This window comes from Streptomyces sp. NBC_00887 (assembly GCF_045207585.1).
Window position 1 is genome coordinate 4,061,723 of sequence record NZ_CP108788.1, and the last position, 57,209, is coordinate 4,118,931.

Below are 57,209 nucleotides of genomic sequence, written 5' to 3' on the forward strand. Positions count from 1 at the left end.
TGGAACCTTCCCTCGCCGAGGCCCTGACAGCCGCAAAGGGGCCCGTCCTGCTCGTGGACGACCTCTCCGACACCGGCTGGACGCTCGCCGTAGCGGCTCGGCTGCTCCGCCGGGCCGGCGCAGAGGGTGTGTTTCCGCTGGTCCTCGCCATCCAGGCATGATCCCAGGCTTCATCCGGCGCCGCACGGGCAGGGATATCTGTGTCATTCCGGCTGATACCCGTCAGGCTCACCAATTGCTCGTTGCCGCCTGCCGATACGACAGGAAGAATTGAACTCGCTCCCCGCACGGTCCTTTCGCGGGCCCGCAAGGGCTGTGCCGCGGCGCGCCCTCATTCGACCCTGCCCGCACCGTGGGCGCGTAGCGAAGGGAGGACCGTGACCTTCGGATTCGCTCCGTCCGCAGCAACATCGCTGTCGGCGTCCCCGGTATCCGCAGACTCCGTCAACCACCTTGCCAGGATGCTCGAACCGGCCGAGTGGGCGGCGGCCGGCATACCCCTGCTGCGCAGCCCGCGCGAGGTCGTCAGCGGCTTGCACGCACGGCACCAACCGACCCCGGCCACCGCCGTCGTCGCTGTCCTCGATCATGAGGAACGGCTCACCGCCAGCGCCTCGTTCGCCCGCCGCACCTCGGTGGCGGCGGACGGATGGGAGTTCCGTAACGCGGTGCTCGCCCATCTGCGCCGGGTGATCCCGCACGATCTGCGCCGCCGTACCCCGGTACGCACCGCAGTGCTGCTCTACTGCCGCGAGGGTGACGAACGGTGGACGGAGGAGGACGGGGCGTGGATGTGGGGGCTGAGGGATGCCTGCACGCTGCACGGGCTTCGCTGCGGCGCCTACATCACTCTGACGCGTGGAGGGTGGCAGGTCCTGGGTGAGGGCCGGGGAGGCCGCCGACCCAGTTCGCTGTCCCAGCCGTCGACTCTCGCCGACACATTTGCCGATCATGATCCGGTCCCGTTGCGCACGGGCGGCGGAGCGGCGGAGGCGTTGAGGCGGACCGCCGCCCGGTGAAACGGAACGTGGGTCCCGAGAGCCCTTTTTCGGACCATCGGGACCCACGGACTTACGTCTCAGACGCCCGCACCGAGCGCGGAGTTGATCTTCTGCGGGTCACCGCACACGATCAGCAGCGCGCCCGCGCGGTCCCGGGCGACGGACAGCGCACGGGCGGCACTGTCATCGATGTCCCCGTTGGCGGCCACGATGACCACGGGACGGGAAGCACAGCGGTCGACAGACGCCGTGCGGGCGAAGAAGACGTCGTCACCGGCATCGTGCTGCGCCCAGTACGCGGCTTCTCCGAAGGAGAGTTCGTGTGTGGCCCAGGGGTGGTTCCCACCCGTGGTGAGCACCAGGATGTCACCGGGCGCCCGCCCGGAGTCCAGGAGCAGATCGACGGCCTCGTCGGCTGCGTCGAGCGCGCCGCCGGCCGGGGCCGGGATCAGCTGGAGCTGCGCCGCGGAACGATTCTCCGGCCGCTTGCGCTCGGCCGGGTCGGGAGCCGGGGCAGCAGAGGGTGCAGCGGGACGCGTGGATGTGGGCAGCGGGCGCTGCGCCGGGGGCGCGGGCCGCGCAGGGCCGGGGCCCGGATGTCCGGGACGCGGCGTGGCCGCGGAACGCGGACCAGGTACGGGACGGGGGGTCGGCGCGGTGCGGGGACCCTGGACGCTCTCGGGAATCTGAGGCTCCTCATGGAGGGGATAAGACGCTTGATTGGTTGTCTGTCGAACACCGGCGGCACGCCGGGGAGATACGCCTGTGCGATCAGAAGTCGAAGCCGAGCTGGCCCCCGCTTTCCAGTGCGGCCGCCTCAGCGGAGAGTCGGACCTTCTTCAGGTGCTGCCACCTCGGCAGCGCGTCGAGATAGGACCAGCTGAGGCGGTGATGAGGCGTGGGCCCCATCTCCTGCAGCGCGGCCCGGTGCACCGGCGACGGATAGCCCGCGTTGGCGGAGAAGGCGAAGTCTGCGTACTCGCCCGATTCCGCTCCCAGTTCGGCCATCATCGTGTCCCGGCGGACCTTCGCGATCACCGACGCTGCGGCGACAGCGATGCATGACTGGTCGCCCTTGATCACCGTACGGACGTTCCAGGGCCGTCCGAGGTAGTCGTGCTTGCCGTCGAGAATCACGGCATCCGGACGCACCGGCAGCTCGTCCAGGGCCCTGACCGCCGCGAGACGGAGCGCCGCGGTCATGCCGAGATCATCGATTTCCAGGGGCGACGCGTGACCCAGCCCGTAGGCCGTGACCCAGCCCTCGAGCAGCGGGGCCAGCTCCGCCCGGCGCTTGGGGCTGATCAGCTTGGAGTCGGTGAGGCCCTCGGGGGGTCTGCGAAGACCGGTGACGGCCGCGCACACGGTGACGGGGCCGGCCCACGCTCCGCGTCCGACCTCATCGACACCTGCGACGGTCCGGGCACCGGAGGTAGCGCGCAGTGAGCGCTCGACGGTGTGCGTGGGCGGTTCGTACGGCATGACGCCTGTCAGCGTACGCCGATGGGCACGGCAAGAACACCCCGGGGGCACCGGACAGCGGGGCGGACCCTCACCCGGCCGGAGCGGGTACGGGACGGACACAGAGCGGACACCGCGGTCAGGCATCCGCCGGGCACGGAACGGACACCGTGACCGGCGTCCGCCGGCGGCGTCAGGAGCGGAGCAGCGGCATCATGACCTCGTCGATCATCTGAGCGATCTCGTCGTCCGGCCACTCGCTTCCGCTCACCTTGGTGCGGTACATCATCATGGCCGGAATCACGTCCAGCACCATCCCGCTCACGGCCTCCGGTCGCACCTCGCCCCGCGCGACACCACGGGCGACTACTTCCCGGAAGAGTTCGGTGGACGGTTCGATCATGCCTTTGACGATCACCGCCTGAAACCGCTCAGCCGCGTTCACGTCACACTCGTGCAGGACCGACCTCAGGGCGATACCGGGTCCCGAAAGCATCGCGTCGCGCATCCTGCGGCACACCTCGTAGAGGTCCTCACGGACTCCTCCATTGTCAGGTGCCTCGTCGAGGGTCGGCAGGCCGGCGCGCAGCGCGTCAGCGACCAGGTCCTCCTTCGAGGGCCACCGCCGGTACACCGCGGCCTTGCCGGTCCTGGCGCCGGCCGCGACGCCTTCCATCGTCAGCCCGCCCCATCCCACCGTGCTCAGCTGCTCGAGAGCGGCATCGAGGATGGCCCGTTCGAGCACCGGCCCGCGGCGGCGCAGGGACATCGGCCCGGGCCGGGCGGCGGCCGTGGGACGCGAAGAAGTCATCAGCAGTTCTCCATCGGAACAGGGAAGCGCACATCTTCGCGGGCCTGAGCGGACCCGGTACCGAGGACGAGCACCCCCGATCGCATCCCGCCGACAGCAGTGTCTGTGAACGCTTGCGTTCACTAATGGGGACTCACTACCGTTGGCGAGACAGTGAACGCGTTCGTTCACTAACTCTCTCGTGGGGGATCCATAGTGACAACATCTCAGTTAGAAGCACAGAGCGAACCAGGCTCAGCGCGCCGGACAGGGCGCCCGGGGATCGCCCTCGCCGTCATTGCCGCATGCCAGTTGATGGTTGTACTCGATGCCACGATCGTCAACATCGCGCTTCCGCACATCCAGGACGCGCTCAGCTTCTCCACGACCGACCTCTCCTGGGTGCTGAGTTCCTACACGCTCACCTTCGGCGGACTGCTGCTGCTGGGCGGCAGGGCGGGCGACATCCTGGGGCGCCGCCGGGTCTTCATGGCCGGAATCCTGCTCTTCACTCTTGCCTCGCTCCTCGGCGGACTCGCACAGGAGCCTTGGCAGTTGCTGGCCGCACGCGCGCTGCAGGGCGTCGGGGGCGCCATCGCGTCGCCCACCTCCCTCGCCCTGATCACCACCACGTTCCCCGAAGGGCCCGAACGCAACCGGGCGTTCGGCGTGTTCGCCGCAGTATCGGCGGGCGGCGGGGCGATCGGGCTGCTGACCGGTGGCATGCTCACCGAATGGCTCGACTGGCGCTGGGTTCTCTTCGTCAACGTACCCATCGGTGTGCTGATCGCGGTCCTGGCACCGATGTACATCAACGAGTCGGAGAAGCACCCGGGGCGTTTCGACATCTCCGGGGCCATGACCTCGACGCTCGGCATGGCCTCGCTGGTGTACGGCTTCATCCGCACCTCGGAGGCGGGCTGGCGGGACTCCCTCACGCTGTCGTCCTTCGGTGCCGCCGTGGTGCTCCTCGCCGTGTTCGTGCTCATCGAGTCGCGTGCCAGGGAACCGATCACCCCGCTGCGGATGTTCGCCGACCGCAACCGCTCCGGCACCTACATGATCATGCTCAGCCTGGCTGCGGCCATGTTCGGCATGTTCTTCTTCATCGTGCTGTTCGTCCAGAACGTCCTGGACTACAGCCCGATCGAGTCGGGTCTGGCGTTCCTGCCCATCACGGTCGCGATCATCATGGGCGCGGGGCTCTCCCAGAGGCTGCTCCCGGTGCTGGGGCCGAAACCGTTCATGGTCACAGGGTCGGCCATCACCGGCATCGGACTCTTCTGGCTGACCCTCATCTCACCCGACAGTTCGTACATGGGCGGTGTGCTCGGCCCGATGTTCCTCTTCGGATTCGGCATGGGGCTGAACTTCGTCACCCTCACCCTGACGGCGGTCTCCGGCGTCGCCCAGCACGAGGCCGGCGCAGCGTCCAGCCTCCTCAACGCGAGCCAGCAGGTCGGAGGTTCGCTGGGCCTGTCCATCCTGGTGACCGTCTTCGGCACCGCGAGCCGCAACGAGGCCGAGAAGCAGGTTCCGTCCTTCATGGCGCAGGCGACACCCGAGCAGAAGGCGGAGTTCGCCAGGACGCACGAACTGCCCGCTCCCTGGGGACACGACGTGCTGACCCATGGCATCTCCACGGCCTTCACCGCGGCCGTCGCCATGGTCGCACTCGCCCTGCTGACCGCCGCGGTCGTGATCCGGGTGCGCAAGAGCGACCTGGAAGCACTGAGCGGGAAGTCCGCGGCAGCAGGGCCGGGCGCCTAGCGGGGCCTGTACCCATCGGACCCGGACAGCACTGTGCGGGCCGCCCCTGAGGGAGACGGCCCGCACGGTGGGAGCGTCATCAGTACGGGTCGTACGAGTCCTCTTCCTCGTAGTCCCGCTCGCTGGTGTCGCTGCCCAGCCCGGCACACTCGAGGCTCCGGTTGTAGACCTCGCGCTCCTCAAAGACGTCGCGGGCCCTCGCCTCGCCCCAGCTCGACGCGTACCAAGGGGTGTCCGAGGTGACGAGGTCGCGCTGGATCCTCTCCAGTGCGCAGGACCGCAGTGGCTCCGGCAGTTCGTCCAGCGCCGGTACCGCGTCGGCCGAGAGGCTCCCGAGGTAGTCGATGTCGATGGTCTTGCCCTTGTCGTGGCGCTGGACGTTCTGCTCCGCGATCAGCCCGTCGGGTGAGAGCAGCCCGAAGGCGAGGACACCGACAGCGGCACTCACGGCGACCGCGCGCGGCAGCAGCCTGGCGCCGAACACGCCCGCCGCGAGGATGAGGACGAGCACCACACCGAGCCAGAGTTCCACCGCGGCGACGGAGATCCTCAGCCGCGTCAGGCCGAAGGCGTCCACGTAGAGGTCCATACGGCGCAGTGCCGAGGCCACGACGACGAGGGTGAGCACGCACAGGACACCGAGAACGCCCTTGACCAGGGTCCGGTCACGCGATCCGCCCCGCGGGGCCCAGCGCAGCGCGAGCGCGATGACGATGAGGGTGAGGACCGTGGCCCACAGCAGCTGCCAGAACCCCTGGCGTGCGTACTGGGCCGGGTACAGCCCGGTCTCCTCGTAGACCTTGTCGTACCCGCCGAGAAGGACCGCGAGCTGGAGTGCGATGAAGGCGGCGAAGAGGAGGTCGAGCACGATCAGCGGAAGCGCCCACTCGACCCTGCTGCGGGCCGGTCCCGGGCGGACGGTGATGCCGTCCCAGCGGACCGGGGCGGCCGCGGTGTACGCGGCGGCGAGGGCGCCGACGAGCCCGAGCACGAACAGGAAGACCCGCCACGGCGCCTCGCCGATCGACACGTCGGGCAGGAGGTTGCCCAGGAGGTCCGCGAACGCGGCATCGGCGCTGGCGAAGAGGGCCCCGAACACGACGAGCAGAACGATGGCCACCGCAGCGCTGCGTACCGCCGTGCGCACGCGGCCCCTGGAGTCGTCGGCACGGTCGCGCACGCCCCGCAGACCCCAGCGCAGACCCGCCGGGGCCGAGTTGAACAGCCCCAGCGATCCAAGCAGGACTCCCAGCCAGCTTCGGCTGCCGTGCAGCGCGAGCGAGCCCAGGGCAAGTGCCGAGACCACGGCGAGGAAGGTCGGCCATCCGGCGTCCCGGAGCGCCGGGACCACCAGGAGCGCCAGGCCTCCGATCGCCCACGTGACGGTCCACGGGCGAATCCTGCGGCCTGCCTCACGCGCCGCGAAGAATGCCGCCAGGGTCGCGGGCACGGCGACCAGCAGAAGATTCACCCCGAGGCCGTCGCCGAGCAGCAGCGCGCTGAGCAGGGCCGTGGCGAGGACCGACCAGAACGTCGCGGCCCCGATCGCGGGCGGCGAAGAGGGCCGGAGTCCGGACAGCACACCGGGGGACGGCTTCTGCGCGCGGCGCTGCCAAGGGTCGGCGGGCGGCGGCTGGAGATAGGCCGGCCGCACCGGCGGTTCCTGGCCGGAAGCCTGGCCCGGGACCGCGGCCGGTGTCTGCGCGCGCTCCCGGGGAGCCGCCTCCTGCCTGCCGGCGTCCTCGGGGGACCCCGCGTCGGCCGGCTCGGGCACGCTGCTGGACGCCTGGGCGCTCCCGGGCGGCGGTGACGCCCCGGCTCGGCTGGCTGCCTCGGACGGTTGATCGGACATGGGACCCCTCCCCCACCGGGGTCCTTCCGCACGGCCACATGGCGGCGCGCCGGCCCCAGCGTCTCATCGGCGCACGCCCTTCAAGATCAATGAGAGCGGCGTGGCCGAAAGATTAGCCCCGCCCCGGCGTCTCCGGGCCTCCGGGGGGCTGCTGTGGCAGGACCGTGACAAGTGGAAGCGGCCGGTCGGACCGTCAGACGTGCGCCCGGGTCAGCCAGTGCGGCGGCTCTTCCGTGAGGGCCAGCCAGTCGGCCGGAGGACTGCCGGCCTCGCCCGCGGCCACGATGCCGCCGACGATCGCGCAGGTGGTGTCCACGTCGCCGCCTGCTTGAGCAGTCACCCAGAAAGCCTGTTCGTAGTCGCCGAGACTGCGGGCCGCCGACCAGAGAGCGAAGGGAACCGTGTCGTGCGCACTCGTACGGCGGCCGTTGCCGAGGACAGCCGCGACCGTCCCGGCGTCCCGGTAGTCGAGCATGTCGCGTGCACGGCGCAGCCCGGCACCGACCGCACTGCGCGGTACGAGTGCGACGACACCGTCGAGCAGCCTCTCGGGCGTCGGCGGCCCGTCCGGCGACGCGACCAGCGAGGCAGCTGCCGCGACGGCCATGGCACCCACGACGGCTTCGCGGTGCTGGTGCGTGGTGTACGAGGAGATCTCGGCCTGGTGGGTCGCCTGCTCGGGGTCGTCGGCGTACCAGGCGCCGAGCGGCGCGATCCGCATGGCCGACCCGTTCCCCCAGGATCCCTGGCCCTGGAAGAGAGCCGCAGCCAGCTCGCGCCAGTCACCGCCCTCCCGGACGAGTCTGAGCAGACGGTTCACCGCCGGCCCGTAGCCCCGGTCGAAATCGTGGTGCTCGGCGAAGGAGTGGGCGAGCGCGTCCTGGTCGATGCGCTGGTGCGCGGCCAGGACGGCGAGCACCGAGCACGCCATCTCGGTGTCATCGGTCCACTGCCAGGGACCCGGCGGCAGGGCTCGCCTCTTGAGGAGCGGGTAGTTGGCCGGGACGAAGAACTGGGAGCCGAGGGCATCTCCCACGGACAGTCCACGCAGGCTGGCCAGAGCGCGTTCGAAGCGCCGGTCAAAAGCGGAGTCAACGGTCATCGCTACACCACTCTATCCGGTACGGCCGTACGGCTCGGGAGTGCGCCACCGTTCGAAGGGCCGGTCGAGCGTGTACCGGCCGTTCTCGCCGAGCAGCAACGTGCGGGTCTCGCCGTTGCCGGGATTGGACAGCGATTCGAACTCGGCGACCGACCAGTGGAACCAGCGCATGCAGAAGAGCCTCATGGTCAGTCCGTGGGTGACCAGCAGAACGTTCTTCGGGTGGTCGGGGGCCTCGAAGCTGCGGTGCAGACTCTCCAGGAACGCTCCGACCCGGTCATAGACATCGGCCCCGGACTCGCCCTGCGCGAAGCGGTAGAAGAAGTGCCCGTACGCGTCGCGGTAGGCCTTCTGCAGCCTGACGTCGTCCCGGTCCTGCCAATTGCCCCAGTCCTGCTCGCGCAGCCGTGGTTCCTCCCTGATGCGCACCTGCCGCACATCGAGACCGAACAACCGGAACGTCTCGTGGGTGCGCCGGTAGGGCGAGACGTAGACGCTGACCTTCTCGTCCCCGAACAGCTCGCGCAGCTCCGTCCCGGTCTCCCGTGCCTGACGCAGACCGGTCGCCGTGAGTCTCAGCGCGTGGTCGGGCTCACGTTCGTACACCGTGTCGTCGGCATTGCCCTCGGACTCACCGTGCCGGACGAGAACTATGCGTTGCGGTCGCGCCATGTACCGACCCTAAGTGCCCTCCGGCGGGACTGAGCAGTCGTACCGGCTCCATCCGGCGCGTATGTGACCGAGGGAACGCCGGTCGCGAGGCGGTCACACCGTCCAGGACGCCTCGAGCTGGACCACGTCCCCGGTGAGCGCCTCGACGTCCGTCTCCGTCTGTGCCAGTGCGGACAGCCGCGCGAGGCTCTCCGGCCGGTACTTGCCGCGTTCGGCGCTCGACTGCCACATGGACAGCACCAGGAATTCGCGCCCCGGCGCTTCTCCGAAGACCCCGCGGAGCATGCCGGGGGAACCGGCCATCGCCGGGTTCCACACCTGCTTCTGCGTGAGGGCGAAGTGCTCGACGCGATCCTCGTACACCCGGCTGTGCGCCACTCTCAGCACGTCCGCATCGGTGAAGAGCGGCTCGAAGCCGGTCTTCACGTCGAACCGGCACTCGAAGAGCTTGACCTGCATGTCCGTGTACATCCCGGACTGGGAAGCGGCCAGCCGGTCGTGCTCCCGGGCCATGAACGCGTCGTAGAAGACCCGGTTCTCCCAGAATGCGAACACATGGGCGACATCGGGCTTCCCCCGGCTCCACCCACCGCTCTGCCCCCTGAACCCCGGCTCACCGAGCAGCCCCACCCACTTTCGCTGCCCCCGTTCGAAACCGCGACGGTCCACCACGGTGCAGCGATTCCACTTGACCAGCACCGGCCCATCGTACGGCGCCGGAGGTGGCGCGGGTCACGCTCCGGGCGGTCGTCCGGCCGTCCGGCAGCGGCACCGGACATCCTCGGCCAGGCGTTGGCCCGAAACCGCCGTACCGACCCAACGCGGTTGGATCCACGGACGGTTACGGACATCATCGGGGTGGAAGAGGTCCGCCGGCCCAGCAGCAAGGAGGGAAGTCCGATGAGCACTCCCAACAAGGACATCGAGAAGGTCGAAGTGAGGGTCAAATGGGACCCGAGTGAGACCGGCGAGCCCGCCAACGACCTCGACATCATCGCGGCCACGTACGAGTCGGAAGCGCCGTACGGCAGCCCGGCGTACCTCGTGCACTTCGACAGCCGCTCCCCGGACGGCACCATCACCCTGAACCGGGACAGCCGGACAGGCCAGGGTTTCGGCTTCGACGAGGTCATGACCCTCGAGCTGGACCGGCTCGCGGACGTGTACACCAGGGTCGTCGTGGGAGTGGCCATCCAGCAGCGCGACGGGCGTAAGACCTTCGGCCAGATAGAGCACACGGCCGTGCAGATCCGCGAGGGCTACACCAATCTGGATGAGGACGATTTCTCGGGAGTCTCCGCGGCCACCGCTGCGGTCGTCGCGGAATTCACCCGGAGCGCTTCGGGCTCCTGGGGGTTCCACGCGGCCGTTCGCGGATTCGACGGTGACCCTGATTCGTTCGCCGCGGTGATGGGAAACCGCCTCCCCGGGAGCTGAGAGCGACAGGCGCCTTCCTTGCCGGGAAGGTCACCGGCTACTGACAGCCCGCTTCCGCCCCGCCGCCGATCCGTCGGCCTCCCGCTCCCCATGCGGCACGACTCCATTCGGTACGACTTCATACGGTACGACCCGATCGACGCGTACCGCTCCTGCACCCCCGGCGATCCCCGGCAAGGGAAAGCCGTCCTCCTCCACCACGAGCGCTCCCGCCCCCGCGGGCCGACGGAGCCGACGCGCGAGACCTGACACGCAGGAGGGGAGGGGCACCGGCTCAGCAGCCGTCGCCCCTCCCCTTTCACGCTTCAGTCAGCCGATGTACTGGCAGAGACCACTTGTTCCTGGCGTGCGCTATTCCTCGGAATCCGGCTCGCGGTCGGGGAACGCACGCAGCCTCAACTGGGGCGCTCGGTGATCGGCGAGCCATCGCATCCGGTTGTCGTCCTCTGCGAGTCCGGCGCGTGCGGCCTGGGTCCACTCTCCTCGGTCGAGAACCTCGAGGTAAGCCACCCGGAGCGCTTGCTGCTGAGCCGCGGTACATCCCGCGGCCTCGGACGGCTCTGTAGTGAGGTGCTGGGTGAGCACCGCGATCGTGAAGTAACGCTCGATGGTCGGGTCGAGCAAACCCACGTGGCGAGCGTGGGCTTCCAGAACCACTGCCGCGTGGGGGTAGTGAGCGAGAGTAGGTCCCATCCCTCCGCAGGCGCTCATCTGATGAAGTAGTCGACCGACGTGGTCGACCATCTCACTGTCGGAATCGAGGCCGGCAAGCGCCTCGTGGAGTCGGGTGACTGCAGCGACATTGCCGGCGAAGTATCCATTCAGGAAGTCGCCGTCGCAGGCTCTGCGAAGCAGCCAAGGTCGGGCAGCCGGGTCGTCGAGTCTGCAGAGAGCTTCGACGACATAGACGCGTCCCCAACCGGTGACGCGCTCGGCCAGCCAGAGCAGGGCCTCGACTCCCCCCGTCTGCCCCTCGAACGCGTGAGCGGCCAGTGGCCCGAAGTGGTCCCGTCTGCCCCTCGAACGCGTGAGCGGCCAGTGGCCCGAAGTGGTCGGAGAGCAGCCCGATCGTTTGAATCAGCGGGATGTCGTCGACTGTTCCGACGGCAGCCAGCAGGGCGAGCCCGACGGTGACCGCGCATCGATCGGTCCCGTATCGGACCAACCAGCGGCCCGTTCGGCGAACACTTCCTCCGGCCGCCCGCTCAGCCGCGGTGGCGATGTGCTCGTTGCGGTGAAACGGGACGTGGACGTCGTGGAAGGCATCCGCCAATTCGCTGGGCAGGGCAGAGGCCCTCGCGAAATGCCTGTCCAGGATGAGGGCGACGTCCTTGCCGACCGAGTGCCGGTCCTCAGGCGCCTGCGGGCCTCGTCGACAACGGTGCGACTCGTCGTCGGGATACGAGCGGCTCCCCTGGAGCCAACTGATGCAGCTGGAGTGCGTGGTCGAACAGTGATGTCGGTGATCCGGGCAGTCCTGTCCCGGTCGTCTCGCTCATCGGCGGACGGAGGACTCGTTTCTCTTGATCATGAGCAGGAGCCTGCCACGACAGCCGTCGCCGCGACAAGCCCTCGACGCGGCGGCACGTTGCATCAACCGCAACAGCCAGGCGTCACACGCATCAGGGCGGTGGAGCCGCGATACCGGCTCCACCGCCCTGACCAGCTACTTCACGCCCTTAAGGCGCTCGGTGTCAGCTGCAACCGCTGGTCGAGCCGCAGCCCTCGCAGATGTAGCAGGATCCGGCGCGCTGCATCTTCGTCCCGCAGGAGAAGCACAGCGGAGCGTCGGCGCTGATGCCGAGCTGCATCTCGACCAACTCGGCCGAGGTGTGTGCCGTCCTGGGAGCCGGCGTCTCGGCAACGCTCTTCTTGGGCGACGCCACCGCCTTCAGCGGCTCCACCTGAACGGGGGCGGACTGGGCCAGGCTCTCGACATCCAGCTGGTCGTCCCCGAAGGAGGGCTCGTACGAACCTGTGTCGAGGTGACGCTGGCGCTCCTCGGCCGAGTGGATGCCGAGTGCCGAACGCGTTTCGAAGGGCAGGAAGTCGAGCGCCAGGCGACGGAAGATGTAATCGACGATCGACTGCGCCATCCGCACGTCCGGGTCGTCCGTCATACCGGCCGGCTCGAAGCGCATGTTGGTGAACTTGGAGACGTAGGTCTCCAGCGGCACGCCGTACTGCAGACCGACCGAGACCGCGATCGAGAAGGCGTCCATCATGCCCGCGAGGGTCGAACCCTGCTTGGACATCTTCAGGAAGACCTCACCGAGACCGTCGTCCGGGTAGGAGTTGGCGGTCATGTAGCCCTCGGCGCCGCCCACCGTGAAGGAGGTGGTGATGCCGGGACGGCCCTTGGGCAGACGCTTGCGGACCGGGCGGTACTCGACGACCTTCTCGACCGCGGTACGGATGGTGTCCTCGGCCTTGGCGGTGACCGCGGCCTTCTCCTTCTCCTTGGTCTTCGCGGAGAGGGGCTGACCGACCTTGCAGTTGTCGCGGTAGATCGCGAGCGCCTTGACGCCCATCTTCCACGCCTCGAAGTAGACCTCTTCGACGTCCTCGACGGTGGCCGTCTCCGGCAGGTTCACCGTCTTGGACAGCGCGCCGGAGATCCACGGCTGGATCGCCGCCATCATCCGTACGTGGCCCATGGCCGAGATGGAACGCTCGCCCATCGCGCAGTCGAAGACGCTGTAGTGCTCGGGCTTCAGACCCGGGGCGTCGATGACGTTGCCGTTCTCGGCGATGTGGGCGACGACCGCCTCGATCTGCTCCGGCTGGTAGCCGAGTCGGCGCAGGGCCTGCGGCACCGTGCCGTTGACGATCTGCATCGAGCCGCCGCCGACGAGCTTCTTGAACTTGACCAGGGCGAGGTCGGGCTCCAGACCGGTGGTGTCGCAGGACATCGCGAGACCGATGGTGCCGGTGGGGGCGATGACCGAGGCCTGCGCGTTACGGAAGCCGTTCTTGGCGCCGATGCGGATCACGTCCTGCCAGGCCTCCGTCGCGGCGGCCCAGATCGGCGAGTCCAGATCGTCCACGTGGACGGCCTTGCCGTTGGCGTCGGAGTGCTGCTTCATTACGCGCTGGTGCGGCTCGGCGTTGCGGGCGTAGCCGTCGTACGGGCCGACGACCGCGGCCAGCTCGGCGGAGCGCCGGTAGGAGGTGCCCGTCATCAGCGACGTGATCGCACCGGCGAGCGCACGGCCGCCGTCGCTGTCGTACGCGTGACCGGTCGCCATCAGGAGGGCGCCGAGGTTGGCGTAGCCGATGCCCAGCTGACGGTAGGCGCGGGTGTTCTCGCCGATCTTCTGGGTCGGGAAGTCCGCGAAGCAGATCGAGATGTCCATCGCGGTGATGACCAGCTCGACGACCTTGGCGAAGCGCTCGACCTCGAAGGACTGGTTGCCCTCGCCATCGTCCTTGAGGAACTTCATCAGGTTCAGCGAGGCCAGGTTGCACGAGGTGTTGTCCAGGTGCATGTACTCGCTGCAGGGGTTCGAGCCGTTGATCCGGCCGGACTCCGGGCAGGTGTGCCACTGGTTGATGGTGTCGTCGTACTGGATGCCCGGGTCGGCGCAGGCCCAGGCCGCCTCGGCCATCTTGCGGAAGAGGGACTTGGCCTCGACCTCTTCGATGACGTCACCGGTCATACGGGCGCGGAGGCCGAACTTCCCGCCGGACTCGACGGCCTTCATGAACTCGTCGTTCACGCGGACCGAGTTGTTGGCGTTCTGGTACTGGACGGACGTGATGTCGTCGCCGCCCAGGTCCATGTCGAAGCCCGCGTCACGCAGGGCGCGGATCTTCTCCTCCTCCTTGACCTTGGTCTCGATGAAGTTCTCGATGTCGGGGTGGTCGACGTCGAGAATGACCATCTTGGCCGCGCGGCGGGTCGCACCACCGGACTTGATCGTTCCGGCGGACGCGTCGGCGCCCCGCATGAACGAGACAGGACCGGAAGCGTTGCCGCCGGAGGAGAGGAGCTCCTTGGAGGAGCGGATGCGGGAGAGGTTCAGGCCGGCTCCCGAGCCGCCCTTGAAGATCATTCCCTCTTCCTTGTACCAGTCGAGGATCGACTCCATGGAGTCGTCGACGGCCAGGATGAAGCAGGCCGAGACCTGCTGCGGCTGAGGGGTGCCGACGTTGAACCAGACCGGCGAGTTGAAGCTGAAGATCTGGTGCAGGAGGGCGTACGCCAGCTCGTGCTCGAAGATCTCCGCGTCGGCGGGCGAGGCGAAGTAGTCGTAGTCCTCGCCGGCCTTCCGGTACGTCTTCACGATCCGGTCGATCAGCTGTCGCAGACCGGTCTCGCGCTGAGGCGTGCCGACGGCCCCCCGGAAGTACTTGCTGGTGACGATGTTGACCGCGTTCACCGACCAGAAGTCGGGGAACTCGACGCCACGCTGCTCGAAGTTGATCGAGCCGTCGCGCCAGTTGGTCATGACGACGTCACGGCGCTCCCACGCGACCTCGTCGTACGGATGCACGCCGGGAGAGGTGTGGATGCGCTCGATGCGCAGACCCTGCTTGGTCGCAGTCGACTTGGCTCCCTTGGTGCGGGAACCTCGTGCCGGGCCGCTCGCCGTCTCTGTCATGCCGCCTCCCATATGTGGGCAAAAACGCCCTGAAGTGCCCAGTTCTTCCCAGGGCACAGTCTGTGTCTGATACTCCGGACGCCGCGTGGGGCGCCGGGAGCAGGTCTGGTGCCGCCCGCCGCCGACCTCGTCGTTCCTGTCGGTCGGCGGCCGAGATCAATCTGCGGCGATCGCGGCGGGTGCGGGGACCTCGAGGATCTCGCCGCTCCCGCATTTCCCCCCGGGAGGCCGTTGTTCGCGGAGCTCCGCGATGGCGGCCTCGAAGTCTTCGAGCGAATTGAACGCCCGGTACACGGACGCGAAGCGCAGGTACGCGACGAGGTCGAGTTCCTGCAGGGGGCCGAGTATGGCCAGGCCCACGTCGTGCGTGGTCAGCTCGGCACTGCCGGTCGCCCGCACCGCCTCCTCGACCCGCTGGCCGAGCTTGGCGAGGGCGTCCTCAGTGACGGGCCGCCCCTGGCATGCCTTGCGGACGCCCGAGATGACCTTGGTGCGGCTGAAGGGCTCGGTCACGCCGCTGCGCTTCACCACCATCAGCGAGCAGGTCTCCACCGTCGTGAAACGGCGGGAGCAGTCGGGGCACTGACGACGCCGTCGGATCGACGTTCCGTCGTCCGTGGTGCGACTGTCGACGACCCGGCTGTCGGGGTGCCTGCAGAAGGGGCAGTGCATGGCTCCCAACCCTCCTTCACAGCACGACTGAATGGCCTGCTCAGGTCCGTCACGGACCTTCGAGGCAGCCACAAGCATAGGCGATGGACTCGGCCCCGAACGACCGGGACCACAAGTTCTGGGTGGCTGAGGCAATCCAACCACTAGATCTAGGGTTTGGCTTCACTTTCGCCCCGGCTCGTGTCGCACCTGACGGGCGCCCCGGGCGCAGCCTACGACCCGGCACGAGGGTACGGGAAACGCACCAGTGCCCGGATCCGGGGCCGCCGGGTGGCAGACTGGCGCGGGACTCCTGGACGCGCTTCGAAGCACCCCCTCACGGGCCCGGAGGGCGCCCCCTTGCGGGCCCCCGGGCACCGCCGGCGGACCCGTGGACGCTAGCGTGACCGACCGGGTTCCCTCGCCCGAAAGCCCGCTCATACACCTCACCACAAGGCTGCGGCAGGCCTTTATTTGTTTTTCACTCGAACGTGTGTTTGGCGCAACCTTTCGAAAGCTACTACCGTTGTCCAACTAGGGAGACCATTCGAGAGGGGCCGACGTGACCACCACCGCAGACAGTGCCACCATCACTGCCCAGGACCACCGCTCCCAGAGCCGACTTGAGCCGGTGCATGCGATGAATGACTCAGGCACAAACACGGAGGGGTCGGAGCCCACGCGCCCAGCGCGCTCGTTGCCCGGCCGACCTCCAGGAATCCGGGCGGACAGCTCGGGGCTCACGGACCGGCAGCGGCGGGTGATCGAGGTCATCCGTGACTCCGTACAGCGCCGAGGGTATCCCCCGTCGATGCGGGAGATCGGTCAGGCGGTGGGGCTGTCCAGCACGTCGTCCGTCGCTCATCAGCTGATGGCCCTGGAGCGCAAGGGCTTCCTGCGCCGAGATCCTCATCGCCCCCGGGCGTACGAGGTCCGGGGTTCGGACCAGCCCAGCACCCAGACGACGGACACCACGGGGAAGCCCGCGGCTTCGTACGTCCCGCTGGTCGGCCGGATCGCGGCCGGCGGGCCGATCCTCGCCGAGGAGTCCGTCGAGGACGTCTTCCCGCTCCCCCGCCAGCTCGTCGGTGACGGCGAGCTCTTCGTGCTGAAGGTCGTCGGTGACTCGATGATCGAGGCGGCGATCATGGACGGTGACTGGGTCACCGTCCGGCGGCAGCCCGTCGCGGAGAACGGGGACATCGTGGCGGCCATGCTGGACGGCGAGGCGACGGTCAAGCGTTTCAAGCGCGAGGACGGCCATGTCTGGCTGCTCCCGCACAACTCCGCGTACCAGCCGATTCCGGGTGACGAGGCGACCATTCTCGGCAAGGTCGTGGCGGTGCTGCGGCGGGTGTGAATCCGCCGGTTCGAACCGGGCCCCGGGATCCTCTGCGCCGATCCCGGGGCCCTGCCATGTCCGCTTCCGCTACGGAGCAGGCTTGGCCGCCGCGTCGATGGCGGCGAGCGAGCGCCGCGCCTGGTTCCGGTCCGTGGTGTACCAGAAGTCGGGCATCGAAGCCCGAAGGTAGCTGCCGTAGCGGGCGTTGGCCAGGCGTGGGTCAAGTACGGCAACGACGCCCTTGTCACCCGTCGCACGGACGAGCCGGCCTGCCCCCTGCGCCATCAGCAGGGCGGCGTGCGTGGCCGCGACCGCCATGAAGCCGTTGCCACCGGCCTCCTCGACCGCCTTCTGTCGCGCGCTCATCAGCGGGTCGTCGGGCCGGGGAAACGGGATCCGGTCCATGACGACGAGCTGGCAGCTCGAGCCGGGCACGTCGACGCCCTGCCACAGCGACAGCGTTCCGAAGAGGCAGGTATCCGGGTCCGCGGCGAAATTCTTGATCAGCTCGCCGAGTGTCTCCTCGCCCTGCAGCAGGATCGGCCGGTCCTGCCGACCGCGCAGCTCCTCGGCGGCGGCCTGAGCCGCCCGCATGGACGAGAACAGCCCCAGGGTCCTGCCTCCCGCCGCCTCCACCAGATCAGCGAGCTCGTCCAGCATGTCGGTGCGTGAGCCTTCACGCCCCGGGGCCCCCAGGTGCCGGGCGACATACAGAATGCCCTGCTTCGGGTAGTCGAACGGCGATCCGACGTCCAGCCCCTTCCACTGCGGGACGTCCTCGCCCGCGGTGCCCTCGGGTGCGAGGCCCAGCGATGCCCCCACCCCGTTGAAATCCCCGCCGAGCTTGAGCGTCGCGGACGTCAGGACCACGGACCGGTCGGTGAAGAGCTTCTCGCGCAGAAGCCCCGACACCGAGAGCGGGGCGACGCGCACGGACGCCCCGAAGCGGTCATGGCGCTCGTACCAGACCACGTCGTACTCGGAACCCTGCGTGATGCGCTCCGCGACGCTGTGGACCGACTCGACCGACGCCATGGCCTGCTTTCGGACGGCGTCCTCGTCCTGGACGGACTTGTCCCGGGTGGAGCCCAGGGCCGAGATCACGGTGCGCGCGGCGTCACGCAGCGCCATCAGGGCGTAGCCGAGGTCCTCGGGAACCTCCTCCAGGCGTCCCGGCAGGGCCAGCTCCATCACCCGCTCGAAGCCCTCCGAAGCGGTCTGCAGCGCGTCGGCGGCCTTCTCGTTGACCAGCTTGGCCGCACGGCGCACCGCACGGTTCACCTGGCCCGCAGTGAGCTCGCCCGTGGCCACACCGGTGACCCGCGACACCAGCTCGTGGGCCTCGTCGACGATCAGCACCTCGTGCTTCGGCAGCACCGGCGCGCCCTCGATCGCGTCGATGGCGAGCAGGGCGTGGTTCGTGACGACGACATCGGCGAGCTTGGCGCGCTCCCGCGCCATCTCCGCGAAGCACTCCGCGCCGTACGCGCACTTCGTCGCACCGAGGCATTCCCGCGAGGACACCGAGATCTGTGCCCAGGCCCGGTCCGAGACGCCCGGCGTGAGGTCGTCCCGGTCGCCGGTCTCCGTCTCGTCCGACCAGTCACGCATGCGCAGCAGGTCCTGGCCCAGCTTGCTCGACGGGGCAGCGGCCTCGAACTGGTCGAAGAGTCCCTCCTCCTCTTCCTGCGGCACCCCCTCGTGCAGACGGTGCAGACACAGATAGTTCGACCGGCCCTTGAGCATCGCGAACTGCGGGCGGCGGCGGAGCAGCGGCTGCAGCGCGTCGACCGTCCGCGGGAGATCCCGCTCCACCAACTGGCGCTGGAGGGCGAGGGTCGCCGTGGCCACCACGACCCGCTCCCCGTGGGCCAGCGCGGGCACCAGGTACCCGAGGGACTTGCCCGTGCCCGTACCGGCCTGGACGAGGAGGTGGGCATTGTCGTCGACCGCATCGGCAACGGCCGAGGCCATGGTGGCCTGGCCGGGCCGTTCCGTACCGCCGACAGCGGTGACGGCGGCGTGCAGGAGCTCGGGGAGAGATGGCTTCGTCATAGCCCGACCACCCTACGGCTCACCACTGACACCGGCGTTCACTCCTGGACTCACTCCCGGCCTCACACGGAAAGGTGGAGAGGGTTGGGAACCGAACCGTGGACGGCCGCGTGCGGGCGCTCCGGCCTGTCGCGGTAGCCGTCCAGATGCAGACGGTTGCGGTTGAGGCAGAGCCGCTCGATCCTCGGCGCCAGCATGTCGAACATCTCGAACCGCTCCTTGAGCTCGGGAAACCGGGCATGGTGGCGGAGGATCTCGGCCCGGACGAGTGACCAGAATTCACTCTCCGGTACATTCAGCTGTTCCTCGCAGAGCGGGGACAGATAGCGGAAGACGCCGACGAAGAGCCCCGAGTGGATGAACTGGGTGAGGAAGGACGCGTCCTCGGTCAGCAGGATGCTGCGGACCTCCTGGGGCATCGGGTCCTGCTCCGGGAGCGGCTGGGTGCTGACGTTCACATCGTCGACGAAGTCCTTGATCGCGAGACGTACCGGCACGTCCTTCTCGTCGAAGACGACGATGGCGTTCTCGCCGTGCGGGGAGAACACCGTGCCGTAGCGGTACAGGAAGTGCAGCAGTGGAGGCAGCAGCGCGGCGAAGAGCCTTGTCAGCCAGGCGGCCGGGGTCAGCCCCGAGCGGGCTACCAACTCGGCGGTGAAGGCACGGCCTGCCGGGTCCGTGTGCAGCAAAGAGGCGAGCGTGCGTGCACGCTCGCCCGGTGCCAGCCTCGGTTGCAGGGGTTCTCGCCAGATCGCGCCGAGAATCTCCTTGAACTGATAGGGCGCCTCGGGAAGGTGGTCGTAGAGGGGGTGCTCGACCGTCACCGACGCGACCTCTCCGAGCAGGATGACTCCGCAGGTGTCGCGCAGGAAGGGGTCGCTGTCGCACAGGCCCTGGACCCAGGCGGTGACCGCCGGCGCGGCGAGCGTGCGCTCGGTCGGCAGACCTCGCCAGACGAGTGTGTTGAGGATCGACAGCGGCAGCTTGACCGAGTGCCGGTCGGGCCGTCCGACGTTGGTGAAGGTACGGATGGACTGCTGCGGCAGCCGCAGGTCGTCGTCGGCGTGCAGGGGCACGATCGCACCGTCGGCGATCGCCGGCGCGAAGAGTGGCACGACCCACTCGTCCCACTGCCACGGGTGCACCGGAAGGAACAGGTAGTCCTGGGGGTCGAGACCGCGGGCGCGCAGAACGGCGGCGAAGGAGGCCCGGACGGCCGGATCCAGTTCCTGGGCGTAGAGATGTCCGGGGGTTTCGAGGGCCTTCACGCCCCGATAGCCCGCGATACGCGTGCTGACCGCGATCCACGGCAGCCTGGTGGCGGACCGGGCTTCGGGGGTGAAGCGTGCCGCGTCGGCGGCGGAGAATCCGAGACGCCCCTTGTTGGCCACGAGCCAGGGATGGCCGGTCTGGTGTCCTTCCAGCTCGGCGTACGGGAGCTCGGCCAGCTGGGACGCGCCGAGTGCGGTGTGACCGAGCCGGGCATCGGCCGCGAGCGTGGTGGTGAGCTCGCGAATGAGGTGGCCGAGCGTTGCGCCGTCGAGCCCGAGCAGGTGGCGGGCGCGGGCGAGGAACTGCAGCGGGTCACGGAACGGCGTGCCGCGGTCGTTCCCTGCGTGGGCCGCCGGGGAGTCCTCCTGCGGGAGCTCGCGGATCGAGTCCGGGTCGACGCGCCAGCTGCCGTAGACGCCGCGCCGCGCGCGGAAGTGCAGTGCTCCACCGTCGTCCAGCGGCAGGGCGTAGCTGCCGCTGTTCCCCGGCCGCGCCGTGGGCTCGATGACTTCCTCGTAGGCGAACTCACTGATCATCTTCGCCAGCAGCCGCACTGCGGCCCGGTCCCAGAGCGCCCGGTTCAGTTCTGGTGCGTCGAGCAGCGTGTGAGGCTCCGCTGAGTTGTGGCTCGCAGGGTATGTCTGCACGGGGACTCCTCGGGTGGGAACCGATGGGGTTCGAGCGGTGTATGTAAAGCAGCGAGTTGTTCACAGCTGTGCACGGTGGGCTCGGTCGCGAACCATCAGGGCGGCTCGCTTGTCAGGTAGTTCCACCTCGGCGGAGAAGCGGAAACCAGCGCTCAGGAAGGCGGAGACGGAAGGGGTGTTGCGCAGATCGGGCTCTGCGACGACGCGTGCGCACAGAGGACGGTTGTCGAGTACGAGGTCGGAGACGGCGCGGAGCAGTGTGGTGCCGATGCCCCGGCCGCGGTTGTCCACACCACCGATGAGGAGGTGGATGCCTGTGTCATGGGGCCGGGCAGGGTAGTGACGGGCCAGCGGGTCCAGGTCCGCGCGGTAGATCTCCCAGTAGCTCATGGGCCTGCCGTCCAGCACTCCGAGGCAGGGGACGCTGCGGCCGTCTCCGTCGAGCTGGCGACGGATGTGACCGACAGTGATCGATTCCGGTCCTGCGAGTTCCCAGAAGGCGGCGACCGCCGGGTCGTTCATCCAGCGGCTGATCATCGCGAGATCGCGAGCCTGATGAACGGGAACCAGCTGGAACACACCGGCGGGGGTGGTGACCGGGTGCCATGCGGCAGGGCTGCCGAGCAGATCGGAGGCGTCGGGGGGCCGGACGGCTGCTACCGGTTGTTCGTCGCCGAGCAGTGCGAGGAGCTCTTCGGTCAGCCGCAGGTCCAGGGTGTCCTCGACACTCGTGGCACCCGGTGGGGCGGCACCTGTTCCGGCATCGGCGTGCGCATCGGCGGGAGGCACCGTGACGCTCTCCTCTCGTGGTTCAGACGGTCCTGCCTGTCAGGCGCGGAGGGGGTTGGCGATGGTGACGTAGACGGACTGGGTGTCGACGGGACCGACGAGTTCGTCGAGACCGTGCAGTCGGGTCAGCAGATTTGCCTTGCAGCGGAGTTGGGAGGTCCCGAGCAGATACGAGGGCAGTGGCGACCCCAGTGGCACAGCAGCCTCCAGGAAGCGGCGGAAGGCGGCGAGGAGCAGTTGTTCCTCGGCGAGCCGCTGGGCCCCGAAGGCTCCGATGAGTCCGAACACGTTGTTGATACCGAGGTAGTACGCGAGGCGCTCATCGGTCACGGCGTCGGAGACGAACGTGTCACTGACCGCGCCGATACCGGGGAGCCGGTGCTCGAGTGCGGCGCGGTGGGACTCACGGAAGTAGTAGCCCTGGTTGTCGCGGTACCTGCCGCCGACCGGCCAGCCGTCCGGGTCGATGAGGACGAGAGTGTTCTGCTGGTGGGCTTCCAGGGCGACACCGGCGGTGGCGTCGAACCAGAGAACGGGGAGGACGACACGGTCGAGATAGCGCAGGAACCACTCGGCACAGACGGCTCCGGGCGTCCTTCCGGTACGGACGACGAGGCGGGACACGATCTCCGCAAGTCGTGAGTGCATGCCCGCACGGCCCGGCCAGGGGCGCGGTGCGGTGAGTCCGGCGATGCAGACTGCGTCGTCGGCCGGGCCGAACGGATTGTGGCGGAGCATCACATCCAGTCCCTGGACGGGGCTGCCGTCCGGGGTGTCGACGGCGAGCCAGGCAGGGTCCCTGACGATGTCGAAGCCCGGGTGGGCCTTCCGCCACTGGTCCCCCAGTCCGGTGCTGAGCAGCCGGTGGACCTCTGCCCCGCGGTGGAGTTCCTTGCGGAGATTCTCCCGACGGGAGTTGGTGATGCGTACGCCCAGGGAGAGCTTCAGCATGATCCCGGCACCTGGGCGGTGCACGGTGCGTACGGAGGAGGTGGGGTGCCACTCCTCTCCGTACGGGCCGAGGTCGTGCAACAGCCCCTTGTCGCACAGTGCGGCGACTTCGGGGCGACGCTTGAGCTCCGCAGCCTGCCAGGGATGGAGGGGGAGCGCCGTGGTCCCGCTGGGGAGGCGCAGCCCTTCGGAGTGGGGTGCCAGGAGTTCCGCCGCGGACACCGGGCGCTCCCCTTGGTTCCAGGACGAGCCGGTGGCCAGCACGGACCGGTCCACAGCCATCCAGTGGAGAGGGAAGGAGCCGCGCAACTCGGGTGAGTAGAGGCGGGTTTCGGAATCAGAGAGGCCTTCACGGCTCTTCGGCGTGGGGTGCAGCGGATGACCGAGGAGGAGTGACTGTTCCGCCGTGAGGAAGAGGTCGGCCCCGGGGGGAGCTGCCGGTTCGCGACGCCGGTCCGCGATGAAGTCGGCCGTGCGCCTTACCGAGTCGGCCACTCGGGCGACCATGTCCAGGCCGGCGTTCCTGCAGGTCTCGCGTCCCATGAGTGCGGCGACGGTGACGGCATCGGTGCTCGCGGCTCCGGGCGCGTTCTCCAGGGTGGGCGCGCCGAAACGGTGCCACCCCGTCGCGGACCAGTGGATGACGGGGGCGAGGAGTGCCGTACCACTGGCGGGCAGGGGGACGCGCAGGGTGCCGCCCTTCGGCTGGGGCAGGTCGTTCTCCCTGACCCAGCAGCGCAGCAGATTCTCCGTGCCCGCAGCGTCCGCGGCCTGGAGTGGGTCGGGGTGCCCGAGGGGGTCGAGCAGACCGGACGCATCGGGCCGGGCCGCGGCGTCGAGGAGATCTTCCGGGAGCGTGCCTGCGGGGTTTCCGGCCGGAGTGCGCCGGGTTCCGTGTGGCCCGACCTTCTGCCGCGGCACACTCGTCGATTCGAAGGCGAGAGGGCCGTCCGGCAGGTTCTGTCCTCGCTGCTGGCTGGTGAGAGGGCCGTCGGCCTCGGGCGCAGGGGTGGGGTTCACGGCGGTCTTCCTTGGTGAGGGATCCGGGATCAGCGGGTCGGCCCGGCGGCGGCCCGACGGTACGGCGAGCGCTCTGCGGCCCTCAGCGCGTCGGCGAGGCGGTCGACCACGGCCGTCGCCTGTTCGTCGGTGAGGGTGAGCGGAGGAAGGAGTCGGACCACGGCATCATGGCGCCCACCGAGTTCGACGATGAGGCCCCGGTGCAGGCATTCCTGCTGGACCGCGGCGGCGAGAGCCGGGTCCGGCGGCGGGGGCGAACCGCTTTCCGCGGTGCGGGCGAGCGGTGCGGCTTCGGGGTCGACGAGCTCGATCCCGATCATCAGCCCACGGCCGCGGACGTCACCGATGCTGGGGTGATCCGCGCTCAGCGCCCGGAGGCTGGCGAGCATGCGCGCCCCGAGTGTCGCGGCCCGCTCGGCGAGCCCGTTCTCCCGTACGTGGGCGAGGGTGGCGGCGCCTGCGGCCATGGCGAGCTGGTTGCCCCGGAAGGTACCCGCGTGGGCGCCCGGCTGCCAGACGTCGAGTTCGGAGCGGTAGACGATCACGGCGAGCGGCAGCGAGCCTCCGATGGCCTTGGACAGCACCATCACGTCGGGCACGATGCCGCTGTGCTCGACCGCCCAGAAGGTCCCGGTCCTGCCGACACCGGTCTGTACCTCGTCCGCGATGAGCGGGATGGATCGGGACGTGGTGATCTCCCGCATCCGGCGCAGCCAGCCGTCGGGAGCCGGATTCACTCCGCCCTCTCCCTGGACGGGTTCCAGGATCATTCCGGCGGGAGCGGGAACCCCTCCCTTGGGATCGTCCAGGAGGCTCTCGGTCCAGCGAGCGGCGATGTCCGCGCCCCGTTCCCCTCCCTCTCCGAAGGGGCAGCGGTAGTCCTGCGGGAAGGGCAGCCGCGTCACCCGTACGTCCGGGGCTCCGCCCGACGCTGCCAGAGCTCCGGCCGTCATCCCGTGGTAAGCGCCGGTGAAGGCGAGGAGTTCGCTGCGTCCGGTCGCGGCGCGCACGAGCTTGAACGCCGCCTCCACGGCGTCCGTTCCCGCGGGGCCGCAGAACTGGATCCGCGCGTCGTCGGCGAACTGCCGGGGCAGGGTGGCGAACAGCTCGGTGGTGAAGGCGTCCTTGACCGGTGTGGCGAGGTCGAGCACGTGCAGGGGTGCTCCGGAGTCGATGACCCGTCTGATGGCCTCGAGCACCACGGGGTGGTTGTGCCCGAGAGCCAGGGTGCCCGCTCCGGACAGACAGTCGAGATAGCGCCGCCCGTCGGCACCTTCGATGGTCATGCCCCTCGCCCGCACCGGCACGATCGGCAGAGATCGCGCGTACGTACGGGCCGCCGATTCACGCAGTGCCTGACGTCGCAGAATCCCCTCGTGCGCAGCGGGCGGTGCCACCGGAGCTGGTTCGGTCACGGCCACGGCTGGTCGTCCTCCTGCTGTAACAGTTGCGTTGCACGTCAGTACGGTGCCCCGGGAACGGACGACATCGGTGAACGCTGTCCGGGGGTCCCCCGTACGTACCAACGACGCCGGACGCCGGGGATCACGGGTAAATCGGAAGATCCTTGCGGAGACGGAACCGTGGCCCTGCCGCATACCGTCCCCAACGGCACCGGCATAGTGGGGGCCGCACTCAGGACGGGCTGCCGCTCCGACGCCCTCGGTGCGCGCGCCGCCCTACCACCAGGCAATTGCCGCGTGCACCCAGCAGTCCGCAGTGCTGTACCGGAGTAAGTGACGAAGTCCCAGGGGGATCACCGCATGCAACCCATCCGCCAGATCGATACCGCACGCCGCGGGAGGAGCGCACGCCGCATCTCCCCCGTGTTCGCCGCAGCCGTCCTCGCCGCTGTTCTGACGCTCACCACGACCGCCTGCGGCCCGGAGGAGGACGCCGCGAGCAGTGAGCCGAGCGCCGCCGCCGAGCAACCGTCCGACGGCAAGGTCACCATCCCTGACGATCTGAAGGACCGGCTCAAGGAGCACGGGATCGACATCGAACAGTGGAGGGACGGCGAGTGGAAGAACTGGGACAAGGACAAGTGGCTGCGTGAGGCCAAGGACTACGTCAACCCGATCATCGAGGACCTCTGGGACCCCGACCGGATGCGGGAAGCCGACAAGTCCCCCGAGAAGCCTGTCGACAACGACATCTCGGGCGACGAAGGCGTGACGGATCCGACCCCCGCTCCGGTCCGGGCCGCGGACGTGAAGACTCCGTACCACGGCAACGCGCCCGAGTCAGGGAAGCTCCTCTTCGACGGGCCGGAGGGCTCGATGGTCTGCTCGGCGACCGTGGTGAAGGACCCGGCCCACCCCGGCAAGTCCAACATGGTGTGGACCGCGGGGCACTGCGTGCACGCGGGCAAGAACGGTGGCTGGTACCGCAACATCGCCTTCGTCCCGTCGTACAACGACAGCGGTCTGTCGGTGGCCGAGCTGCAGGACGCGACCAAGGAGGAGATCGCTCCGTACGGCGTGTGGTGGGGCCAGTGGGCACAGACCTCCGAGCAGTGGATCGCCCAGGGCGCCTCGACGGGCGGACAGGGTGCTCCGTACGACTTCGCGGTCCTGCAGGTCACGCCCGAGAAGGGTGCGACGGGCAAGTCCCTGGAGGAGACCGTCGGTTCGGCGCTGCCGGTCGACTTCAACGCCCCGGCCGTCCCGCAGATCGACACCATGACGGCCACCGGCTATCCGGCGGCGCCGCCGTTCGACGGCCAGAAGGCGCTGCAGTGCTCCGACAAGCCGGGCCGCCTCTCCATCGTCAAGGACGATCCGACGATGTACCGCATCGGGTGCACGATGACCGGTGGTTCCTCCGGCGGTGGCTGGGTCGCGGCCGGCCAGGACGGTAAGCCCGCCCTGGTCTCGAACACCTCCATCGGCCCGGTCACGGCGGGCTGGCTTGCCGGGCCGCGCCTCGGTTCGGAGGCCCAGGGCATCTACACGGCGGTCAGCAAGAAGTACGCGGGCCAGTAGGTCCGGTCGCGGCCGCTCCGTCTCGCACGAGCGGCAACACGGGCCCCGGTAGGGCAGTTGACGTACCGAGGGGCCCGTGGGGCCGGGTGGGCGTGCGGCCCCATGGCAGGGTTCAGAGGGCCGCCGCGTCATAGGGTGGGCCCGCACCACGGATGGTCAGTGGGTGCGCCGACGCACCCGCATGACGCGCTCATGGCAATTTGCACAGCATTCAGGGGGATCTTTCCATGCGACCGATACGTCCGCTCCTGGCCGCCACCGGCCTCGTCGCGGCGCTCGCACTCAGCGCCACGGCCTGCGGCCCGGGCGAGGACGACGCCGCAGCCGAAACCGCCGCCGAAACCGCCGGATCCACCGGGGGCTCCGGGTCGGGTGATACGCCCGCAGATCTGGCCGACGCCCTGAAGAAGCACGGTGTCGATCCGGAGAAGTGGAAGAAGGGCGAATGGAAGAACTGGGACGAGGACAAGTGGCTGCGTGAAGCCAAGGACTTCGTCAACCCGGTCATCGAGGGGCTGTGGAAGCCCGACCGGATGAAGACCGCCAAGGACCCGGCAAGGACCATGTCGGCCGGCGACCTCTCCGGTGACCAGGGGGTGAGCGACCCGGAGCCTGCCCCGGTACGGGCCGAACCCGAGAAGCTGCCCTATCACAAGCACGCTGCCCCGGTCGGCAAGGTCTTCTTCGACTCCCCCGAGGGCTCCATGGTGTGTTCGGGCACCGTGGTGAAGGACCCGGAGAACCCGGGCAGGTCCAACCTCGTCTGGACCGCTGGACATTGCGTCCATGCCGGCTCGGAGGGCGGCTGGTACCGCAACATCGTCTTCGTCCCCTCGTACAACGACCAGGGCAAGTCCGCCGCCGCGCTGGAGAGCGCACAACCTCAGGAGATCGCTCCGTACGGTACGTACTGGGCGGACTGGGCCGCGTCCTCCGGCGAGTGGATCGCCGACGGTGGCCACACGGGCGGCGCGGGAGCCCCGTACGACTACGCGGTGCTCCACGTGAAGCCGGAGAAGGGCACGAAGTCGCTCGAGGAGACCGTGGGCAACGCCCTCGCCGTCGACTTCGACGCCCCTGAGATCCAGCAGATCAGCGGCATGGGCGCCTGGGGCTACCCGGCGGGTCCGCCGTACGACGGACTGCTCATGCACAAGTGCGTTGACCGCCCCGGCCGCCTCTCGGTCAGTCCCGGGACGCCGGCGATGTACCGCATCGGCTGCTCGATGACCGGCGGCTCCTCCGGTGGCGGCTGGTTCGTCGCAGGTCCCGACGGGAAGTCCGTCCTGGTCTCCAACACCTCCATCGGCCCGGTCACGGCGGGCTGGCTGGCAGGTCCTCAGCTCGGTGAGGGCGCCCGGGGCATCTTCACCATGATGAGCGAGAAGTTCGCGGGCCGGTAGTCGGCCGGAGCCCTCACGCACCACGCCGAAGGCCCGGACCCCCTGAGGGAGGGTCCGGGCCTTCGGTCTGCGCCTGCCCCGGGACCATGTCCCGGGAAGCAGATCAGGGCTGCGTCAGCCGGTCACCGGCACGAACATCGCGAGTTCCGCTCCGAGCTCCTCGTGCACCCGCGCCTTGAGCAGCGTGCCCTCCGCGGTGTGCTCCTCGGAGATCACCTCACCCTCGGCATGGACCCGGGAGACGAGTCCGCCCTGGATGTAGGGCACGAGTGCCTCGATCTCGACGGACGGGTGCGGCAGCTCGACATCGATCAGAGCGAGCAGCTCGTCGATGCCGGCACCCGTACGGGCCGACACGGCGATCGCGTGCTTCTCCGTGCGCAGCAGCCGCTGGAGCACGAGCGGGTCCGCCGCGTCCGCCTTGTTGATCACGACGACCTCGCGCACGTTGACCGCGCCGACCTCCCGGATCACCTCGCGCACGGCGGCGAGCTGCTCCTCAGGCACCGGGTGGGAGCCGTCCACCACATGCAGGATCAGGTCGGATTCGCCGACCTCCTCCATGGTGGAGCGGAACGCCTCGACGAGGTGGTGCGGAAGGTGACGCACGAAGCCGACGGTGTCGGCCAGGGTGTAGATCCGGCCGCTGGGGGTCTCCGCCCGGCGCACGGTCGGGTCCAGGGTGGCGAACAGCGAGTTCTCCACGAGGACACCCGCACCGGTGAGACGGTTGAGCAGCGAGGACTTTCCGGCGTTGGTGTATCCGGCGATCGCGACCGACGGCACCTTGTTGCGCTTGCGCTCCTGGCGCTTGATCTCGCGGCCGGTCTTCATCTCCGCGATCTCACGGCGCATCTTCGCCATCTTCTCGCGGATACGACGCCGGTCCGTCTCGATCTTGGTCTCACCGGGACCACGGGTCGCCATGCCCCCGCCGCCGCTGGATCCGCCGCCGCCCATCTGCCGGGAGAGCGACTGCCCCCAACCGCGCAGTCGCGGCAGCATGTACTGCATCTGTGCCAGCGACACCTGCGCCTTACCCTCTCGGGACTTGGCGTGCTGGGCGAAGATATCGAGGATCAGGGCGGTCCTGTCGACCACCTTGACCTTGACGACGTCTTCCAGGTGGATCAGCTGGCCCGGGCTGAGCTCACCGTCACAGACGACGGTGTCGGCCCCGGATTCGAGAACGATGTCGCGCAGTTCCAGCGCCTTGCCCGAGCCGATGTAGGTGGCCGGGTCGGGCTTGTCGCGCCGCTGGAAGACCGCGTCGAGCACCTGGGCGCCGGCCGTCTCTGCCAGTGCCGCAAGCTCCGCGAGCGAAATCTCCGCGTCGTGCACCGTCCCCGAGGTCCAGACACCGACCAGCACGACGCGCTCGAGGCGCAGCTGCCGGTACTCGACCTCGGTGACGTCCTCGAGCTCGGTGGAGAGCCCTGCCACGCGACGCAGTGCCGCGCGCTCGGAGCGGTCGAGCTGATCGCCGTCCCGCTCTCCGTCGATTTCGTGGCTCCAGGCGACGTCCTCTTCCATCAGGGCGTCGGCCCGAAGGCTCTCGGAGTTGCTTTCCGTGGCGCTCTGCGCATCCTGCGCGTCCTGGGGAAGGGAAGAAGAGGAGGTCATTGGATCCTTACGTCGATAGAAGTCCGATACGTCAGTCACAACGCGTGACCCTGCCGGAAGATTCCCGTGGGTGGATTCCCCGGCCGGCCGCGGTGCCGACGCCCTGATAGTGGCATGTCCCCTCTGTATGCGTCACTCGGGTTTCGCTGTGCGTGCCGACCCCTGCGGGCCCGCCGCTTCCTGCGGCTTCGCGCTGCGCCAGTCCGGGTGCCCCGGCATCGGAGGAGTCCTCTCCCCGTACAGCCAGCCGTCGAAGAACGCGGTCAGGTCCCGCCCCGTGACCCTCGATGCCAGCGTCGTGAAGTGCGCGGTGCTCGCCGACTCGTCCCGGTACTTGCGCACCCAGGTCCGCTCCAGCCGGTCGAAGGCCTCCTCGCCGATCTCCTGGCGCAGGGCGTACAGGACGAGCGCGCTGCCGTCGTACACCACGGGCCTGAATAGACTGATCTTGTTCTCCGGGGACGGAGCATCGGGGTGCGCGGGCGGGCCGCCGGCGGCCCGCCACGTGTCGGACCGGGTGTACGCCTCGCGCATCCGCCGTTCCATGGGCTTCTGGGCGTGCTCCTGCGCGTAGAGGGCCTCGTACCAGGTGGCGTGGCCTTCGTTGAGCCACAGATCGGACCATGCCTGGGGGGAGACGCTGTTGCCGAACCACTGGTGGGCCAGCTCGTGCACCATGATCGATTCGACGTACCACTCGGGGTACCCGGACGCGGTGAACAGGGACCGCTCGAAGAGCGACAGCGTCTGGGTCTCCAGTTCGAAGCCGGTCTCCACGTCCGCCACGAGCAGCCCGTACGTCTCGAACGGATAGGGGCCGACCTGTGCCTCCATCCAGGCCACCTGCCCCGGGGTCTTCCGCAGCCACGGCTCCAGCTTCCCCCGGGCAGCCGCCGGGACGACGTCACGCACGGGCAGCCCGTCCGGGCCGTTCCGCCGCAGGACGGCCGAACGGCCGATGGAGACCTGCGCCAGCTCGGTGGCCATCGGGTGCTCCGTGCGGTACGTCCAGGTCGTATCGGTTCCGTGTCGTCGCGTTCCGGCGGGCAGCCCGCCCGCCACGACCGTGAGGTCCTTCGGGGCGGTGACCCGGAAGGTGAAGTACGCCTTGTCCGACGGATGGTCGTTGCCCGGGAAGACCCGGTGCGCCGCGTCGGCCTGATTGGCCATGGCCAGGCCGTCCGCCGTGCGGACCCATCCGCCGCCGTTGCCTTCCCCGGACGGATCGCTCGTGTGCCGGACGGTGATGTTCACGGGGACGCCGGCCGGCAGCCGGGCGGGGGCCCGGACGATCAGGTCCTCGTCCTTGAGTGTGAACTCGGACCGCAGCCCGTCGACCTCCACGGCGCGGACGTCGCCACGGGCGAAGTCGAGATTGATCTGTTCCAGTGGCGCGGTGGTCCGCGCCCCGATCCTGGTGACGGCATCGAGCGGCTTGCTGTTGCTGCCGTGGTAGGTGAGCGAGATGTCGTACGCGAGGACGTCGTACCCGGGGTTTCCGAGCTGGGGGAACAGGCGGTCGCCGATGCCGAGCGGCACTGGCGTGGGCGCGGTCGCGGCGACAAGGGTGGCCGAAGCGGTGACCAGCAGAGCGGCCCGCAGTCGACGGGAGATGAGCGGCATGGACTACGGCTACCAGCGGGAACGCCCTGCGCGGGGCTGCCGCGCGCCGCGCCACCCGAACGGGTTTCGTGGAGGGATCCTCACGGCTGGACGCACGGGCGTCCGACGTGGCCCGATGAAGGCGCCGACGCGTCAGGACGTGGCGTGGCGGGAAGAAGGGCCGTGGCGGGCAGCGGGTCAGGCCGTGGCGGCGGGCTGCTGGGCCCGGCTCACGTCGTACACACCCGGTACGTCGCGCATCGCCCGCATCAGCCCGGGCAGCCCTGCCGCGTCCGGGAGTTGCAGAGTGTAGGTGTGCCGGACGCGCTGTTCGCTGGGCGGCTCGACGGTCGCTGCCACGATGGCCGCGTCCGCGGTCGCGATGGCCTCGGTGAGATCGGCGAGGAGTCGGGGGCGTCCGAAGGATTCGGCGACGAGGGTGACCCGGTAGTCGGCCGCGTCGCACCAGCCACCCGTGTCGTTCCAGCGGGCCCCGACAGCCGCCCGGCCGAGCGAGCACATCCGGGCCACCGCCGCACATTCACGCCGGTGCACGGTGACGGCTCCTCCGCGCACCGTGAATCCGATGATGTCGTCGGGGGGAACAGGGGTGCAGCAGCCCGCGAGACGGACCGGGGCGCCCGGGCCGTCGACGGCGACGCTCGCGGCGCGGCCTCCCGCCTTGCCGCGGCCGTGCCCCTGGTCGTCGGCGGGCTGGGCCTGCGGCCTCGGGGAGGCCGGGTGGCTTCCGTGAGGTCCCTGCGCGTCGCCGGGGTTGGCCTCGAGCCAGCCGGTGATCGCGATCCGTGCCCCGGGGGTACGGGCATGGTCGAGCCACTCGGGGGAGGGGCCTGAGGAGGCGTCCTGGGCCAGCAGGAGCTGCACCGTGTCGCCGTCGTTCAGAACGGTGCTGAGCGTGGCCAGGCGGCCGTTGACGCGGGCGCCGATGCAGCCGTGCGCCTCTTCGCCGTACTGCGCGTACGCGGCGTCGACACAGCTGGCCCCGGCGGGCAGGCCGAGCGTCCCGCCGTCCGTGCCGAAGACCGCGATCTCCCGGTCCTGGGCGAGATCGGCCCGCAGGGTCGTCCAGAACGTGTCGGGGTCCGTGGCGGACTCCTGCCAGTCCAGGAGCCGGGAGAGCCAGCCCGGCCTGGTCGGGTCGGCGCGCTCGCCGTCGGCGGGTTCGGCCTGCAGCGCGACGGTGGCGTTGTCGGGGGTGTACGGGTTGCCGAGCGCGACGACTCCCGCCTCCGCCACCTTGTGCATCTGGTGCGTCCGGATGAGAACTTCGGCGACCGCGCCCTCGGGGCCCACGACAGCGGTGTGCAGGGACTGGTAGAGGTTGAACTTGGGGGCCGCGATGAAGTCCTTGAACTCGGAGATCACCGGGGTGAAACAGGTGTGCAGTTCACCGAGGACGGCGTAGCAGTCGGCGTCCTCGCCGACCAGCACCAGCAGCCGTCCGAAGTCGGTGCCGCGCAGCTCACCCCGTTTGATCCTGACCCGGTGCACCGAGACGAAGTGACGCGGTCTGATGAGGACTTCGGCGGTGATGCCGGCGTCCCTCAGCGTGGATCTGACGCTTTCCGCGATCTCCGCGAGCGGGTCCTCCGCGTTCTCCGACGCGGTGATCAGGGCCCGGGTGTTCTCGTACTCCTCGGGATGGAGGATCGCGAAGACGAGGTCCTCGAGCTCGGTCTTGAGTGCCTGCACGCCGAGCCGTTCGGCGAGCGGAATGAGCACGTCGCGGGTGACCTTGGCGATCCGTTCCTGCTTCTCGGGACGCATGACGCCGAGGGTCCGCATGTTGTGCAGCCGGTCCGCCAGCTTGATCGACATGACCCGGACGTCGTTTCCGGTGGCGACGAGCATCTTGCGGAAGGTCTCGGGTTCGGCTGCCGCGCCGTAGTCGACCTTCTCCAGCTTGGTGACTCCGTCGACCAGGTAGCAGACCTCGTCGCCGAACTCCTCCCGGACCTGATCGAGGGTCACCTCGGTGTCCTCCACGGTGTCGTGGAGGAGGGAGGCGGTCAGGGTCGTCGTCTCGGCGCCGAGTTCGGCGAGGATCAGGGTCACGGCCAGCGGATGCGTGATGTACGGCTCGCCGCTCTTGCGCATCTGACCGCGGTGGGACGACTCCGCGAGCACGTAGGCCCGACGGAGGTTATTGAGGTCCGCGTCCGGGTAGTGGGCACGGTGGGTCTCCGCAACGTGTCCGATGGCGTCCGGCAGCCGGCCGCGGGAGGCAGGCCCGAGCAGGGCAACACGGCCGAGCCTGCGCAGATCGATCCGCGGACGACTGCGCTTGCGTAGGGGAGCACCTGGATTGGTGGCCTCTGCGCTCATGGGGCACCTCCGGCAACGTCGACCGGCGGTGAGGAGATGCGGATGCGCCTCCGGGCCGGTGCTTGATGCTACCGACCCCACCACGCGGCGCAGTCCAGCTCTTGCTCAGCGTGAAACGGATCACCCATTCGAGCGAGGCTCTACCCGGTCACCGTTTCGAGCCAGGCCGGGTCGATCAAACCTTCGGCGACGATCACGGCGGGCCCGGTCATGTCGACGCCGCCGTCCGGATGCTCGGTGATCACCAGTGTGCCGCCGGGGAGATCCACCGTGTACGTGGCGGGGGTACCGGTCTCCGCCGGGTCCACACCGTCCCTGCGGGCGGCAGCGACGGCGACGGCGCAGGCGCCCGTACCGCAGGAGCGGGTCTCTCCCGAGCCGCGTTCGTGGACGCGCATCGCGACGTGGCGCGGGCCGCGGTCCACGACGAACTCGATGTTGACGCCGTCCGGGTAGACGGAGGCGGGGCTGAACGGCGGCACCGAGCGCAGTTCCCCCGCGTGTGCCAGGTCGTCGACGAAGGCGACGGCGTGCGGATTGCCCATGTTCACGTTGCGGGCGGCCCAGCTGCGGCCGTTCACCGAGACCGTGACGACGTCCTCGGGGAGCACGGCGCGTCCCATGGAGACCGTGACGTCGCCGTCCTTGGCGATGTGCACCTTCTTGACCCCGCCCCGGGTCGCGACGGCCAGATCGCCCTCGGCGACGAGTCCGGCGCGCTGCAGATAGCTGGCGAAGACGCGCACGCCGTTGCCGCACATCTCGGCGATCGAGCCGTCGGAGTTGCGGTAGTCCATGAACCACTCGGCCCGGTCGGCCATGCCTCGCGCCTCGGGGTGCGCGGCGGACCGCACGACGTGCAGCAGACCGTCGCCGCCGATGCCCGCCCGGCGGTCGCAGAGCCGGGCGACGACGGGGGCCGGCAGGTCGACGGCGTTGTCGGGGTCGGGAACGATGACGAAGTCGTTCTCCGTGCCGTGGCCCTTGAGGAAGGGCATCTGCGATGTGCTCACGAAGCAACTGTACGAGGCCTCGCCGACAGTCCGCAGAGCCGGGGGCGGCCGAGCCGGATCCGGCAGGCCGGGCCCTGTTCCCTCGGCGGGTCCTGGGCCGCTCGGTCAGCGGAGCCGCGCCACGCGCCAGACGGCCAGGGCGACGATTCCGGCGCACACGGCGACGTACAGGCCGATCACCCGCCAGTCGGGGCGCTCGCTCGATCCTCTGGACGGCAGACCGGGCCATGTATGGCCGACCCGGCGGGCCGCCATCATGCCCCAGCCCGCGGCGCAGCAGCTGATGAGCAGTCCCAGCATGGCCACGACCGCGCCACCGTCGCCGAACTCGAAGGCGAGCGGGAAGGCGAACATCAGGGAGCCGAGCGCGGCAAGAATGACGATCGGTGCGAGCTGCCAGATCCGCATGCGGCGGGCGGGGCGCAGCTCGACTTCGACCTCGGGGGTCACGTCGTGCTCGTCCGGCCCGTCAGGGCTCAGTCGTCCTGCCTCGTGCTGCGTATCCGGTGCGTCCTGGTCTGTATCGCGAGGGCCGGCCTCCATCGCCACGCGCCCTCCCATACTCGGACTCCACTGGTCTATCGATGCTCGATGATGGCACGGCCCCGGGCACCGAAATGACGCGCTGAGCGTCCCGATGCAATCACGTGATCAGGCTGTAACCGCTCGTTCGACCAACGCCAGCGCCCGGTGCGGGAGTTCCCGGCGCCGTTCCTCGGCACCGCTCAGCCAGTGGACTCGCGGGTCGCGCCTGAACCATGAGTCCTGGCGGCGCGCGAAGCGTTTGGTGGCGCGTACCGTTTCGGCGCGCGCCTCCTCCTCGGTGCATTCACCCGCAAGCACCCCGAGCACCTGCTGATAGCCCAGCGCGCGGGAGGCGGTGCGCCCCTCGCGCAGCCCCAGAGCCTCCAGGGAGCGCACCTCGTCGACGAGGCCGGCCTCCCACATCCGGTCCACCCTGGCGCTGATCCTCGCGTCCAGTTCCGGGCGCTCGACGTCCACACCGATCTGGAGTGCGTCATAGACCGCCTCGTCCCCGGGGAGGTTGGCCGTGAAGGGTTTGCCCGTGATCTCGATGACCTCCAGGGCGCGGACGATGCGGCGTCCGTTACTGGGCAGAATGGCCCGGGCGGCGTCAGGGTCCGCTGCGGCGAGCCGGGTGTGCAGCGCGCCGGAGCCGTGCTCCGTCAGTTCCTGTTCGAGCCGCCCGCGCACCTCGGGATCCGTACCGGGGAATTCCAGGGCGTCGATCGCGCCCTTCACGTAGAGGCCGGAACCGCCCACCAGGACGGGCGTGCGCCCTTCGGCGAGCAGCCGGTCGATCTCCGCACGGGCGAGCCGCTGGTACTCGGCGACACTCGCGGCCTCGGTGACGTCCCAGATGTCCAGCAGATGGTGGGGAATGTCACCGCGCTCGGGGACCGTCAGCTTCGCTGTGCCGATGTCCATCCCGCGGTAGAGCTGCATGGAGTCGGCATTGACCACTTCACCACCGAGCTGCTGGGCGAGGAACACACCCAGATCGGACTTTCCGGCTGCGGTGGGACCGACGACGGTGATGACGCGGGGAACGGGAGCTGATCTTCTCACCGCGACAGTGTCCCAAACCCTGGGAGGCTTCCCGGACAAGTCCGTTTCACACACCGGATCCGGACTCCTTGCCCGGCCGGCTCAACCGGACACTGTGCGTAACGCACTTTCCGCCCCCCCACGAGTAAAATGTGACGACAGTCCCCCAGCACGGAAGGTGACCCATGAGTTTCCTGGACAACCTGAAGGCCAAGCTGGCCCCCGCCAGGGAAAAGGTCGGTGACCTCGCGCACCAACACGGGGGCAGGATCGACCAGGGCCTCGACAAGGCCGCTCGAACGGTCGACCAGAAGACCAAGGGCAAGTACAGCGACAAGATCGTGTCCGGCACGCAGAAGGCCAAGGACGCGGTCGACCGCCTGGGTCACAGGAACGAGGGCGGTACGCCTCCGGCACCGCCCGCACCCCCCGCTTCCTGACCCAGGAGTGAACAGCGAGGCCCGTGGCGCGCGCGTCCCACGGGCCTCAGGCGTGTCGGCCGTTCCTCACTCTTCCTGCTGATCACGACCAGGCGGCAACGGCATAACCCACGCCGTAGGGAGCCTCCTCGTACAGCAGCTGCCCGCCGAGCCCTGCCCCCTGGGCGGCGCCGGCGAGCACCTGCCACGGCGCCCGGCCCGCCGCCTTCAGTTCGTACGCGAGCGACTCGTCCAGCGAGCCCAGCGCGGTGAGGTCCGCGGCACCCAGCGCGCGGGCCACGACGGTGTCGAAGTCGATCGCGCGCTCGTCCAGGTAGCCGGGGGCCTTGACCGTGCGGCAGGCGCTGCCGTCGCCCATCACCAGCAGGGCCACCCTGTCCGCCCTGCCGGCCAGGTCCCGTCCGGCATCGACGCAGCGGTCGGCGGCCAGCCGCTCCCCCACCCCGAGCGCTTCGACGGGTGCGCCGGCCCACCGGGCGCGAGCCAGCAGCCAGGCGCCGACGGCGAGGGATTCCGGGAGCGGGCGCTCGGGAGCCGGTGCCCCCGGGGGTACGTCCCCCAGCCGCACGCCGAGGTCGACGCCGAACCCGGCGAAGGAACCGGGCGAGCCTGCGGGAAACGGCCCACGCGCTTCAGGCCCTGCGGGCCCGACCACGATCAGCAGATCCGGCCGCGCGGCGGCCAGTACTCCCAGCGCGTCGACGCACGCGGCCCTCGCGGTGTCGAGCTCGGGCGCGGCTCCGGCGGATACTTCGGGAACCAGGAGCGGCGGACAGGGACAGACGGCGGCGGCGACAAGCATGCCGGTCAGCGTACTGCTGCCGCCCCGGGCGCGATCCTGCGCGGCCACCCCGGAGCGGCCACTACGTGATCCCCCGGGTCGGCCTCCGGCCGTCAGTCCCGGGCGCACCCCGGGGCCGCGGCGGCGGGCAGCGGAGCCGGAGCACCGATGCCGGGCAGGCCCAGCATCACTCCGGCGGGCTGCGCGGCAGCCGCACCGGCCCGCTTGTCCCAGGCGTCTCCCGACCGGGTACGCCGTACGCCCAGGGGAGCGCCCTCGGCGAGGAGGTGATGCGGAGCGGCATAGGAGATCTCGACGGTCACCACGTCACCGGGACGCACCTCCTGCTCCGGCTTCGTGAAGTGGACCAGGCGATTGTCCGGTGCCCGGCCGGAGAGTCGGTGCGTGGCACCGTCCTTGCGCCCCTCACCCTCGGCGACCATGACCTCCAGGGTGCGGCCGACCTGCTTCTTGTTCTCCTCCCAGGAGATCTCCTCCTGGAGGGCGGACAGGCGCATGTAGCGCTCCTGGACGACCTCCTTGGGGATCTGCCCCTCCATGTCGGCGGCCGGGGTCCCGGGCCGCTTGGAGTACTGGAAGGTGAAGGCGTTCGCGAAACGCGCCTCGCGCACCGCGTGCATCGTCTGCTCGAAGTCCTCCTCGGTCTCACCCGGGAAGCCCACGATGATGTCGGTGGAGATGGCGGCGTCCGGCATCGCGGCGCGCACCTTCTCGATGATCCCGAGGAAACGGTCCTGACGGTACGAGCGACGCATCGCCTTCAGGATCGTGTCCGAACCCGACTGCATCGGCATGTGGAGCTGCGGCATCACGTTCGGCGTCCCGGCCATCGCCGCGATCACGTCGTCGGTGAAGTCGCGCGGGTGGGGCGAGGTGAACCGCACACGCTCCAGACCGTCGATGCCGCCGCAGGCGCGCAGCAGCTTGGAGAAGGCCTCGCGGTCACCGATGTCGGAGCCGTACGCGTTCACGTTCTGGCCGAGCAGCGTGATCTCGCTGACGCCCTCGGCGACCAGCGCCTCGATCTCGGCCAGGATGTCGCCGGTGCGGCGGTCCTTCTCCTTGCCCCGAAGCGCCGGGACGATACAGAACGTGCAGGTGTTGTTGCAGCCCACGGAGATCGACACCCACGCGGCGTACGCGGATTCACGGCGGGTGGGCAGCGTGGAGGGGAACGCCTCCAGGGACTCGGCGATCTCGATCTGCGCCTCCTCCTGGATGCGCGCACGCTCCAGGAGCACCGGCAGCTTGCCGATGTTGTGCGTACCGAAGACCACGTCCACCCAGGGCGCCCGACGCACGATGGTGTCGCGGTCCTTCTGCGCGAGGCAGCCGCCGACGGCGATCTGCATCCCGGGGCGCTTCGTCTTCATCGGGGCGAGCCGGCCGAGGTTGCCGTAGAGCTTGTTGTCGGCGTTCTCACGTACCGCGCAGGTGTTGAAGACGACGACGTCGGCGTCACCGTCGGAGCCCTCCGGGGCGCGCACGTATCCGGCGTCCTCGAGCAGCCCCGACAAGCGTTCGGAGTCGTGGACGTTCATCTGGCACCCGTAAGTGCGTACCTCGTAGCTCTTCTGGACGTCCACTGCTTCGCTCCGGTTGCCGCTGCTCATGGGACAAGGGTAGGCGCTGGCGACGCCCCTCCCGCCGCCGGAGCCTCTCCCGCCGTCCGGCCTGGCCAGGACGGGGGGCCGCCTGGCAGGATCGCGCCATGCTGCACGCGCTGTCCCGATTCGGCCCACGACGCACCCTTCAGGGGGGCGCGGTCGCCGCTGTCGTTCTCGGGCTGCTGCTGTGGTGGGTGCTCCCGCTCGGGGAGCCGGAGCCGAGCGGATCGCTGACCTTCTCCACCGGCGTACGCAGCGGGGTCTACCAGCGCTACGGGCAACGGCTCGAGGGTGCGCTGGCCAAGGACATGCCCAAGGTGTCGATAGAGCTGCAGACCAGCGAGGGGTCGCAGCAGAACATCGAACGCGTCGCGATGGGGCAGGCGGACTTCACCATCGCCACCGCCGATGCCGTGACCACCTATCTGCAGAGCGGCAAACCGGGTGGAGCTCGGCTGCGCGGCTGCGTGCGGCTGTACGACGACTACGTCCAGCTGATCGTGCCCAGGGGCTCGAAGATCCAGAAGGTCGCCGATCTGCGGGGCGAGCGAGTGGGCGTGGGCCAGAAGGGATCGGGGGTGCGCCTGGTCGCCGACCGGCTGATGACGGCGGCGGGCGTCGACCCGGCCGAGGACATCACGCCGGTCCCCGCCGGTATCGACACGATGCCCGCCAGGCTCATGGACGACCGGCTGGACGCCTTCTTCTGGTCGGGAGGTCTGCCGACCGGTGCGGTGCAGGAGCTCTCGGAGCGGTTCGCCATCCGCCTGGTGCCGCTGGAGGACCCGCTGATCACCGAGCTCCAGGCAGCCGGCGGGTCCACCCGCCACTATCGCTCGGCCGTGATGCCCGCCGACGCGTACCTTCACGCGCAGCAGGGTCAGGCCGTACAGACCGTCGCGGTCGCCAATCTGCTGATCACGACCGATCGCACGGATCCGCTGATGACCGAGGCCTTCACCCGGACCGTGATCGACAGCCGGGACCGGATCGGCCGCGAGGTGCACGCGGCGCAACTGGTGGACCTGCGGACCGCGATCTACACCGATCCGCTGCCGCTGCACGAAGGCGCCAAGCGCTACTACCGCTCGGCCAAGCCCTGAACCCTCCGCATCACGCGTGCGGAAGGTTCCGGGGCACGCTGACCGTCACCCGCAGGCCGTGCGGTTCGTGCTCGTCGTAGCCGACCGTTCCGCCGCCGGCTGCGAGCAGCACCCGGGCGATCGAAAGCCCGAGGCCCGATCCCTTGATGTTCTGGTGCCGGTTGCTGCGCCAGAAGCGGTCACCGATGCGCTCCAGTTCCTGCTCGGTCAGCCCGGGCCCGCGGTCGGCGACGACCACCGTGGCGACCGCACCGTCGGAGGCGACGGTGACCCGGACCTCCTCGCCCTCCGGGGTGAACTTCAGCGCGTTGTCGACGACGGCGTCCAAGGCGCTGGAGAGCGCGATCGGGTCGGCCCAGCCGGTCACCGCGGACGCACCGTCCAGCACCAGCCGTACCCCCTTGCCCTCGGCCGACGGACGCCACGAGGCCACGCGTTCGGCGGTGAGCGCCCCGATGTCCGTGAGCTGGAGATCCGCCGCTGCGTGTTCGGCCAGGGCCAGGTCCAGCAGATCGTCCAGGACGTGGGCCAGGCGCTTGCCCTCCGTACGCACCGAGGCGATCTCCTCGTTGCCCTCGGGGAGTTCGAGCGCGAGGAGCTCGATCCGCAGCAGCAGCGCGGCCAGGGGGTTGCGCAGTTGGTGCGACGCGTCCGCGACGAAGGCGCGCTGCTGCTCCAGTACGTCCTCGACGTTGTCGGCCATCTCGTTGAACGAGCGTGCCAGGCGCCTGAGCTCGGGCGGGCCTCCGGACGCGACGACCCGGGACCTCATCCGGCCGCTGGCGATGTCGTGGGTCGCCGCGTCCAGAACCCGTACGGGCAGCAGCACCCAGCCGGTGAGCCGGAACGCGGCGCCGACCGCCACCAGCATCGCCACGGCCTCGCCGAGAGCGATCAGCAGCCAGCCGCGCAGCGTACGGGACCGCATCTCACCGGTAGGCGAGTCGGTCACGACGACAGCGACCACGTCACCGTCGCGCACCACGGGTGAAGCGACGACGATCCGGCCCTGCTGCCACGGCCACACCTGGGGCGGGTCGTGGGAACGGCGGCCGAGGAGCGCCTCCTTGAACGCTTCACGCCCCTCCCCCTCGACCGGCAGGGTCCAGGAGCCGGGCGCCTTCGCGAGGGCTCTGTCGTCCCGGTAGAAGACCCCTGCCCGGATCCCGTACACCGAGTCGTACGCCTCGAGTTCGGTCTGGAGTATCCGCTGTCGCTCGTCGTTGCCCCCCACGGGCTCGCTGACGAACTGGGCGAGTGCGGCGAAGCGTGCCGTGTCGTCGATCCGGTCGATGACGACCCGCTGCTGTTCGGCGGCGGCCACCCGCACGGCCAGCGGGAAGCCCAGCGCGAGCAGCACGGCGGCCATCAGAACGATGAGCAGGGGAAGCAGACGGGTACGCACCTGGAACGTTCGCCCCTACGCGGACGGCGGGACGAGCCGGTAGCCGACGCCCCGCACGGTCTCGATCAGTGCGGGAAGGCGCAGCTTGGAACGCAGCGACGCCACGTGCACCTCGAGGGTGCGCCCCGTCCCCTCCCAGCTGGTCCGCCACACCTCACTGATGATCTGTTCCCGGCGGAAGACCACACCCGGACGCTGGGCGAGCAGCGCGAGGAGGTCGAACTCCTTGCGCGTGAGCTGGACCTCGTGATCGTCGACGCTGACCCTGCGGGTCGGCAGCTCGATGTGCACGGGGCCGATCCGCAGAGCTGCGAGGGGGGTCTGACCGGTGTCCTCGCCGGCGGTCCTGCGCCGGGCGACCGCGTGGATCCGGGCGAGGAGCTCGCCGGTGTCGTAGGGCTTGACGACGTAGTCGTCGGCGCCGAGGTTGAGGCCGTGGATTCGTGAGCGCACATCGGCACGCGCCGTCACCATGATCACCGGGATCGCGGAACGCTTGCGGATCTTCCCGCACACCTCGTAGCCGTCCTGGTCGGGAAGGCCGAGGTCGAGGAGAACGACTCCGAAGGGCTCCTTGTCCGCGGGCAGCAGCGCCTGCAGGGCCTCCTCGCCGTTGCGGGCGTGCACGACCCGGAATCCGTGCCGCGCGAGCACGGCGGACAGGGCCGCCGCGACGTGATCGTCGTCCTCGACGAGCAGCAGTCTCATGGCCCCCCTCTCCGCTTCCCGACATTTCGGGACGATTGAAAACAATGTGTGGTGTTGCGCAGGTGTTCTGCCCCGCGAACCTTCTCGTACGGAGACGATTCACGCCATCCCGTACCAGGGCATCCACTCCGATGACGGGTAGGCCAGTCAAGACCAAGCCCGTTACCACTGGGTTTCCGTTACCCACCCGGTACTCCGACGTGCGCCTCGTGACGCCCTGTTCACACGGTGTGTCCGGTTGCGGCCGGATCGTTATGCTCAATTTCCGCTCAGATGTAATGACGCTGGTAGCACTGCGTCACTAGGGTCTTTCCCTAACCGAGGAGGACGGAGCAAAAAGCCGATGAGCGGAGTTTCAGTGACCAAGGCCGCCGAGGATGCCGCACCTGCGGGAGACGACCTTGTCGTACTGAGCAACGTCAACAAGCACTTCGGCGCGCTGCATGTGCTCCAGGACATCGACCTGACCATCGCCCGTGGCGAGGTCGTCGTCGTCATCGGGCCCTCCGGGTCCGGGAAGTCCACGCTGTGCCGCACGATCAACCGCTTGGAGACGATCGACTCGGGCGCGATCACGATCGACGGCAAGCCGCTGCCTCAGGAGGGCAAGGAGCTGGCCAGGCTGCGTGCCGACGTCGGCATGGTCTTCCAGTCGTTCAATCTCTTCGCGCACAAGACGGTGCTCGAGAACGTGATGCTGGGCCAGCTCAAGGTCCGCAAGATGGACAAGGCGGTCGCAGAGGACAAGGCACGTTCGCTGCTCGACCGGGTGGGCGTGGCAACACAGGCCGACAAGTACCCTTCGCAGCTCTCCGGCGGTCAGCAGCAACGCGTCGCCATCGCACGTGCGTTGGCGATGGACCCCAAGGTCATGCTGTTCGACGAGCCGACGTCCGCGCTCGACCCGGAAATGATCAATGAGGTGCTGGAGGTCATGCAGCAGCTCGCCCGGGACGGGATGACCATGGTCGTCGTCACCCACGAGATGGGCTTCGCCAGGTCGGCGGCCAACCGCGTCGTCTTCATGGCGGACGGGAAGATCGTCGAAGAGGCAGTACCCGACCAGTTCTTCAGCAACCCGCGCAGTGACCGGGCCAAGGACTTCCTGTCGAAGATCCTTCACCACTGATCCGGCACGACTGTTCTGCGGACCAGCTGAATACTCACATCGCGTCAACCCAGGGAATTTCACCATGCAGCTTCGTAAGATCACCGCCGCCTCGGCCGCCGTGCTCGCGCTCGCCCTCACCGCCACCGCTTGTGGTTCCGACGACAAGGACGACGCCGCGGGATCCGGCGGCGGCGAGAAGATCACGATCGGTATCAAGATCGACCAGCCCGGCATCGGTCTGAAGACGCCCGAGGGCAAGTACACCGGCTTCGACGTCGACGTCGCCACGTACGTCGCCAAGGAGCTCGGCTTCGACGCGAAGAACATCGTCTTCAAGGAGACGAAGAGCGCCGACCGTGAGACCGCGATCGAGCGCGGCGACGTCAAGTTCATCGCCGCCTCCTACTCGATCAACGACGAGCGCCTGCAGAAGGTCGACTTCGCCGGCCCGTACCTGCTGGCGCACCAGGACATCCTGGTCCGCGCCGGTGACGACTCGATCAAGTCCCCGGCCGACCTGAACTCGAAGAACCTCTGCTCCGTGACCGGTTCGACCTCTGCGGCGAACGTCAAGGAGAAGCTCGCCCCGAAGGCGCAGCTGCAGGAGTACGGCGGCTACTCCGAGTGCCTGACCGGTCTGGAGAACGAGGCTGTCGACGCGCTGACGACCGATGACTCCATCCTGGCCGGCTTCGCCTCGCAGGCCCAGTTCCAGGGCAAGTTCAAGCTCGCCGGCTTCAAGATGTCCAACGAGAACTACGGCATCGGTCTGAAGAAGGGCGACGCCGACCTCAAGAAGAAGATCGACGCCGCGCTCACCAAGATGGTCTCGGACGGTTCGTGGGACAAGGCGGTCGAGACCAACTTCGGCCCGGCCAACTACAAGAACGAGCCTGCCCCGAAGATCGGCAACATCGTCAAGTAAGACCCCCATTGCGGGCGGTCCGAAGCTGGGCCGATGAGGTGCGCCGCCGTCGAGGCGGCGCACCGTGCCCTCACCACACGCGGAAGCACGGGAGATCGTGTTCGACTTTCTTGAGCCCTACGACCTACTGGGGGCCTTCTGGGTGACGGTGAAGCTCACCGTCTACTCCGCCCTCGGTGCCCTCATATGGGGAACGCTGCTGGCCGGCATGCGGGTCGGCCCGGTCCCCCTGATGCGCGGTTTCGGAACCGCCTATGTGAACATCGTCCGCAACATCCCGCTGACCGTGATCATCGTCTTCGCGTCTCTGGGCCTCTTCCAGACGCTCAGGATCACCTTCGGATCCGACGACTTCAAGGTCATCAACTTCCGGCTCGCGGTACTCGCGCTCGCCCTCTACACCGCCGCCTTCGTCTGCGAGGCACTGCGCTCGGGCATCAACACCGTGCCTGCCGGCCAGGCCGAGGCCGCCCGCGCACTCGGGCTGAGCTTCACCCAGGTACTGCGCCTGATCATCCTTCCGCAGGCCTTCCGCTCAGTCGTCAATCCGCTGGCCAATGTGCTGATCGCATTGACCAAGAACACCACCGTCGCCGCGGCGATCGGTGTCGTCGAGGCTGCGTCGCTCATGAAGACCATCATCGAAGCAGAGGCTCAACTGATCCTGATCTCTGCCGTCTTCGCGTTCGGATTCATCTGCCTCACCCTCCCGACCGGGCTTGTCCTCGGCTGGGTGAGCAAGAAGGTGGCGGTGAAGCGATGACATCCGTCCTCTTCGACGCACAGGGGCCCCGCGCCAAGCGGCGCAACGTCCTGTACTCGGTCCTCTTCCTGATCGTCTTCGCCGGCGCGCTGTGGTGGGTCTACGACGGACTGAACTCGAAGCACCAGCTGGACTGGGTGAAGTGGGAGCCGTTCTTCACGAGTTCCCTGCCGTGGGAGACGTACCTCTGGCCGGGGCTCCAGAACACGCTCAAGGCCGCGTTCTTCGCCCTGATCATCGCTCTGCCGCTCGGGGCACTGTTCGGTATCGGTCGGCTCTCCGACCACCGGGCGGTGCGGGTGCCGTCCGGAATCGTCGTGGAGTTCTTCCGCGCCATCCCGGTCCTGATCCTGATGATCGCGGCGAACGCCGCGTACTCGGAATTCACGGACATCAGCAGCGACATGCGGCCGCTGTACGCCGTCGTCACGGGTCTCGTGCTGTACAACGCCTCGGTCCTCGCCGAGATCGTGCGGGCCGGAATCCAATCCCTCCCGCAGGGGCAGACGGATGCCGCCAAGGCGATCGGCATGCGCAAGGGCCAGACCATGCGGTACGTGCTGCTGCCGCAGTCGGTCACCGCCATGCTGCCCGCGATCGTCAGCCAGATCGTCGTCATCGTGAAGGACACCGCTCTCGGCGGTGCGGTGCTCACCTTCCCCGAGCTGCTCGCTTCGGTCCGTCCGATGAGCGCGAACTACGGCGCGAACACCATCGCGTGCTTCACCGTCATCGCGCTGATCTACATCGTGCTGAACTTCGCACTCACCTCGTTCGCGAGCTGGCTCGAAGGCAGGCTGCGCCGCGCCAAGAAGAGCACGGGCGCCGTGGTCGGCGTCGCGCCGGACGGTGGCCTGGAGACCATCGAGGCTCCGCCGGTCAAGTCGGACGGCACACGCGAGGTCTGACGGGCCATCGGTCAAGGATCCACTGGGGGGCGCCGGCGCAGTTGCCGCGCCCCCCGCCACGTTCCGTTGTCGCTTGACGCAAGCACCGGCAGTAGGTTGCATACGTTCTGTGATCGCGCCCCGAGCCTCCGCCGCCGCAACCCCTTCCTCCCTCACGACGTCGACCGTCAGCGCCGGAGGGTTCACACCGTGGACCCGGTGATCGTCGTCGGGGCCGGGCCGGTCGGCCTGGCACTGTCGCTCGCCCTCGCCGCCCAGGGCGTCCCCTCCGTCGTGCTGGACGAAGGGCCGGGCAACGACGAACCCCGTCCCGCCCGCACCGTGGTTCTGCGCGAGGACACCGCGGACCTGGTCGAACGGCTCGGGTGCGAGAGCCTCCACGAGGAAGGGCTGCGCTGGGCGGGGTGGCGCTCGGTGCGGCGCAAGCAGCTGGTGCGCGCGGTTCCGCTCGGTGACGCGCAAGGCCCTGTGCCGCTGCCCTCGCCCGTTCACCTTCCCCAGCACGCCCTCACCCAGGGTCTGCGGGCCGCAGCCTCCACGCAGCACCTGATCACCATGGTCCCGTTCAGCAGGATCGACACGCTCGAGCAGGACCCCCACGGTGTCACCGTGCACACCAGGGAGCCCGGTTCGACGTGGTGGCGCGGCAGCTATCTGGTCGGCTGCGACGGTGCCAGGTCCACCGTGCGCAAGCTCCTGGACATCAGGTTTCCCGGCCGTACGGCGGTGGAACGGCATGCCGTGGCCGCGCTCCGTGCCGAACTGCCGTGGCCCGACGAGGCCGTGCTGCACCGGGCGCCGCCGTGGCGCACCGGGGGTGCGGAGGTCACCGCGCGGCCCCTGCCCGACGGCGTCTGGCGGCTGGACTGGCTCCTGCCGCCTCGTGGTGAGCTCGTCACCCCTGACGCTCTGGTCGCCCGGATCCGTGACACCCTCGCGGGCTGGTGCGGCGAGACCCCGGCCTATGAGCTGCTGGACACCGGCGTGTACACGCTGCACCACCGCCTGGCCCTGCGCTGGAGGTCGAAGCGCGCCTTCCTGGCCGGCGACGCCGCCCATCTGCTGGGGGCTCTCGGCACCCAGGGGCTGGACGAGGGACTGCGGGATGCCGAGAACCTGGCCTGGAAGCTTGCGCAGGCCTGGCACCACGGCGCCTCCGAGCTGCTGCTCGACAGCTACCAGGCGGAGCGGAGGGCTGCCGTCGCCTCCCGGCTGCGCGCCGCCGATCAGTCGCTGCCGATACTGCGTGGCGGACCCGGCCTGCGCACGCTGGTACCGGGCAGCGGGCGCGGGCACGACACCCTGCTGGCCGATGGCCATCTGGGATGCGGCCCCCTGGGTGCGCCCCCCTCGTACGCCCAGTCCCCCCTATCACCTCAACGCGCCGGGGCGCACACTGCCGTGGGCACGCCCCCCGGTGCGCCGGTCGCCGACGCGCGGGTGACGGCTCCCGACGGGAAGACCGTGCGCCTGCGCGACCGGCTGGGGCAGGGGCATCTGCTGGTGATCCTGGTCGCACCGGGAACCGGGGTGTGGGACCGGCGGCATTGGCTGACCGCCGGGGTCATGCCCAGGCTCGTCGAGGCGGTGGACGCGCTGCCCGTGAAGGCCGAGCTCCTGGTGACCGAGAGCTATCCGGGTGCAACGGCGCACACGGTGCTGCTGGTCAGGCCGGACGGACACCTCGTGGCGGCGTTCAGCGGGGTCCGGTCCGCGGAGCTCTTCGCCGCGGCCGACGCGGCGCGCGGCGGTGCGGTCGACGCAGCTGACGACGACACGGGGCGTGCGCCCGCGTCCTCCGACCGGACGGCGGACGTCAATTGACCGTCTCACACGCACATGGTGTACTCCAGATCATGACCGACACCGATGTGCGCCTGTGGCGGAGGGTCCACATGGACCTCGTCCGCTATGCGGGCTGCGTGTGTCGCCCGTCCTGCTGAATCGCCGCGTCATGCCGCGCCGTGCCGCTTTCCGTACGGACGCGTGCCTCCAAGCGAACTCTCAGGACGGTCCCCGTGTCTGCACCTTCCCCCTCCGTACCCACGCCCGCGTCCGCCGTCGGCACCGCCACCCCCGCGCCGACGGCCACGGAACTCCTCCACTTCGTCCGACGTACCGCGGACGACGCCGCGCTCATCGCCTCGCTACCGCTCGATCCCGAGGGCCGCACCTGGCTCCGGCTCGACGGCCCCGGTGGCAGCGAGGCCTGGCTGATCGGCTGGCCGCCGGGTACCGGCACCGGTTGGCACGACCACGCCGAATCGATCGGCGCGTTCACCCTGGCCGCAGGTGCCCTCACCGAGCACTCGCTGGCCGCCCGGCTGCCCGCCGACGGCTGGAAGACCCTTGAGCTGTCGGACGGGATCGACCGGACCCGGCAGCTGGCGAAGGGCCGGGGCAGGGCGTTCGGCCGGCACCATGTGCACGAGGTGCTCAACAGGTCCGAAAACGAACACGCCGTATCGGTGCACGCCTACTACCCGCCACTGCCGCAGATCCGCCGTTTCAGCCGGACGGGTGCGGTGCTCCGCCTGGAGCAGACCGAACGCCCGGAGGACTGGCAGTGAGCAGCGCACAGGAGCAGCGGACGGAGCGGGTCGGGATCGACGAGCTGCTGGACCGGGTCCGGGCCGGCTACGAGCGCATCGGCCCGGAGGAGGCCGCTGCCGCGGCGGCGGACGGAGCGCTGCTGGTCGACATCCGTTACGCGGCGCTGCGCGAGGCGGACGGCCGGATCCCTGGCGCACTGGTCGTCGAGCGCAACGAGCTGGAGTGGCGGCTCGATCCGCAGGGGAGCCACCGCGCTCCGGAGGCCGTGAGCCACGATCTGCGGGTCGTGGTGATCTGCAACGAGGGGTACGCGTCGAGTCTGGCGGTCGATTCCCTTCGGCAGTTGGGACTGCACCGGGCCACCGACCTGGTCGGCGGCTTCCAGGCCTGGCGTTCCGCCGGGCTGCCGGTCGCTCTCTGACTCGCGGTCCTGGCAGCTGAACCTGTACGGGTGCCCGGTCCTCCGGCCGGACCCCACCATCGGTCGCAGTCCGGGTGAAGTCGGGGCAGGCCGCGCTGCCGCTCGCAGGACCGCATGGTGCCCCGACCCACCCGAACGCCGCTCCCGGGTGGAGCATTCGCCTCGCGCGACGGACATTCGCCTCATCACTGAGGATCGGAATGTACGGAGATGTCGCGCCGATGGAAACCGCTCGCCTCACCCCTGACCAGCTCGACACCCACGCCTCGCTGCTCCATGACACGCAGGTGTGGCAGCAGATCGTCACGGGCTGGGAGCGCACCGCCCCCGAGTCGGGCCTCCCGGCACCCACGCCGTCACCCTCAGCACCGTCCCGGCCCCCGGCCGACTGGCGGGATCTGCTGTCCGTGCCCGTCGACCGGCTCATCGACGACTCGCTGCGGGCGATGCCCGTCGCACTCCCCCGCGAGCGCCCTCTCCCGGGGCGGCTGGGTGCGGTCCTGCCGGAGCGCCTTCACGCGTGGCGCCGCATCGGGCAGCCTGATGTCCGCCCTTCCACCCATCTCGGCTACGCGCGGCAGATCCTGACCGAGTGGGGCTGGCAGAACACGCCGTACCGTCTGCGCAACGCCCGCGGTGCCCGCTGTGTGTGCGGGGCGATGCTGACCGCGCACAGGCTCGGCTACGGCTCCCTGGACACTGTGGACCGGGCGGGTGCCTGGCTGATCACCGAGCTGCGCTCACAGGGCTGGACCGGACTGATCGGCCCGTGGAACCGTTGTCCCGGGCGTACCGCCTCGGATGCGCTGGCCCTGCTCGACGCCACGATCCGCCGGGCATCCCTGGCCGGACACTGAGCCTGTGGGACCCTGAACCTGCCCCACGCCGGGCATGCGGGCCCGGAATCTGCCGCACGCCGCGGTCTGCGGGACTTCGGACCATGCACGCGCGGTGCCGATCCCCTCCGACACCGGCCGGCGACAGCCCCCTCCGCTACCGCCGACCACTCTCAGTAGGTCTCGTCCAGCCCTTCCGCGTCCTCGCCCTCCTGCTCGATCGCCTGACGGACCACGCGCAGGGCCATCCCCTCCCCGTACCCCTTGCGCGCGAGCATGCCCGCGAGCCGGCGCAGCCGCTTGTCCCGGTCCAGCCCCCGGGTGGAGCGGAGCTTGCGCGCGACGAGCTCCCTGGCGGTCTCCTCCTCCTGCTCGGCATCGAGCTGTCCGACCGCCTCGTCGATCAGCGCGGAGTCCACGCCCTTGGTGCGCAGCTCCTGCACGAGAGCACGACGGGCCAGCCCTCTGCCGTGGTGCCGGGATTCGACCCAGGCGCCCGCGAACGCCGCGTCGTTGATCAGCCCGACGTCCTCGAAGCGCGACAGCACTTCCTCGGCCGCCTCGTCGGGGATCTCCCGTTTACGCAGGGCGTCGGCGAGCTGCTTGCGCGTGCGCGGGGTCCCGGTCAGCAGCCTCAGGCAGATGTTGCGCGCCTGCTCGACCGGGTCGAGCGGTTCCCCCTTCCCGGCCCTCGACGGGGCGGGGGAACCGCTGCTTCTGGAACGGGAGCGGGAACGACGCCCCGCGCCCTCACCGAACCCGGTCCCCGGGCCGGAACCCGGGGGACCGTCTGCGGACTCTGCGGCGAATTCGGGGCAGGGACCCGTGCCGGCGGCGCTGTCCTGCCACTCCGTGCGTCGCGTCACGGCCTAGCTCTTGGCCGCCGCAGCCTTGGCGGGCTTGGCCTTGGTCGCAGGAGCGGGCACCGACTTCGCCGCTCCGTCGGCGGCACCCGCGGTGGCGGTCGCGTCGGCAGCGGGCTCCGTCGCCGGGTCCTTCGGCCGCACACCGATGCCGAGCTTCTCCAGGATCTTCTTCTCGATCTCGTTGGCGAGATCGGGGTTGTCCTTGAGGAAGTTGCGGGCGTTCTCCTTGCCCTGGCCGAGCTGGTCGCCCTCGTACGTGTACCAGGCGCCGGCCTTGCGGACGAAGCCGTGGTCCACGCCCATGTCGATCAGACCGCCCTCGCGGCTGATGCCCTGGCCGTAGAGGATGTCGAACTCGGCCTGCTTGAAGGGCGGCGCGACCTTGTTCTTGACGACCTTGACGCGCGTGCGGTTGCCGACGGCGTCGGTGCCGTCCTTGAGCGTCTCGATCCGTCGGATGTCGAGGCGCACCGAGGCGTAGAACTTGAGCGCGCGGCCACCCGTGGTGGTCTCCGGCGAGCCGAACATCACGCCGATCTTCTCGCGGAGCTGGTTGATGAAGATCGCGGTGGTCTTGGACTGGTTGAGCGCACTGGTGATCTTCCGGAGCGCCTGGCTCATCAGACGAGCCTGCAGACCCACGTGCGAGTCACCCATCTCGCCCTCGATCTCCGCACGGGGCACCAGGGCCGCGACGGAGTCGATGACGATCAGGTCGAGGGCGCCCGAGCGGATCAGCATGTCGACGATCTCGAGAGCCTGCTCACCGTTGTCCGGCTGGGACAGGATGAGGTTGTCGATGTCGACGCCGAGCTTCTTCGCGTACTCGGGGTCGAGGGCGTGCTCGGCGTCGATGAAGGCCACCGTGCCGCCGAGCTTCTGCGCATTCGCCACGGCGTGCAGCGTCAGCGTCGTCTTGCCGGAGGACTCCGGTCCGTACACCTCCACCACACGGCCGCGCGGCAGGCCGCCGACGCCGAGCGCGACGTCGAGTGCCGTCGACCCGGTGGGGATCACCTCGATGGGCTCGTTCGGCCGCTCACCGAGGCGCATCACCGCGCCCTTGCCGAATTGGCGCTCAATTTGTGCGAGTGCGGCGTCCAGCGCCTTCTCGCGGTCGTTACCTGCCATGGGTTCCACCCGATTTGCTTGAGTCGATCGCTTCACGTCAAAGACGCTAACCCCTGCCACTGACAATGGGCCTCGACGTCCTCCCGACCTGTGGACAACTCCACGGTCGTGCCCGGGAAAACCCGGCCGAAATCCAATGAGAATGGATGTTCGATTTTGGTGTCAAGCGCACCGCGCCGGGCCAGTACGGCCGAGAGTAGTGGCTTATAACAGCCAAGGTCGAACGAGTCAACGAAAAGTGACAGGCGCCATGCTAGGTTCCGGCGTCATGGAGATGCCTCCGAGTGGTCTGTCAGGGAAAGTCGCTCTTGTCGCCGGTGGTACACGCGGTGCGGGCCGTGGAATCGCCGTACAGCTGGGAGCGGCCGGAGCGATCGTGTACGTCACCGGACGCACCAGTGGTTCCGAGAGGTCGGAGATGGACCGCCCCGAGACCATCGAGGAGACCGCGGCGCTCGTCGACGAGGCAGGCGGACACGGCATCCCCGTCCAGGTCGACCATCTCGTGCCCGCCCAGGTCAGCGCGCTGGTGGCACGCATCCGCAGCGAGCAGGGTGCTCTGCACGTCCTGGTCAACGACATCTGGGGCGCCGAGATCGAGTGGGCCAAGACCGTGTGGGAGTCGTCCCTGGACACCGGGCTGCGCACGCTGCGCCTGGCCGTGGACACCCACGCGATCACCAGCCACTTCGCGATCCCGCTCCTCATCGCGACACCGGGCGGCCTGGTGGTCGAGGTGACGGACGGCACTGACGAGTACAACACCACCAACTACCGGGTGTCGTTCTTCTACGACCTCGCGAAGGCCGCGGTGAACCGGATGGCCTTCGCCCTCGCGCACGAGGTGGAGCCGCATGGGGCGACCGCGGTGTCGCTCACTCCGGGCTGGCTCAGGTCCGAGGCCGTGCTCCAGGCCCACGGCGTCACCGAGGCGAACTGGCGTGACGCCGTCGCCCACTCGCCCCACTTCGCCATCTCCGAGTCACCGGCGTTCGTCGGACGGGCCGTGGCCGCGCTCGCCCAGGATCCCGAAGTGGCTCGCTGGAACGGGGACTCGCTGTCGAGCGGCCGGCTGGCGCAGGTCTACGGCTTCACCGATCTCGACGGCAGCCGGCCCGACGCCTGGAGGTACCTCATCGAGGTCCAGGACCCCGGACTGCCCGCCGACGTCTCCGGCTACCGCTGAGCCGGCAGCCCGCGTCACCGGTCTGCGGCGCCGCCGATCGCAGCCCCGCGTCACCGGTCGCCGCGGCCCCTGATCGCACGGCGGATCCGTGACAGCACCGGCTCACCGCGGCGCCGGCCGTGGCCGCCACGCACCCTCGGGTCGTCCGTCACGGCGTAGCGCTTCACGTACGCGCCCAGGAATGCCTGGAGCGTCGCCACCGCCGGAATGGCGATCAGTGCACCGACCGCGCCCATCAGAGCGGTACCCGCGACCACGGATCCGAAGGCGACGGCGGGGTGGATGTCGACCGTCTTCGAGGTGACCTTGGGCTGCAGCACGTAGTTCTCGAACTGCTGGTAGACCACGACGAATCCGAGCACCCACAGCGCGTACCAGGGATTGACGGTGAAGGCGATCAGCATCGGCAGCGCACCCGCGAGGTACGTGCCGATCGTCGGGATGAACTGCGAGACCAGACCGACCCAGACCGCGAGCGCCGGAGCGTACGGCACTCCGAGGATCACCAGCAGGATGTAGTGCGCCACTCCGGAGATCAGCGCCATCAGGCCGCGCGAGTAGATGTAGCCGCCGGTCTTGTCGACCGCGATCTCCCAGGCGCGCAGTACCTCCGCCTGCCGGGCGGGCGGCAGTACGGAGCACAGCGCCCGCCGCAGCCGGGGGCCGTCGGCCGCGAAGTAGAACGAGAACAGGAAGATCGTCAGCAGCCGGAAGAGCCCGCCGAGCACCGTCGTGGAGACGTCGAGCACCCCGGTCGCGCTGTTCTGGACGTACTTCTGGAGCCAGTCCGAGTGGAGCAGGCTGTCCTGCACCTCGACCCGCGAGAGGGAGGTGTGGAAGGTCTCGTTGACCCAGTTGATCACCGAGTCGAGGTACTGGGGGAAGTCCTCGACCATGTCGACGATCTGGCCCGCGAGCATGGAGCCGAGCAGGACGACGAAGCCGACTCCGAAGATCAGCACACCGAGGGAGACCAGGAAGGTGGCGAGTCCACGGCGCATCCCGCGCGTCGCCATGCGGCTGACCGCCGGCTCGATGGCGAGCGCCAGGAAGAAGGCGATGAGTACGTTGGTCAGCAACCCGATGAGCTGGTCGAACGCCCAGCTGCCGAGCTGGAAGCACCCGTAGAGCGCCAGGGCGAGGATCATCGCGCGCGGCAGCCAGGCAGGCATCCGGACCGGACCGCTGCCGGTCGGTGGGGTCGGTGGCTCGGCGGGCGGGACGGGGGGTGAGTCGGGCTGCTGGATCTCGGCGGTCTCGTCTGTCGGTGCCACGGGACAAGTCTCGCTCACTCCGGTGACAGCGGATGCCCGCCCCGGTGCCGGACCTTGCGGTCAGCGCTTGTCGGCGGGGATGCCGACCGCCGAGCAGACCCCGCGCCAGACGTCCTTGGTCTCCCAGCCCGCGGCCAGTGCCTCGTGCACCGTCAGGCCTCCGAGCTCGGCCATCACGTGGTCGCGCGCGAAGGAATCCGCGTACCCCTCACCGAAGTGGTCCGCCATCCGCTCCCAGAAAATCGTCAACCGCATGCCTTCAGTATCCCGCTCCTGAGGGTGCAGCCGAGCCGGTACGCCCTACCGGCTGCGCTTTCCCCTCTACGGTCGGTCCATGGCTGGAACCGGAGCAAATTCCCTCGCCCGCGCCGAGCAGTTCATCTGGCTCACCGCACGTGTCCTCGAGCAGCGGCGGTTCGCCCACCACTTCCTGGACGGGGGTGCGGATGTGGTCGAGACCGCGCTCGCCGCCTATCTGAACGAGGACGGCGGCTACGGGCACTCGCTCGAACCCGATCTGCGCGGGCCCGTGAGCCAGCCGCTGCATACCGCTCACGCGCTGAGTGTTCTCGATTCGATCGGTCGTTGCACCGGTCTGCGCGTGGAACGGATCTGTCGCTATCTCACCGATGTGTCGACCAAAGAGGGCGCACTGCCGGCGCTCCACCCCTCTCAGCGCGGCTATCCCGCCGCCCCGTTCATCCCGGTCGTCGACGATCCGCCCGCCGAACTGCTGGCCACGGGCCCCGTCGTCGGGCTGCTGCACCGTAATCAGGTGTGGCACGCCTGGCTCTTCCGGGCCACCGATTTCTGCTGGACCGCCGTGGAAGCGCTGGAGCAGTCCCACCCCTACGAGATCGAGGCGGCCGTCGCCTTCCTGGACGGTGTCCCGGACCGGGCGCGCGCCGAAGCCGCCGCCGACCGTCTGGGGCGGCTGGTGCGTGAGCAGCGGCTGGTGGTGCTGGATCCGCAGCGGTCCGCGGACCACCCGGTGGCTCCCGGATACGCGCCCGGTGAGCACCACTTCCCGTACGACTACGCGCGTACGCCCGGGTCGCTCGCGCGCCGCTGGTTCAGCGACGCCGAGCTGGACCGTTCGCTCGATCATCTGGAGGCCGAACAGCAGGAGGACGGCGGCTGGCCGGTCACCTGGCGGCAGTGGGCACCGGGCACGGCTCTCGAGGGGCGCCCGATCGTGACGCTCAAGGCCCTGCAGACCTTGCGGGCGCACGGGCGCAGCCTCCGCTGATCCGCTGCCGACCGCCTATCCCAGGGCGCGCACCCCCGCGGTGACCACGACGGCGGCGCCGACGACGACCAGGAAGGGCGCCCGCAGAACGAGTGCGAGGGCCGCTGCGGCGAGCCCGGCAGCTCTGGCGTCCAGTACCAGTTGCTGTCCGTCGCCGAAGGTCTGCTGCGCGGTGAGGGCCGCGAGCAGCGCCACCGGCAGCAGCGCGGCCAGCCGCTGGACGACCGGTCGCTCCAGCACTCCGGCGGGAACCAGCAGCCCCGCGAGCTTGGCCAGATAGCAGCCGGCCACGGTGAGTCCGATGGCGATCCAGACGTTCATCGACGCTCCTCGGGCTCTTCTGCGGCGGTTTCGGTCTTCGCGGTCTTCCCGCGTCCCATCAGGAAGAGGACTACGGGTGCTGCCAGCGCGGACAGCAGCACGGGTACGCCGGCGGGCAGTACCGGCAGCAGCCCGAGGGCCAGCAGAACCGCGACGCCGGCCGTGACGCGCTCCGTGGTGCTCTTCAGCATCGGCGCGAGCAGGGCGAGGAACACGGCGGGGCTCGCCGCGTCCAGCCCCCAGGTGTCGGTGTCGCCGAGCGCCTCGGCACCGAGTGCGCCCACCAGCGTGGTCAGGTTCCACAGCACGTAGAGGGTGAGTCCGGTGACCGTGAAACCGATGCGCGCTGCCCGACGGGTGGGCTGGGGAAGAGTGACCGCGGTCGTCTCGTCGATGACCCAGTGGGCGGCGAAGGGCCGTACCGCGCGCGGCAGGGCGAGCAGCTGCGACAGCCGCAGCCCGTAGAAGGCGTTGCGTACGCCCAGGAAGAACGCGCCGGCCGCGGCGGTGTAGGGGTTGCCGCCCGCCGCGAGCGCGCCCACGAGGGCGAACTGCGAGGCGCCGGTGAAGACGAGGAGGCTGAGTACGCAGGTCTGCAGGAGGGTCAGCCCGGAGCCTGCCGAGGTGACCCCGAACGCGAAGCCGGAGAGCCCTACGGCCACGCCCACGCCGAGCGCGTCGCGGACGACCGCCGCGTCCGTCTTCTCCTCGACGGCGGGCGGGTTGCCGGCTATGACGCCGACACTTTCGGGGGGTGCTGTCTGTTCTGCCACGCCCGGAACGTTACGTGGCGAGTTACGTGCCGGTCTTGTACGTTCTTGCACGCTCGCGCCGGTACGCGCCCGGGGGCACTCCCACGATCCGGGTGAAGTGGCGGTTGAGGTGCGGCTGGTCGGTGAAGCCGACGGCCGTGGCGGCATCGGCGGGCGCGGTCCCCGCGTCCAGCAGCTGCCGTGCCCGGCGGACCCGGGCGTCGGTGAGCCAGGTGTGCGGTGGCATTCCGTACTGCTTCTTGAAGGCCCGGAGCAGCGCGAAGGGGCTGGTGCCGAGCTCGGCGGCGAGCGCCTCCAGGGTGGGCGGCCGCTCCATCCGCGCCTCCAGTGCCGCCCGCGCACGGGCTGCGTCGCCGGCGCCTGCGGAGCGGGGCGTACGCGTGGGCAGCACCCGGCCGTGGCTGTCCAGCAGCCGGGCGACCAGAACCCTCAGCAGGCTGTCGGCCGCGAGCGCGTTGCTCTCCTCCGCCGCCCGGTGGACCTCCGTGATCAGCCGGCCCGCCTCGGGGTCCGCCGTGCTGGTCTCGGCGAAACCGACGGTGCCGCGCAGGCTCGTCAGGTCGGCCGCGATGTCGTTGACCACCTGGGCGGACGGGTAGAGCGTGGCGTACACCCAGCCGTCGGGGTCTCCGGCGCGGGCGGTGTGCGGCACCTCCGGGTTGATCATGACCACGGTGCCCGGACCGGCGTGCACGGTGCCGTCGGGCAGCCCCACGTCCTCGATCCCGCGGGTGATCGTGCCGAAGACGTAGCCCTCGTGACTGTGGCGCGGGAAGGTGTGACGGACATACCGGGCGCGCAGCAGATCGAGCTCGGGCAGCTCGGCGTGCCGCCAGTACCTCGCCCATTCCTCCGTTGCTCCCGCTGCCGC

The 57,209-nt window shown here is 69.5% G+C and carries 52 protein-coding genes (2 of these 52 running past the window's edge); 20 read left to right on the top strand and 32 right to left on the bottom strand.

Going from position 1 to position 57,209, the window contains the following annotated elements:
- Positions 1 to 161, top strand: the end of a protein-coding gene (locus OG844_RS18440; protein WP_406391624.1) for a RecQ family ATP-dependent DNA helicase. 2,011 nt of this gene lie to the left of the window's left edge; the window shows 161 of its 2,172 coding nt (coding positions 2,012-2,172); the start codon falls outside the window, past its left edge; the stop codon is at positions 159 to 161.
- A gap of 216 nt (positions 162 to 377) precedes the next feature.
- Positions 378 to 1,019, top strand: a complete 642-nt coding sequence (locus OG844_RS18445; protein ID WP_406391625.1) for a hypothetical protein — start codon at positions 378 to 380, stop codon at positions 1,017 to 1,019.
- Positions 1,020 to 1,078: 59 nt separating this feature from the next.
- On the opposite strand, the gene OG844_RS18450 is transcribed toward OG844_RS18445, so the two are convergent.
- The 3 genes from OG844_RS18450 to OG844_RS18460 form a co-directional block, all read right to left on the bottom strand.
- Positions 1,079 to 1,687 carry a hypothetical protein gene (locus tag OG844_RS18450; protein WP_406396178.1) on the bottom strand — a complete coding sequence of 203 codons (609 nt, stop codon included), beginning with the start codon at positions 1,685 to 1,687 and terminating at the stop codon, positions 1,079 to 1,081.
- An 85-nt stretch (positions 1,688 to 1,772) separates the two neighbouring features.
- Positions 1,773 to 2,483 carry a ribonuclease HII gene (locus OG844_RS18455; protein ID WP_406391627.1) on the bottom strand — a complete coding sequence of 237 codons (711 nt, stop codon included), beginning with the start codon at positions 2,481 to 2,483 and terminating at the stop codon, positions 1,773 to 1,775.
- Positions 2,484 to 2,655: 172 nt separating this feature from the next.
- Positions 2,656 to 3,273, bottom strand: coding sequence for a TetR/AcrR family transcriptional regulator (locus tag OG844_RS18460; protein WP_406391629.1), 618 nt, complete (start codon positions 3,271 to 3,273; stop codon positions 2,656 to 2,658).
- 195 nt (positions 3,274 to 3,468) lie between these two features.
- On the opposite strand from OG844_RS18460, the gene OG844_RS18465 reads away from it, so the two are divergent.
- Entirely contained in the window at positions 3,469 to 5,022 is a 1,554-nt protein-coding gene (locus OG844_RS18465; protein ID WP_406391630.1) for an MFS transporter, read from the top strand.
- Positions 5,023 to 5,101: 79 nt separating this feature from the next.
- On the opposite strand, the gene OG844_RS18470 is transcribed toward OG844_RS18465, so the two are convergent.
- The 4 genes from OG844_RS18470 to OG844_RS18485 form a co-directional block, all read right to left on the bottom strand.
- Complete coding sequence (locus OG844_RS18470) at positions 5,102 to 6,874, bottom strand: DUF4153 domain-containing protein (protein WP_406391631.1); 1,773 nt, start codon at positions 6,872 to 6,874, stop codon at positions 5,102 to 5,104.
- Positions 6,875 to 7,067: 193 nt separating this feature from the next.
- Positions 7,068 to 7,976, bottom strand: coding sequence for an ADP-ribosylglycohydrolase family protein (locus OG844_RS18475; RefSeq protein ID WP_406391633.1), 909 nt, complete (start codon positions 7,974 to 7,976; stop codon positions 7,068 to 7,070).
- 12 nt (positions 7,977 to 7,988) lie between these two features.
- Complete coding sequence (locus tag OG844_RS18480) at positions 7,989 to 8,648, bottom strand: histidine phosphatase family protein (RefSeq protein ID WP_406391634.1); 660 nt, start codon at positions 8,646 to 8,648, stop codon at positions 7,989 to 7,991.
- Positions 8,649 to 8,741: 93 nt separating this feature from the next.
- Complete coding sequence (locus OG844_RS18485; protein WP_406391635.1) at positions 8,742 to 9,347, bottom strand: YdbC family protein; 606 nt, start codon at positions 9,345 to 9,347, stop codon at positions 8,742 to 8,744.
- A 201-nt stretch (positions 9,348 to 9,548) separates the two neighbouring features.
- On the opposite strand from OG844_RS18485, the gene OG844_RS18490 reads away from it, so the two are divergent.
- A complete protein-coding gene (locus OG844_RS18490; RefSeq protein ID WP_406391636.1) occupies positions 9,549 to 10,085 on the top strand; it encodes a TerD family protein in 537 nt (178 codons plus the stop codon).
- Between the two features lie 351 nt (positions 10,086 to 10,436).
- Here the strand turns inward: OG844_RS18490 and OG844_RS18495 are convergent, their stop codons facing one another.
- From OG844_RS18495 to nrdR, 3 genes are all read right to left on the bottom strand, one after another.
- Positions 10,437 to 10,715: a hypothetical protein gene (locus OG844_RS18495; RefSeq protein WP_406391638.1), complete on the bottom strand. Its 279-nt coding sequence runs from the start codon at positions 10,713 to 10,715 to the stop codon at positions 10,437 to 10,439.
- Positions 10,716 to 11,779: 1,064 nt separating this feature from the next.
- Entirely contained in the window at positions 11,780 to 14,689 is a 2,910-nt protein-coding gene (locus OG844_RS18500) for a vitamin B12-dependent ribonucleotide reductase (RefSeq protein ID WP_406391639.1), read from the bottom strand.
- A 156-nt stretch (positions 14,690 to 14,845) separates the two neighbouring features.
- Positions 14,846 to 15,361, bottom strand: coding sequence for a transcriptional regulator NrdR (gene nrdR / locus OG844_RS18505; protein ID WP_351167840.1), 516 nt, complete (start codon positions 15,359 to 15,361; stop codon positions 14,846 to 14,848).
- A gap of 541 nt (positions 15,362 to 15,902) precedes the next feature.
- Between nrdR and lexA the strand changes: the two genes are divergently transcribed.
- Positions 15,903 to 16,700, top strand: a complete 798-nt coding sequence (gene lexA, locus OG844_RS18510; protein ID WP_406391640.1) for a transcriptional repressor LexA — start codon at positions 15,903 to 15,905, stop codon at positions 16,698 to 16,700.
- Between the two features lie 69 nt (positions 16,701 to 16,769).
- Here lexA and OG844_RS18515 read toward each other — a convergent pair whose 3' ends face one another.
- The 5 genes from OG844_RS18515 to OG844_RS18535 all read right to left on the bottom strand — a co-directional run bounded on the left by OG844_RS18515 (position 16,770) and on the right by OG844_RS18535 (position 24,837).
- Positions 16,770 to 18,737, bottom strand: coding sequence for an ATP-dependent DNA helicase (locus OG844_RS18515; protein ID WP_406391642.1), 1,968 nt, complete (start codon positions 18,735 to 18,737; stop codon positions 16,770 to 16,772).
- A 62-nt stretch (positions 18,738 to 18,799) separates the two neighbouring features.
- The gene (locus OG844_RS18520) at positions 18,800 to 20,656 is read right to left on the bottom strand and encodes an IucA/IucC family protein (RefSeq protein WP_406391643.1); all 1,857 of its coding nucleotides are present in this window, start codon (positions 20,654 to 20,656) and stop codon (positions 18,800 to 18,802) included.
- Positions 20,657 to 20,716: 60 nt separating this feature from the next.
- A complete protein-coding gene (locus OG844_RS18525) occupies positions 20,717 to 21,445 on the bottom strand; it encodes a GNAT family N-acetyltransferase (protein ID WP_406391645.1) in 729 nt (242 codons plus the stop codon).
- A gap of 39 nt (positions 21,446 to 21,484) precedes the next feature.
- On the bottom strand, positions 21,485 to 23,416 hold the full coding sequence (locus tag OG844_RS18530; protein WP_406391646.1) for an IucA/IucC family protein: 1,932 nt from the start codon (positions 23,414 to 23,416) through the stop codon (positions 21,485 to 21,487).
- A gap of 29 nt (positions 23,417 to 23,445) precedes the next feature.
- Positions 23,446 to 24,837 carry a diaminobutyrate--2-oxoglutarate transaminase family protein gene (locus OG844_RS18535; RefSeq protein ID WP_406391647.1) on the bottom strand — a complete coding sequence of 464 codons (1,392 nt, stop codon included), beginning with the start codon at positions 24,835 to 24,837 and terminating at the stop codon, positions 23,446 to 23,448.
- Between the two features lie 342 nt (positions 24,838 to 25,179).
- Here OG844_RS18535 and OG844_RS18540 point away from each other — a divergent pair, with 342 nt between their 5' ends.
- Both OG844_RS18540 and OG844_RS18545 read left to right on the top strand, forming a co-directional pair.
- A complete protein-coding gene (locus tag OG844_RS18540; protein ID WP_406391648.1) occupies positions 25,180 to 26,400 on the top strand; it encodes a trypsin-like serine peptidase in 1,221 nt (406 codons plus the stop codon).
- Between the two features lie 227 nt (positions 26,401 to 26,627).
- Positions 26,628 to 27,803, top strand: a complete 1,176-nt coding sequence (locus OG844_RS18545; protein ID WP_406391649.1) for a trypsin-like serine peptidase — start codon at positions 26,628 to 26,630, stop codon at positions 27,801 to 27,803.
- Positions 27,804 to 27,917: 114 nt separating this feature from the next.
- On the opposite strand, the gene hflX is transcribed toward OG844_RS18545, so the two are convergent.
- The 6 genes from hflX to miaA form a co-directional block, all read right to left on the bottom strand.
- Positions 27,918 to 29,426 carry a GTPase HflX gene (hflX, locus tag OG844_RS18550; protein ID WP_406391650.1) on the bottom strand — a complete coding sequence of 503 codons (1,509 nt, stop codon included), beginning with the start codon at positions 29,424 to 29,426 and terminating at the stop codon, positions 27,918 to 27,920.
- Between the two features lie 132 nt (positions 29,427 to 29,558).
- Complete coding sequence (locus OG844_RS18555; protein ID WP_406391651.1) at positions 29,559 to 31,049, bottom strand: M1 family metallopeptidase; 1,491 nt, start codon at positions 31,047 to 31,049, stop codon at positions 29,559 to 29,561.
- A 177-nt stretch (positions 31,050 to 31,226) separates the two neighbouring features.
- Entirely contained in the window at positions 31,227 to 33,374 is a 2,148-nt protein-coding gene (locus OG844_RS18560) for a RelA/SpoT family protein (protein ID WP_406391652.1), read from the bottom strand.
- Between the two features lie 140 nt (positions 33,375 to 33,514).
- Positions 33,515 to 34,387 carry a diaminopimelate epimerase gene (dapF, locus tag OG844_RS18565; RefSeq protein ID WP_406391653.1) on the bottom strand — a complete coding sequence of 291 codons (873 nt, stop codon included), beginning with the start codon at positions 34,385 to 34,387 and terminating at the stop codon, positions 33,515 to 33,517.
- Between the two features lie 105 nt (positions 34,388 to 34,492).
- Positions 34,493 to 34,930 carry a hypothetical protein gene (locus OG844_RS18570; protein ID WP_406396179.1) on the bottom strand — a complete coding sequence of 146 codons (438 nt, stop codon included), beginning with the start codon at positions 34,928 to 34,930 and terminating at the stop codon, positions 34,493 to 34,495.
- A gap of 108 nt (positions 34,931 to 35,038) precedes the next feature.
- The gene (miaA, locus tag OG844_RS18575) at positions 35,039 to 35,977 is read right to left on the bottom strand and encodes a tRNA (adenosine(37)-N6)-dimethylallyltransferase MiaA (RefSeq protein WP_406391655.1); all 939 of its coding nucleotides are present in this window, start codon (positions 35,975 to 35,977) and stop codon (positions 35,039 to 35,041) included.
- Between the two features lie 164 nt (positions 35,978 to 36,141).
- Here miaA and OG844_RS18580 point away from each other — a divergent pair, with 164 nt between their 5' ends.
- A complete protein-coding gene (locus OG844_RS18580) occupies positions 36,142 to 36,396 on the top strand; it encodes an antitoxin (RefSeq protein ID WP_406391656.1) in 255 nt (84 codons plus the stop codon).
- A gap of 82 nt (positions 36,397 to 36,478) precedes the next feature.
- Here the strand turns inward: OG844_RS18580 and OG844_RS18585 are convergent, their stop codons facing one another.
- A complete protein-coding gene (locus OG844_RS18585; protein WP_406391658.1) occupies positions 36,479 to 37,198 on the bottom strand; it encodes a class III extradiol dioxygenase subunit B-like domain-containing protein in 720 nt (239 codons plus the stop codon).
- Between the two features lie 92 nt (positions 37,199 to 37,290).
- Positions 37,291 to 38,811 carry a tRNA (N6-isopentenyl adenosine(37)-C2)-methylthiotransferase MiaB gene (gene miaB, locus OG844_RS18590; RefSeq protein ID WP_406391660.1) on the bottom strand — a complete coding sequence of 507 codons (1,521 nt, stop codon included), beginning with the start codon at positions 38,809 to 38,811 and terminating at the stop codon, positions 37,291 to 37,293.
- A gap of 98 nt (positions 38,812 to 38,909) precedes the next feature.
- Between miaB and OG844_RS18595 the strand changes: the two genes are divergently transcribed.
- Positions 38,910 to 39,908, top strand: coding sequence for a TAXI family TRAP transporter solute-binding subunit (locus tag OG844_RS18595; protein WP_406391662.1), 999 nt, complete (start codon positions 38,910 to 38,912; stop codon positions 39,906 to 39,908).
- A 10-nt stretch (positions 39,909 to 39,918) separates the two neighbouring features.
- Here the strand turns inward: OG844_RS18595 and OG844_RS18600 are convergent, their stop codons facing one another.
- Both OG844_RS18600 and OG844_RS18605 read right to left on the bottom strand, forming a co-directional pair.
- On the bottom strand, positions 39,919 to 41,313 hold the full coding sequence (locus tag OG844_RS18600; RefSeq protein ID WP_406391664.1) for a sensor histidine kinase: 1,395 nt from the start codon (positions 41,311 to 41,313) through the stop codon (positions 39,919 to 39,921).
- Between the two features lie 15 nt (positions 41,314 to 41,328).
- Entirely contained in the window at positions 41,329 to 42,021 is a 693-nt protein-coding gene (locus tag OG844_RS18605) for a response regulator transcription factor (RefSeq protein ID WP_383804029.1), read from the bottom strand.
- A gap of 343 nt (positions 42,022 to 42,364) precedes the next feature.
- Between OG844_RS18605 and OG844_RS18610 the strand changes: the two genes are divergently transcribed.
- The 9 genes from OG844_RS18610 to OG844_RS18650 all read left to right on the top strand — a co-directional run bounded on the left by OG844_RS18610 (position 42,365) and on the right by OG844_RS18650 (position 49,559).
- Positions 42,365 to 43,150: an amino acid ABC transporter ATP-binding protein gene (locus tag OG844_RS18610; protein ID WP_351167801.1), complete on the top strand. Its 786-nt coding sequence runs from the start codon at positions 42,365 to 42,367 to the stop codon at positions 43,148 to 43,150.
- Positions 43,151 to 43,214: 64 nt separating this feature from the next.
- Entirely contained in the window at positions 43,215 to 44,057 is an 843-nt protein-coding gene (locus OG844_RS18615; RefSeq protein WP_406391666.1) for a glutamate ABC transporter substrate-binding protein, read from the top strand.
- Positions 44,058 to 44,154: 97 nt separating this feature from the next.
- Positions 44,155 to 44,820 (top strand): amino acid ABC transporter permease, encoded by a 666-nt coding sequence (locus OG844_RS18620; RefSeq protein WP_351167848.1) that lies wholly within the window; start codon positions 44,155 to 44,157, stop codon positions 44,818 to 44,820.
- A complete protein-coding gene (locus OG844_RS18625) occupies positions 44,817 to 45,728 on the top strand; it encodes an amino acid ABC transporter permease (protein WP_406391667.1) in 912 nt (303 codons plus the stop codon). The genes OG844_RS18620 and OG844_RS18625 overlap by 4 nt, the downstream gene beginning before the upstream one ends.
- 189 nt (positions 45,729 to 45,917) lie before the next feature.
- Positions 45,918 to 47,552 carry an FAD-dependent monooxygenase gene (locus OG844_RS18630; RefSeq protein ID WP_406391669.1) on the top strand — a complete coding sequence of 545 codons (1,635 nt, stop codon included), beginning with the start codon at positions 45,918 to 45,920 and terminating at the stop codon, positions 47,550 to 47,552.
- Between the two features lie 32 nt (positions 47,553 to 47,584).
- Entirely contained in the window at positions 47,585 to 47,671 is an 87-nt protein-coding gene (locus tag OG844_RS18635; RefSeq protein WP_311605579.1) for a putative leader peptide, read from the top strand.
- A 75-nt stretch (positions 47,672 to 47,746) separates the two neighbouring features.
- The gene (locus OG844_RS18640; RefSeq protein ID WP_406391671.1) at positions 47,747 to 48,298 is read left to right on the top strand and encodes a cysteine dioxygenase; all 552 of its coding nucleotides are present in this window, start codon (positions 47,747 to 47,749) and stop codon (positions 48,296 to 48,298) included.
- Positions 48,295 to 48,702, top strand: a complete 408-nt coding sequence (locus tag OG844_RS18645; RefSeq protein WP_406391673.1) for a rhodanese-like domain-containing protein — start codon at positions 48,295 to 48,297, stop codon at positions 48,700 to 48,702. The genes OG844_RS18640 and OG844_RS18645 overlap by 4 nt, the downstream gene beginning before the upstream one ends.
- Before the next feature lie 221 nt (positions 48,703 to 48,923).
- Positions 48,924 to 49,559 (top strand): hypothetical protein, encoded by a 636-nt coding sequence (locus OG844_RS18650; protein WP_406391674.1) that lies wholly within the window; start codon positions 48,924 to 48,926, stop codon positions 49,557 to 49,559.
- Between the two features lie 152 nt (positions 49,560 to 49,711).
- Here the strand turns inward: OG844_RS18650 and recX are convergent, their stop codons facing one another.
- Together recX and recA are read right to left on the bottom strand one after the other, a co-directional pair.
- Positions 49,712 to 50,404, bottom strand: coding sequence for a recombination regulator RecX (gene recX, locus OG844_RS18655; protein WP_406391676.1), 693 nt, complete (start codon positions 50,402 to 50,404; stop codon positions 49,712 to 49,714).
- A gap of 3 nt (positions 50,405 to 50,407) precedes the next feature.
- Positions 50,408 to 51,535 (bottom strand): recombinase RecA, encoded by a 1,128-nt coding sequence (recA, locus tag OG844_RS18660; protein WP_406391677.1) that lies wholly within the window; start codon positions 51,533 to 51,535, stop codon positions 50,408 to 50,410.
- A gap of 268 nt (positions 51,536 to 51,803) precedes the next feature.
- On the opposite strand from recA, the gene OG844_RS18665 reads away from it, so the two are divergent.
- Positions 51,804 to 52,721: an SDR family oxidoreductase gene (locus OG844_RS18665; RefSeq protein WP_406391679.1), complete on the top strand. Its 918-nt coding sequence runs from the start codon at positions 51,804 to 51,806 to the stop codon at positions 52,719 to 52,721.
- A 50-nt stretch (positions 52,722 to 52,771) separates the two neighbouring features.
- On the opposite strand, the gene OG844_RS18670 is transcribed toward OG844_RS18665, so the two are convergent.
- Both OG844_RS18670 and OG844_RS18675 read right to left on the bottom strand, forming a co-directional pair.
- A complete protein-coding gene (locus tag OG844_RS18670; protein WP_406396180.1) occupies positions 52,772 to 53,893 on the bottom strand; it encodes an AI-2E family transporter in 1,122 nt (373 codons plus the stop codon).
- 162 nt (positions 53,894 to 54,055) lie between these two features.
- Positions 54,056 to 54,250, bottom strand: a complete 195-nt coding sequence (locus tag OG844_RS18675; RefSeq protein WP_356427076.1) for a DUF3046 domain-containing protein — start codon at positions 54,248 to 54,250, stop codon at positions 54,056 to 54,058.
- Positions 54,251 to 54,329: 79 nt separating this feature from the next.
- Between OG844_RS18675 and OG844_RS18680 the strand changes: the two genes are divergently transcribed.
- Entirely contained in the window at positions 54,330 to 55,244 is a 915-nt protein-coding gene (locus OG844_RS18680; RefSeq protein WP_406391681.1) for a hypothetical protein, read from the top strand.
- 15 nt (positions 55,245 to 55,259) lie between these two features.
- On the opposite strand, the gene OG844_RS18685 is transcribed toward OG844_RS18680, so the two are convergent.
- The 3 genes in view from OG844_RS18685 to OG844_RS18695 are tightly spaced (at most 22 nt apart) and all read right to left on the bottom strand, a layout consistent with a single transcriptional unit that may run on beyond the window.
- Positions 55,260 to 55,565: an AzlD domain-containing protein gene (locus OG844_RS18685; protein ID WP_351167777.1), complete on the bottom strand. Its 306-nt coding sequence runs from the start codon at positions 55,563 to 55,565 to the stop codon at positions 55,260 to 55,262.
- Positions 55,562 to 56,338, bottom strand: a complete 777-nt coding sequence (locus tag OG844_RS18690) for an AzlC family ABC transporter permease (protein WP_406391683.1) — start codon at positions 56,336 to 56,338, stop codon at positions 55,562 to 55,564. Before OG844_RS18690 ends, OG844_RS18685 begins: the two co-directional genes overlap by 4 nt.
- A 22-nt stretch (positions 56,339 to 56,360) precedes the next feature.
- Positions 56,361 to 57,209, bottom strand: partial view of an AraC family transcriptional regulator gene (locus OG844_RS18695; protein ID WP_406391685.1) — the 3' portion only. It continues 3 nt past the right edge of the window; 849 of the gene's 852 nt are visible here — the last part of the coding sequence; its start codon lies beyond the right edge, outside the window; its stop codon occupies positions 56,361 to 56,363.

What these genes read in the sequence shown, in the direction of transcription:
- OG844_RS18455 (WP_406391627.1), bottom strand. Translation starts at nt 2,483, where the DNA reads ATGCCGTACGAACCGCCCACGCACACCGTCGAGCGCTCACTGCGCGCT.
- OG844_RS18460 (WP_406391629.1), bottom strand. Translation starts at nt 3,273, where the DNA reads ATGACTTCTTCGCGTCCCACGGCCGCCGCCCGGCCCGGGCCGATGTCC.
- OG844_RS18470 (WP_406391631.1), bottom strand. Translation starts at nt 6,874, where the DNA reads ATGTCCGATCAACCGTCCGAGGCAGCCAGCCGAGCCGGGGCGTCACCG.
- OG844_RS18475 (WP_406391633.1), bottom strand. Translation starts at nt 7,976, where the DNA reads ATGACCGTTGACTCCGCTTTTGACCGGCGCTTCGAACGCGCTCTGGCC.
- OG844_RS18480 (WP_406391634.1), bottom strand. Translation starts at nt 8,648, where the DNA reads ATGGCGCGACCGCAACGCATAGTTCTCGTCCGGCACGGTGAGTCCGAG.
- OG844_RS18490 (WP_406391636.1), top strand. Translation starts at nt 9,549, where the DNA reads ATGAGCACTCCCAACAAGGACATCGAGAAGGTCGAAGTGAGGGTCAAA.
- OG844_RS18500 (WP_406391639.1), bottom strand. Translation starts at nt 14,689, where the DNA reads ATGACAGAGACGGCGAGCGGCCCGGCACGAGGTTCCCGCACCAAGGGA.
- nrdR (WP_351167840.1), bottom strand. Translation starts at nt 15,361, where the DNA reads ATGCACTGCCCCTTCTGCAGGCACCCCGACAGCCGGGTCGTCGACAGT.
- OG844_RS18515 (WP_406391642.1), bottom strand. Translation starts at nt 18,737, where the DNA reads ATGACGAAGCCATCTCTCCCCGAGCTCCTGCACGCCGCCGTCACCGCT.
- OG844_RS18540 (WP_406391648.1), top strand. Translation starts at nt 25,180, where the DNA reads ATGCAACCCATCCGCCAGATCGATACCGCACGCCGCGGGAGGAGCGCA.
- OG844_RS18545 (WP_406391649.1), top strand. Translation starts at nt 26,628, where the DNA reads ATGCGACCGATACGTCCGCTCCTGGCCGCCACCGGCCTCGTCGCGGCG.
- hflX (WP_406391650.1), bottom strand. Translation starts at nt 29,426, where the DNA reads ATGACCTCCTCTTCTTCCCTTCCCCAGGACGCGCAGGATGCGCAGAGC.
- OG844_RS18555 (WP_406391651.1), bottom strand. Translation starts at nt 31,049, where the DNA reads ATGCCGCTCATCTCCCGTCGACTGCGGGCCGCTCTGCTGGTCACCGCT.
- OG844_RS18560 (WP_406391652.1), bottom strand. Translation starts at nt 33,374, where the DNA reads ATGAGCGCAGAGGCCACCAATCCAGGTGCTCCCCTACGCAAGCGCAGT.
- OG844_RS18570 (WP_406396179.1), bottom strand. Translation starts at nt 34,930, where the DNA reads ATGGAGGCCGGCCCTCGCGATACAGACCAGGACGCACCGGATACGCAG.
- OG844_RS18580 (WP_406391656.1), top strand. Translation starts at nt 36,142, where the DNA reads ATGAGTTTCCTGGACAACCTGAAGGCCAAGCTGGCCCCCGCCAGGGAA.
- OG844_RS18585 (WP_406391658.1), bottom strand. Translation starts at nt 37,198, where the DNA reads ATGCTTGTCGCCGCCGCCGTCTGTCCCTGTCCGCCGCTCCTGGTTCCC.
- miaB (WP_406391660.1), bottom strand. Translation starts at nt 38,811, where the DNA reads ATGAGCAGCGGCAACCGGAGCGAAGCAGTGGACGTCCAGAAGAGCTAC.
- OG844_RS18595 (WP_406391662.1), top strand. Translation starts at nt 38,910, where the DNA reads ATGCTGCACGCGCTGTCCCGATTCGGCCCACGACGCACCCTTCAGGGG.
- OG844_RS18605 (WP_383804029.1), bottom strand. Translation starts at nt 42,021, where the DNA reads ATGAGACTGCTGCTCGTCGAGGACGACGATCACGTCGCGGCGGCCCTG.
- OG844_RS18610 (WP_351167801.1), top strand. Translation starts at nt 42,365, where the DNA reads ATGAGCGGAGTTTCAGTGACCAAGGCCGCCGAGGATGCCGCACCTGCG.
- OG844_RS18615 (WP_406391666.1), top strand. Translation starts at nt 43,215, where the DNA reads ATGCAGCTTCGTAAGATCACCGCCGCCTCGGCCGCCGTGCTCGCGCTC.
- OG844_RS18625 (WP_406391667.1), top strand. Translation starts at nt 44,817, where the DNA reads ATGACATCCGTCCTCTTCGACGCACAGGGGCCCCGCGCCAAGCGGCGC.
- OG844_RS18635 (WP_311605579.1), top strand. Translation starts at nt 47,585, where the DNA reads ATGACCGACACCGATGTGCGCCTGTGGCGGAGGGTCCACATGGACCTC.
- OG844_RS18650 (WP_406391674.1), top strand. Translation starts at nt 48,924, where the DNA reads ATGGAAACCGCTCGCCTCACCCCTGACCAGCTCGACACCCACGCCTCG.
- recA (WP_406391677.1), bottom strand. Translation starts at nt 51,535, where the DNA reads ATGGCAGGTAACGACCGCGAGAAGGCGCTGGACGCCGCACTCGCACAA.
- OG844_RS18665 (WP_406391679.1), top strand. Translation starts at nt 51,804, where the DNA reads ATGGAGATGCCTCCGAGTGGTCTGTCAGGGAAAGTCGCTCTTGTCGCC.
- OG844_RS18670 (WP_406396180.1), bottom strand. Translation starts at nt 53,893, where the DNA reads ATGCCTGCCTGGCTGCCGCGCGCGATGATCCTCGCCCTGGCGCTCTAC.
- OG844_RS18675 (WP_356427076.1), bottom strand. Translation starts at nt 54,250, where the DNA reads ATGCGGTTGACGATTTTCTGGGAGCGGATGGCGGACCACTTCGGTGAG.
- OG844_RS18680 (WP_406391681.1), top strand. Translation starts at nt 54,330, where the DNA reads ATGGCTGGAACCGGAGCAAATTCCCTCGCCCGCGCCGAGCAGTTCATC.
- OG844_RS18685 (WP_351167777.1), bottom strand. Translation starts at nt 55,565, where the DNA reads ATGAACGTCTGGATCGCCATCGGACTCACCGTGGCCGGCTGCTATCTG.